Annotated in this window: 56 protein-coding genes, 1 pseudogene and 1 other annotated feature (2 of these 58 cut by a window edge); of the genes and pseudogenes, 52 read left to right on the top strand and 5 right to left on the bottom strand. The window is 44.8% G+C overall.

Going from position 1 to position 57,671, the window contains the following annotated elements; genetic code table 11:
* The 12 genes from NSQ50_RS24935 to NSQ50_RS24880 all read left to right on the top strand — a co-directional run.
* On the top strand, positions 1 to 838 hold the 3' portion of the coding sequence (locus NSQ50_RS24935; RefSeq protein ID WP_076186099.1) for an O-antigen polymerase. It extends 389 nt beyond the left edge of the window; only the last 838 of its 1,227 coding nucleotides appear in the window; its start codon lies beyond the left edge, outside the window; its stop codon occupies positions 836 to 838.
* Between the two features lie 71 nt (positions 839 to 909).
* On the top strand, positions 910 to 1,824 hold the full coding sequence (locus NSQ50_RS24930; protein WP_076186097.1) for a glycosyltransferase: 915 nt from the start codon (positions 910 to 912) through the stop codon (positions 1,822 to 1,824).
* Between the two features lie 8 nt (positions 1,825 to 1,832).
* Positions 1,833 to 3,287: a lipopolysaccharide biosynthesis protein gene (locus NSQ50_RS24925; protein ID WP_340949783.1), complete on the top strand. Its 1,455-nt coding sequence runs from the start codon at positions 1,833 to 1,835 to the stop codon at positions 3,285 to 3,287.
* Positions 3,288 to 3,303: 16 nt separating this feature from the next.
* Positions 3,304 to 4,659 carry a UDP-glucose dehydrogenase family protein gene (locus tag NSQ50_RS24920; protein ID WP_076224614.1) on the top strand — a complete coding sequence of 452 codons (1,356 nt, stop codon included), beginning with the start codon at positions 3,304 to 3,306 and terminating at the stop codon, positions 4,657 to 4,659.
* 17 nt (positions 4,660 to 4,676) lie between these two features.
* Entirely contained in the window at positions 4,677 to 5,702 is a 1,026-nt protein-coding gene (locus NSQ50_RS24915; protein ID WP_076224612.1) for an SDR family NAD(P)-dependent oxidoreductase, read from the top strand.
* A 22-nt stretch (positions 5,703 to 5,724) separates the two neighbouring features.
* Positions 5,725 to 6,603: a glucose-1-phosphate thymidylyltransferase RfbA gene (gene rfbA, locus NSQ50_RS24910; protein ID WP_076224609.1), complete on the top strand. Its 879-nt coding sequence runs from the start codon at positions 5,725 to 5,727 to the stop codon at positions 6,601 to 6,603.
* Positions 6,604 to 6,623: 20 nt separating this feature from the next.
* Positions 6,624 to 7,184 (top strand): dTDP-4-dehydrorhamnose 3,5-epimerase, encoded by a 561-nt coding sequence (gene rfbC / locus NSQ50_RS24905; RefSeq protein ID WP_076224606.1) that lies wholly within the window; start codon positions 6,624 to 6,626, stop codon positions 7,182 to 7,184.
* Between the two features lie 28 nt (positions 7,185 to 7,212).
* The gene (gene rfbB, locus NSQ50_RS24900) at positions 7,213 to 8,208 is read left to right on the top strand and encodes a dTDP-glucose 4,6-dehydratase (protein WP_076224604.1); all 996 of its coding nucleotides are present in this window, start codon (positions 7,213 to 7,215) and stop codon (positions 8,206 to 8,208) included.
* A gap of 42 nt (positions 8,209 to 8,250) precedes the next feature.
* Entirely contained in the window at positions 8,251 to 8,856 is a 606-nt protein-coding gene (locus NSQ50_RS24895; protein ID WP_170914283.1) for a YdcF family protein, read from the top strand.
* Between the two features lie 747 nt (positions 8,857 to 9,603).
* A complete protein-coding gene (gene hemA / locus NSQ50_RS24890; RefSeq protein WP_076105536.1) occupies positions 9,604 to 11,001 on the top strand; it encodes a glutamyl-tRNA reductase in 1,398 nt (465 codons plus the stop codon).
* A gap of 5 nt (positions 11,002 to 11,006) precedes the next feature.
* Complete coding sequence (gene ccsA / locus NSQ50_RS24885) at positions 11,007 to 11,834, top strand: cytochrome c biogenesis protein CcsA (RefSeq protein WP_036685126.1); 828 nt, start codon at positions 11,007 to 11,009, stop codon at positions 11,832 to 11,834.
* Between the two features lie 5 nt (positions 11,835 to 11,839).
* The gene (locus NSQ50_RS24880; protein ID WP_076099451.1) at positions 11,840 to 12,487 is read left to right on the top strand and encodes a precorrin-2 dehydrogenase/sirohydrochlorin ferrochelatase family protein; all 648 of its coding nucleotides are present in this window, start codon (positions 11,840 to 11,842) and stop codon (positions 12,485 to 12,487) included.
* 42 nt (positions 12,488 to 12,529) lie between these two features.
* Here the strand turns inward: NSQ50_RS24880 and NSQ50_RS31675 are convergent.
* The 3 genes and pseudogenes from NSQ50_RS31675 to NSQ50_RS31665 all read right to left on the bottom strand — a co-directional run.
* A pseudogene (locus NSQ50_RS31675) lies at positions 12,530 to 12,736 on the bottom strand (hypothetical protein); the annotation flags it as partial.
* Positions 12,737 to 12,901: 165 nt separating this feature from the next.
* On the bottom strand, positions 12,902 to 13,222 hold the full coding sequence (locus NSQ50_RS31670) for a DUF1720 domain-containing protein (protein WP_445670453.1): 321 nt from the start codon (positions 13,220 to 13,222) through the stop codon (positions 12,902 to 12,904).
* Between the two features lie 36 nt (positions 13,223 to 13,258).
* Positions 13,259 to 13,609: a DUF1720 domain-containing protein gene (locus tag NSQ50_RS31665; protein ID WP_445670452.1), complete on the bottom strand. Its 351-nt coding sequence runs from the start codon at positions 13,607 to 13,609 to the stop codon at positions 13,259 to 13,261.
* Between the two features lie 191 nt (positions 13,610 to 13,800).
* Between NSQ50_RS31665 and hemC the strand changes: the two genes are divergently transcribed.
* Both hemC and cobA read left to right on the top strand, forming a co-directional pair.
* Positions 13,801 to 14,754: a hydroxymethylbilane synthase gene (gene hemC / locus NSQ50_RS24875; RefSeq protein WP_076224600.1), complete on the top strand. Its 954-nt coding sequence runs from the start codon at positions 13,801 to 13,803 to the stop codon at positions 14,752 to 14,754.
* Positions 14,755 to 14,759: 5 nt separating this feature from the next.
* On the top strand, positions 14,760 to 16,307 hold the full coding sequence (gene cobA / locus NSQ50_RS24870; protein WP_036685196.1) for a uroporphyrinogen-III C-methyltransferase: 1,548 nt from the start codon (positions 14,760 to 14,762) through the stop codon (positions 16,305 to 16,307).
* A gap of 58 nt (positions 16,308 to 16,365) precedes the next feature.
* Here the strand turns inward: cobA and NSQ50_RS24865 are convergent, their stop codons facing one another.
* Positions 16,366 to 16,815 (bottom strand): hypothetical protein, encoded by a 450-nt coding sequence (locus tag NSQ50_RS24865; RefSeq protein ID WP_143763176.1) that lies wholly within the window; start codon positions 16,813 to 16,815, stop codon positions 16,366 to 16,368.
* A gap of 430 nt (positions 16,816 to 17,245) precedes the next feature.
* Between NSQ50_RS24865 and hemB the strand changes: the two genes are divergently transcribed.
* From hemB to NSQ50_RS24815, 10 genes are all read left to right on the top strand, one after another.
* Complete coding sequence (hemB, locus tag NSQ50_RS24860) at positions 17,246 to 18,244, top strand: porphobilinogen synthase (protein ID WP_076099453.1); 999 nt, start codon at positions 17,246 to 17,248, stop codon at positions 18,242 to 18,244.
* 82 nt (positions 18,245 to 18,326) lie between these two features.
* The gene (gene hemL, locus NSQ50_RS24855; RefSeq protein WP_370510546.1) at positions 18,327 to 19,628 is read left to right on the top strand and encodes a glutamate-1-semialdehyde 2,1-aminomutase; all 1,302 of its coding nucleotides are present in this window, start codon (positions 18,327 to 18,329) and stop codon (positions 19,626 to 19,628) included.
* Positions 19,625 to 20,560, top strand: a complete 936-nt coding sequence (locus tag NSQ50_RS24850) for an RluA family pseudouridine synthase (RefSeq protein WP_256717082.1) — start codon at positions 19,625 to 19,627, stop codon at positions 20,558 to 20,560. Before hemL ends, NSQ50_RS24850 begins: the two co-directional genes overlap by 4 nt.
* Before the next feature lie 332 nt (positions 20,561 to 20,892).
* Positions 20,893 to 22,263: a LysM peptidoglycan-binding domain-containing protein gene (locus NSQ50_RS24845; RefSeq protein WP_076224598.1), complete on the top strand. Its 1,371-nt coding sequence runs from the start codon at positions 20,893 to 20,895 to the stop codon at positions 22,261 to 22,263.
* Positions 22,264 to 22,844: 581 nt separating this feature from the next.
* On the top strand, positions 22,845 to 25,544 hold the full coding sequence (locus NSQ50_RS24840) for a valine--tRNA ligase (protein ID WP_051491372.1): 2,700 nt from the start codon (positions 22,845 to 22,847) through the stop codon (positions 25,542 to 25,544).
* Between the two features lie 5 nt (positions 25,545 to 25,549).
* On the top strand, positions 25,550 to 26,926 hold the full coding sequence (locus NSQ50_RS24835; RefSeq protein ID WP_076099455.1) for a bifunctional folylpolyglutamate synthase/dihydrofolate synthase: 1,377 nt from the start codon (positions 25,550 to 25,552) through the stop codon (positions 26,924 to 26,926).
* 6 nt (positions 26,927 to 26,932) lie between these two features.
* On the top strand, positions 26,933 to 28,309 hold the full coding sequence (gene murC / locus NSQ50_RS24830; protein WP_036685137.1) for a UDP-N-acetylmuramate--L-alanine ligase: 1,377 nt from the start codon (positions 26,933 to 26,935) through the stop codon (positions 28,307 to 28,309).
* 208 nt (positions 28,310 to 28,517) lie between these two features.
* Entirely contained in the window at positions 28,518 to 29,684 is a 1,167-nt protein-coding gene (locus NSQ50_RS24825) for a GGDEF domain-containing protein (RefSeq protein ID WP_076099456.1), read from the top strand.
* Positions 29,685 to 29,717: 33 nt separating this feature from the next.
* A complete protein-coding gene (locus NSQ50_RS24820) occupies positions 29,718 to 30,875 on the top strand; it encodes a GGDEF domain-containing protein (RefSeq protein WP_076099457.1) in 1,158 nt (385 codons plus the stop codon).
* A gap of 337 nt (positions 30,876 to 31,212) precedes the next feature.
* Positions 31,213 to 32,400, top strand: a complete 1,188-nt coding sequence (locus NSQ50_RS24815) for a glycosyltransferase (protein WP_036685141.1) — start codon at positions 31,213 to 31,215, stop codon at positions 32,398 to 32,400.
* Positions 32,401 to 32,492: 92 nt separating this feature from the next.
* On the opposite strand, the gene NSQ50_RS24810 is transcribed toward NSQ50_RS24815, so the two are convergent.
* A complete protein-coding gene (locus NSQ50_RS24810; protein ID WP_038573038.1) occupies positions 32,493 to 33,479 on the bottom strand; it encodes a diaminopimelate dehydrogenase in 987 nt (328 codons plus the stop codon).
* Between the two features lie 216 nt (positions 33,480 to 33,695).
* Here NSQ50_RS24810 and NSQ50_RS24805 point away from each other — a divergent pair, with 216 nt between their 5' ends.
* The 28 genes from NSQ50_RS24805 to NSQ50_RS24670 form a co-directional block, all read left to right on the top strand.
* Positions 33,696 to 34,934, top strand: coding sequence for an SPOR domain-containing protein (locus NSQ50_RS24805; RefSeq protein ID WP_076099458.1), 1,239 nt, complete (start codon positions 33,696 to 33,698; stop codon positions 34,932 to 34,934).
* A 199-nt stretch (positions 34,935 to 35,133) separates the two neighbouring features.
* On the top strand, positions 35,134 to 35,379 hold the full coding sequence (locus NSQ50_RS24800) for a DUF4321 domain-containing protein (RefSeq protein ID WP_036685144.1): 246 nt from the start codon (positions 35,134 to 35,136) through the stop codon (positions 35,377 to 35,379).
* Between the two features lie 34 nt (positions 35,380 to 35,413).
* Positions 35,414 to 36,010, top strand: coding sequence for a Maf family protein (locus NSQ50_RS24795; RefSeq protein WP_036685146.1), 597 nt, complete (start codon positions 35,414 to 35,416; stop codon positions 36,008 to 36,010).
* Between the two features lie 25 nt (positions 36,011 to 36,035).
* Positions 36,036 to 36,725, top strand: a complete 690-nt coding sequence (gene radC / locus NSQ50_RS24790) for a RadC family protein (RefSeq protein ID WP_036685147.1) — start codon at positions 36,036 to 36,038, stop codon at positions 36,723 to 36,725.
* Between the two features lie 38 nt (positions 36,726 to 36,763).
* Positions 36,764 to 37,798, top strand: a complete 1,035-nt coding sequence (locus NSQ50_RS24785) for a rod shape-determining protein (protein ID WP_036685150.1) — start codon at positions 36,764 to 36,766, stop codon at positions 37,796 to 37,798.
* A 62-nt stretch (positions 37,799 to 37,860) separates the two neighbouring features.
* Complete coding sequence (gene mreC / locus NSQ50_RS24780) at positions 37,861 to 38,739, top strand: rod shape-determining protein MreC (RefSeq protein WP_036685152.1); 879 nt, start codon at positions 37,861 to 37,863, stop codon at positions 38,737 to 38,739.
* Positions 38,739 to 39,269: a rod shape-determining protein MreD gene (gene mreD / locus NSQ50_RS24775; RefSeq protein ID WP_080742577.1), complete on the top strand. Its 531-nt coding sequence runs from the start codon at positions 38,739 to 38,741 to the stop codon at positions 39,267 to 39,269. The genes mreC and mreD overlap by 1 nt, the downstream gene beginning before the upstream one ends.
* A gap of 79 nt (positions 39,270 to 39,348) precedes the next feature.
* Positions 39,349 to 40,008 (top strand): septum site-determining protein MinC, encoded by a 660-nt coding sequence (gene minC / locus NSQ50_RS24770; protein ID WP_036685154.1) that lies wholly within the window; start codon positions 39,349 to 39,351, stop codon positions 40,006 to 40,008.
* Between the two features lie 5 nt (positions 40,009 to 40,013).
* Positions 40,014 to 40,808 carry a septum site-determining protein MinD gene (gene minD, locus NSQ50_RS24765; protein ID WP_036685156.1) on the top strand — a complete coding sequence of 265 codons (795 nt, stop codon included), beginning with the start codon at positions 40,014 to 40,016 and terminating at the stop codon, positions 40,806 to 40,808.
* Between the two features lie 202 nt (positions 40,809 to 41,010).
* Positions 41,011 to 41,907 carry a M23 family metallopeptidase gene (locus NSQ50_RS24760; protein ID WP_076224596.1) on the top strand — a complete coding sequence of 299 codons (897 nt, stop codon included), beginning with the start codon at positions 41,011 to 41,013 and terminating at the stop codon, positions 41,905 to 41,907.
* On the top strand, positions 41,900 to 42,742 hold the full coding sequence (locus NSQ50_RS24755) for a M50 family metallopeptidase (protein ID WP_036685160.1): 843 nt from the start codon (positions 41,900 to 41,902) through the stop codon (positions 42,740 to 42,742). Before NSQ50_RS24760 ends, NSQ50_RS24755 begins: the two co-directional genes overlap by 8 nt.
* Before the next feature lie 54 nt (positions 42,743 to 42,796).
* Positions 42,797 to 44,038 (top strand): Rne/Rng family ribonuclease, encoded by a 1,242-nt coding sequence (locus NSQ50_RS24750; RefSeq protein ID WP_036685163.1) that lies wholly within the window; start codon positions 42,797 to 42,799, stop codon positions 44,036 to 44,038.
* The gene (locus NSQ50_RS24745; RefSeq protein ID WP_155288184.1) at positions 44,019 to 44,186 is read left to right on the top strand and encodes a hypothetical protein; all 168 of its coding nucleotides are present in this window, start codon (positions 44,019 to 44,021) and stop codon (positions 44,184 to 44,186) included. Before NSQ50_RS24750 ends, NSQ50_RS24745 begins: the two co-directional genes overlap by 20 nt.
* Positions 44,101 to 44,187: a sequence feature (ribosomal protein L21 leader region), on the top strand. (Overlaps the previous gene by 86 nt.)
* Before the next feature lie 14 nt (positions 44,188 to 44,201).
* Complete coding sequence (gene rplU / locus NSQ50_RS24740) at positions 44,202 to 44,513, top strand: 50S ribosomal protein L21 (protein WP_036685166.1); 312 nt, start codon at positions 44,202 to 44,204, stop codon at positions 44,511 to 44,513.
* A gap of 12 nt (positions 44,514 to 44,525) precedes the next feature.
* Complete coding sequence (locus NSQ50_RS24735) at positions 44,526 to 44,861, top strand: ribosomal-processing cysteine protease Prp (RefSeq protein ID WP_036685168.1); 336 nt, start codon at positions 44,526 to 44,528, stop codon at positions 44,859 to 44,861.
* Between the two features lie 17 nt (positions 44,862 to 44,878).
* The gene (gene rpmA / locus NSQ50_RS24730; RefSeq protein WP_036685171.1) at positions 44,879 to 45,190 is read left to right on the top strand and encodes a 50S ribosomal protein L27; all 312 of its coding nucleotides are present in this window, start codon (positions 44,879 to 44,881) and stop codon (positions 45,188 to 45,190) included.
* Positions 45,191 to 45,433: 243 nt separating this feature from the next.
* Positions 45,434 to 46,174, top strand: coding sequence for a Spo0B domain-containing protein (locus NSQ50_RS24725; protein WP_076105522.1), 741 nt, complete (start codon positions 45,434 to 45,436; stop codon positions 46,172 to 46,174).
* Between the two features lie 15 nt (positions 46,175 to 46,189).
* On the top strand, positions 46,190 to 47,500 hold the full coding sequence (gene obgE / locus NSQ50_RS24720) for a GTPase ObgE (protein WP_036685174.1): 1,311 nt from the start codon (positions 46,190 to 46,192) through the stop codon (positions 47,498 to 47,500).
* Between the two features lie 210 nt (positions 47,501 to 47,710).
* Entirely contained in the window at positions 47,711 to 49,033 is a 1,323-nt protein-coding gene (locus NSQ50_RS24715) for an SPFH domain-containing protein (RefSeq protein ID WP_038573034.1), read from the top strand.
* 10 nt (positions 49,034 to 49,043) lie between these two features.
* Positions 49,044 to 49,790: a hypothetical protein gene (locus tag NSQ50_RS24710; RefSeq protein WP_038573032.1), complete on the top strand. Its 747-nt coding sequence runs from the start codon at positions 49,044 to 49,046 to the stop codon at positions 49,788 to 49,790.
* A gap of 14 nt (positions 49,791 to 49,804) precedes the next feature.
* Positions 49,805 to 50,581 carry a hypothetical protein gene (locus tag NSQ50_RS24705; RefSeq protein WP_076224594.1) on the top strand — a complete coding sequence of 259 codons (777 nt, stop codon included), beginning with the start codon at positions 49,805 to 49,807 and terminating at the stop codon, positions 50,579 to 50,581.
* Between the two features lie 66 nt (positions 50,582 to 50,647).
* Positions 50,648 to 52,009: a hypothetical protein gene (locus NSQ50_RS24700; protein WP_076224592.1), complete on the top strand. Its 1,362-nt coding sequence runs from the start codon at positions 50,648 to 50,650 to the stop codon at positions 52,007 to 52,009.
* A gap of 158 nt (positions 52,010 to 52,167) precedes the next feature.
* Positions 52,168 to 52,605 (top strand): ACT domain-containing protein, encoded by a 438-nt coding sequence (locus NSQ50_RS24695; protein WP_036685183.1) that lies wholly within the window; start codon positions 52,168 to 52,170, stop codon positions 52,603 to 52,605.
* Between the two features lie 33 nt (positions 52,606 to 52,638).
* Complete coding sequence (locus tag NSQ50_RS24690) at positions 52,639 to 53,925, top strand: homoserine dehydrogenase (protein ID WP_036685184.1); 1,287 nt, start codon at positions 52,639 to 52,641, stop codon at positions 53,923 to 53,925.
* Between the two features lie 59 nt (positions 53,926 to 53,984).
* On the top strand, positions 53,985 to 54,962 hold the full coding sequence (thrB, locus tag NSQ50_RS24685; RefSeq protein WP_036685186.1) for a homoserine kinase: 978 nt from the start codon (positions 53,985 to 53,987) through the stop codon (positions 54,960 to 54,962).
* Positions 54,959 to 55,846 (top strand): prephenate dehydratase, encoded by an 888-nt coding sequence (pheA, locus tag NSQ50_RS24680; RefSeq protein ID WP_076224590.1) that lies wholly within the window; start codon positions 54,959 to 54,961, stop codon positions 55,844 to 55,846. The genes thrB and pheA overlap by 4 nt, the downstream gene beginning before the upstream one ends.
* 4 nt (positions 55,847 to 55,850) lie before the next feature.
* Positions 55,851 to 56,732: a branched-chain-amino-acid transaminase gene (gene ilvE, locus NSQ50_RS24675; protein WP_036685189.1), complete on the top strand. Its 882-nt coding sequence runs from the start codon at positions 55,851 to 55,853 to the stop codon at positions 56,730 to 56,732.
* A gap of 304 nt (positions 56,733 to 57,036) precedes the next feature.
* Positions 57,037 to 57,671: the 5' portion of a LysM peptidoglycan-binding domain-containing protein gene (locus NSQ50_RS24670; protein ID WP_036685191.1), read on the top strand. The gene runs 1,093 nt beyond the window's last position; the window shows 635 of its 1,728 coding nt (coding positions 1-635); its start codon is at positions 57,037 to 57,039; its stop codon lies off the right edge, out of view.

Here is a 57,671-nt window from a genome sequence, read left to right as displayed (position 1 = left end):
ATTGAGTATTGGAAAAGCAACAGGAATGTTTCACGAAGGAATTATTATATCATATTCAAGGAATGCTATAATATCTTTTTCTGTTATTTGTGGGATAGTTTATTTTAATAATCCAAACAAGAAAAATCGGAACTATTTTCTAATCACTTTTATTATTGCGTTGTTTTTTTCATTAACAGCCGGTAACAGAGGGATTATATTCATGTTAGTATTAGCCTTGTTTTTTAGCAATATTATTATTAAAAAATACTCAAACAAAAAAATTATTGTCATATTGCTAGTTCTTATATCAATTATTCTTACTACTTTTATTGTTTTTGCATATATGAAATATGTTTATGAAGATAGAAGTAATACTTCGCAATTTATAATAAAACAATTAAGAGTGTACTTCTCAACTTCGATGATAGCATTCGTTCAATGGATAGAAACCACACGGGAATATTTGTATGGAGCTAATACTTTTAGATTTTTTGCTGAATTATTAAACGGAGCAGGATATGATCTAACAGCAGCAAAAACCGTTCAAGAGTTCGTTTATGTATATGGTGATATAACAAATGTGTATTCAGTCCTACATTATTATACTTCAGATTATGGCTTGATTTATGCCTTTGTGATACAAGTGATTCTAGGAATGATTTATGGATTCATTTATAAAAAGGCTGTAATAACTAAAACAACTAAACCTTTTTTTATAGCAGTACTTTCTATTCTATATTTTCCGTTAATTAACCAATTCTTTGACGACAAGTATTTTTCAATACTATCAACATGGATTCAATTGATATTTTGGATTGGCTTTTTCACAAGGAAGAAAATTTTAAACTATGAGTGAATGGGAATAAAAAGGAAGAAATTAATTGACCTAAGATTTATTAATATCGTTTTATAAATTGAGGTGACATAATGAAGAAATTCCAAGTTCTGCTATCTACATATAACGGGCAGCATTATATCAAAGAACAACTTGATAGTATTTTTAGTCAAAGAGGAGTAGACGTTCATTGTTTAGTTAGAGATGATGGTTCAACTGATAACACGGTTAATATTCTTTATGAATATTCTAAGAATCAACCTAACTTAAAGTTTGTAATTGGGGATAATATAGGTTACAAATCGAGTTTTATTAATTTAATAGAATTGTCTGGAGAATTTGATTATTACGCATTTGCCGACCAAGATGATGTTTGGGAGTCGAATAAGCTAATTGCAGCTTCCGAACAAATAAGAACTATTAAGTCAGATGTTAATATAGCAGTTATGTATTGTTCGAATTGTAAGTTAGTTGATAATGAGTTGAAGTATATTAGAATGCTCCATAGTAGAGAATCTATATTACCTAAAAGCAAAACTGAAGCATTAGCACAAGGCTTTGCACATGGATGTACAATTGTATTTAATTTAGAAGCAAAAAAAATAATTAATAGATATAAAGCAAAAAAAGAATATGCACATGATTTTTGGGTACCACTAATAATTTTATTTACTGGAAGAGTTATTTATGATCCTAATTCATACATTCTTTATAGACAACATAATAATAATGTTTTCGGAAGTCAGAGGTCCTTATTAGAGGTATTTAAAATAAAAATAAAACAACTAAATATTAACAGAAATTTCCATTCGGATATGATTTCGGAGATTTTAGAAGGTTATGGAGACTTGATATCTTCACAAGATTATAAGATGCTACAAGAAATTATTAATTATAAGAATTCTATATATTATAAGATTAAAGCTTTGTTAAATCAACAATTAAGAAGAAAAACATTTAAGGGAACTTTATTTTTGAAATTATTGATTTTGTTCTCTAAATATTAGGCTTGGGATTGCAAGGAATCACAGAATGCGGGGATGAAAAGTTGAATAGTAGACTGAAAAATTTTCTTGAAGGTTTCTCTTATACGTTAGTATCCAACCTAGTATCCTTGGCAGTTTCTATCCTAATAATTCTGGTAATACCAAAGTTGATAGGAGTAAAAGAGTATGGGTACTGGCAGTTATATTTATTCTATTCTTCATATGTAGGCTTTCTGCATTTCGGGTGGATTGATGGTATTTATCTTAGGTTTGGAGGGAGGGAATACAAAGACCTTGATAAAACTCTTTTTTTCTCACAATTCAACATGCTGTTTGTTTTGCAGCTAATAATATCAATCATTATATTTACTGGTTCATATGTATTACTTTCGGACGCAAACAAGATTTTTATTTTTCACATGATAGCTATATGTCTTTTAGCAGTAAACCTAAGATTTTTACTGTTATATATTTTACAAGGAACTAATAGGATTAAAGAGTATGCTCAAATCACAATGATAGACAGGATACTTTATTGCATTATAATTGTTATATTTCTATTATTTGGTATTAGAGAATATAAATTAATGATCGTTGCTGATTTGATAGGAAAAGTGATATCACTCGCATATGCAATGTATTGTTGTAGGGATATTGTCTTTCGCAAAGTTCATACTTTTTATATCAGTTGGGCTGAGACTATAGAGAATATAAATGTTGGTATAAAGCTAATGTTTGCAACTATAGCCAGTATGCTGATAATAGGCGTCGTTCGTTTTGGTATAGAACGAGCTTGGGATGTATCTACATTTGGAAAGGTTTCTTTAACATTAAGTGTCTCGAATCTTTTAATGCTCTTTGTAAATGCTATTGGAATAATCATGTTTCCATTACTTCGGAGAACGGATGAGAAAAAATTACCAAATATTTATAAGAATCTAAGATCATTATTAATGATTTTTTTGTTAGGTGTTTTAGTAGTGTATTTTCCATTTAAAGTTGTTTTATCAAACTGGTTACCCCAATATGCAGATAGTTTAATGTACATGGCAATTATTTTTCCTATGTGTGTGTATGAAGGGAAGATGTCTTTGCTAATAAATACTTATCTTAAAACGCTAAGGAAAGAAAAAACAATGTTGAAGGTAAATATGATTACTTTATTATTAAGCATTGTAATTACTGTAATAACTACAGTTATCTTGAAGAATTTAGATATGGCAATTGTATCAATTGTGGTTCTGATAGCATTTAAATGCATATTATCAGAGGTGATTTTGTCAAGAATACTGGGGATTTCAGTATTAAAAGATATATCTATGGAAGTTGTTATGACATTTATTTTTATTTTAACTGGATGGTTTTTGAACTCATGGATCGCAGTTATCATATATGCGGTTGCTTATGGAGTATATCTAGTAGCGAAACGCAAGGATATTTCTAGTACTATTAAAAATGCAAAGCTATTATTGAAAAATTCATAGAATAAGGAGGATCATTATGTTTAAAATAGCAGTAGCTGGAACTGGCTACGTCGGCTTAGTAGCAGGCGTATGTTTCGCCGAAGTAGGTCATCAAGTAACCTGTGTGGACATCGATGAAAACAAAGTTGAGTTGATGAAATCTGGTGTGTCACCAATCTATGAAGCAGATTTAGAAGAACTTATGCAAAAGAATTATGCAGCAGGTAGACTTGAATATACTACTGATTATAAGTCAGCTTATAAAGAAGCAGATGCGATATTTATTGGTGTTGGAACTCCTGAGCAGCCTGATGGATCGGCTAATCTTTCATACATAGCTACAGTTGCAAGACAAATAGCAGAAACAATAGAAAAAGATTGCCTTGTTGTGGTTAAATCTACTGTTCCTGTAGGAACAAATGATAAGGTGCAGCAGTTTATACATGATTTTCTACCTCGTGAAGGAGAAAAACTTGTTGGTAACGGTAATGGAGTAGGTAGAGACATCAGAGTTGAAGTAGCATCTAATCCAGAGTTTTTAGCGCAAGGAACAGCTGTTAGAGATACTTTGCAAGCAGCAAGAATCATAATTGGAACTGAGAGCAAATGGGCAGAAGATATTCTTATGAAAATCTATGAGCCGTTTAATATCCCAGTTGTATCTGTTAAAAGAAGATCTGCAGAGATGATCAAATATGCATCTAACGATTTTCTTGCTCTGAAAATATCTTACATGAACGATATTGCTAATCTTTGCGAATTGGTAGGAGCAGATATTCAAGATGTATCAAGAGGAATGTCGTTTGATGAACGCATCGGAAGCAAGTTCTTAAATGCAGGTATTGGTTATGGAGGTAGCTGTTTTCCTAAGGATACGAAGGCACTAGAGTACTTAGCGAGACAAAATGGATATGAGCTTAAAACCGTTAAAGCAGCTATTGATGTCAATACTAGCCAAAAGACAATTCTGTTTAAAAAAGCATCTAAAAGACTTATTACCTTTAACGGTCTAAAAGTAGCGGTGCTAGGATTGACATTTAAACCTGGGACCGATGACTTAAGAGAAGCTGCTTCGCTAGAAAATATACCTTTGTTATTAAATCAGGGAGCAGAAATCTATGCTTTTGATCCTGTAGGTAAAGTGAATTTTTCTAAGGAGTACCCAGAAGGTGGGAACGGTAAGGGGAGTATCAAATATGTTGAGAGCATAAAAGATGCTCTTGAAGGTGCGAATGTCTGTTTTGTATTTACTGAGTGGGGAGAAATTAAAGCAATAGAGCCGGAAGTTTATAAAGATTTAATGAGAACGCCGTTAGTGTATGACGGCAGGAATTTGTATGGTGTTCAAGATATGAAAGAAGCTGGCGTGGAGTATTATTCCATCGGAAGATAGTTGAAGGGGCGAGCTATTTGAATGATATACCTGTAGATCACACAAAAACATATCTAATTACTGGAGCAGCTGGCTTTATAGGATTTTATTTATCTAAAAGGTTATTGGAGCAAGGGAGCCGTGTGATCGGTGTTGATAATATAAATGATTATTATGATGTCAACCTCAAACACGTTCGCTTAGAGCAACTAAAGTTATTTAGCCGTTTTGAATTCATAAAAGTTGATATATCAGATAAGGACAAGATTACAAAGATCTTTGAAGAATATAAACCGAATATTGTAGTGAATCTTGCAGCTCAGGCTGGAGTGCGTTACTCTATAGAGAACCCAGATGTGTATATTCAAAGCAATATTGTAGGTTTCTTTAACATTCTTGAAGCTTGTAGAAATTATCCAGTTGACCATCTTGTATATGCTTCATCTAGCTCAGTTTATGGGTCTAATAAAAAGGTTCCTTTTGAAGAATCAGATGTTGTGGATCATCCGGAATCGCTTTATGCAGCTACGAAAAAGTCGAATGAGCTAATGGCGCATACTTATAGTCATCTGTATAAGATACCGACTACTGGTCTACGCTTCTTTACTGTTTACGGTCCAATGGGTCGTCCAGATATGGCATATTTCGGATTTACTCAGAAATATTTTGCTGGTGAATCTATTAAAATATTTAATAATGGTGATTTTAAAAACGATCTTTATCGGGACTTTACTTACGTAGACGACATTGTTGAGGGTATTGAGAGACTTCTAAGTAAAGCACCGACAGAAGCGGTTCCTCATAAGGTGTTTAATATAGGAAACAACAGCCCAGAAAAGTTAATGGTATTTATTGAAACATTAGAAAAGTGTTTAAGCAAGGCTACTGGCAGAGAAGTGATATTTAATAAAGTATTTGAACCTATTAAACCAGGGGATGTACCCGCAACATACGCATCTACAGATTTATTACAACAAGCTGTAGGGTTTAAGCCAAAAACTTCCATTGAAGAAGGTTTACAGAGATTCGCTAATTGGTATGTAGATTATTATAAAGAGAAATAATACAAAGAGGAGTTACGACATTATGAAAGGCATTATCCTAGCAGGCGGCAGCGGTACACGCCTATACCCATTAACAATGGTCACAAGTAAGCAGCTTTTACCCATTTACGACAAGCCAATGATCTACTATCCACTATCCACATTAATGCTAGCGGGCATTAAAGAAATTCTTATTATTTCAACTCCAGAGGACACGCCTAGATTTGAAAGCTTATTAGGTGACGGTTCACAATTTGGTATTTCGTTACAATACATAGTTCAGCCAAGTCCTGACGGCCTAGCTCAAGCTTTTATTTTGGGTGAATCTTTTATAGGTGATGATTCAGTTGCCATGATCCTTGGAGATAATATCTACTATGGAAATGGAATGCGGAAGATGTTGCAACGCGCTTCTTCTAAAGAACAAGGAGCTACAGTATTCGGATATCATGTGCAAGATCCAGAGCGATTTGGTGTGGTAGAATTTAATGAAGAGGGCAAAGTGTTGAGCGTGGAGGAAAAACCAGCTCAGCCAAAATCTAACTATGCAATTACTGGTCTATATTTTTATGATAACAGAGTTATTGAGATTGCTAAGAACGTTGAGGTCTCTTCACGTGGAGAATTGGAGATTACCTCCATTAATGAAGCTTACTTAAATCTTGGTGAGCTTGATGTGGAACTTCTAGGTCGGGGATTCACCTGGTTAGATACAGGAACTCATCAAAGTCTTGTCGACGCAACTAACTTTGTACGGACTATTGAAGATCATCAAGGAATCAAGATCGCCGCTCCGGAGGAAATTGCATATATTAATGGATGGATTACTAAAGAACACTTGTGGAATTGCGGGGAGAAGTTAAGTAAGACGGGGTATGGTCAGTATTTGATGAAAGTAGCTACAGGTAAAATACAATACTAATAACTGAAAGTGTGGCAGTGATGAAAATTACAGAAACCTTATTGCAAGGCGTATTAGTCGTTGAACCGGCTGTTTTTGGGGACCACCGCGGTTGGTTTATGGAGACGTATAGCGGAGCTAAGTTTAAAGAGCATGGAATAGATATGGAGTTTGTACAAGATAACCAATCCTACTCTGCGACTAAAGGAACATTACGTGGTTTGCACTATCAATTACATCCCAAGGCACAGACGAAATTGGTTCGTTGTACACGTGGTGCTATTTTTGATGTAGCCGTAGATATCAGAAAAGGTAGTCCTACCTATAGTAAATGGTTCGGCATTGAACTGAATGCTGAGAACAAAAAGCAACTGCTGATCCCAAAAGGATTCGCACATGGATTCATGACGCTAACAGAAGACGTAGAGGTTCAGTATAAGTGCGATGAGCTTTATGCCCCGGAATGTGATGGGGGTATTCTGTGGAATGATCCTTCTATTGGCATCGAATGGCCTCTTCATATTACACCTGTATTATCTGCCAAGGATGAGAAGGCGCCTTTATTAAAAGAGGCTAATTTGAATTTTTTTTACAATAACTAATAAAGCTAATAGATCGGGAGTGCGTTCATTGAGTAAGCAAAAGATGCTGGTTACGGGTGGTGCCGGATTTATTGGAGGCAACTTTGTACAGTATATGGTAGATAAATATCCGCATTATGATATTGTGAATTTGGATTTGTTAACTTATGCGGGTGATCTAACGAAGCATAAGGATATTGAGTCTAAATCCAATTATCGGTTTGTTCAAGCTGACATTGCTGACCGGGAGGCAATATTGTCTCTTTTTGAGTTGGAAAAATTCGATTATGTTGTTCATTTCGCTGCGGAGAGCCATGTCGATCGCTCAATTACTGATCCTGCGATATTCGTTCGCACGAATGTTATGGGGACACAGGTACTACTGGATGCAGCTAAAAAATTCGGCATTACTAAATTCCTCCATGTCTCTACGGATGAAGTGTATGGCGAACTCGATTTTGATCCTACTGTATTTTTTACCGAAGAAACACCTTTGCAGCCTAACAGTCCTTATAGTGCTAGCAAAACAGCGTCTGATTTGTTAGTTCGTGCGTATTATGAGACCTTTGGTTTACCAATGAACATAACACGCTGCTCGAATAATTACGGCCCGTATCATTTTCCTGAGAAACTGATTCCACTAACCATTTCAAGAGTATTAAACGAAGAGAAGGTTCCTGTATACGGAGATGGAAAAAATATTCGCGACTGGCTCCATGTCTGGGATCACTGTGCGGCCATTGACCTTGTCGTGCACCAAGGAGTAAGCGGTGAAGTTTATAATGTAGGTGGTCATAATGAGAGAACTAATCTTGAAGTAGTTAAGACGATTATCAGTACCTTGGGGAAATCTGAAGATTTGATTGAATTTGTAACAGATAGATTAGGACATGATAAACGCTACGCCATTGATCCAACGAAACTTGAGAATTTAGGTTGGAAGCCAACTTATACTTTTGAGACTGGAATTGCGCAGACGATCCAATGGTATATTGATAATGCTGATTGGTGGCAACAAATCCTTAGTAACGAATCGCATAAGTGATTTATGCACGACTTAACGGTTAAGAAAAGAAAAGGTAATTTAATGAATAAAAGATTGGTCCTTTTCGTTTGCTTGCTATTGTTAATTACTGGTTTATTCAGTGCAGGCCGCTTCTTAGCACTATCTGAACCTCCCAAACAATCAGATGTCATCATCGTCCTAAGCGGAGGCCAAGGTCGTGTGGAGCAGGCAGCTGAGTTATATAAAGCAGGCTATGCTCCTTATATAATTCTTTCCAATGCTAAAGAGTCAACGAGTAAATCGGGTGATATGATCCAAACCGCCCTAGCTTTAGGCATACCACAGGACGTTATTTATACCGAGAACGCGGCGGATAGCACTTATCAGAATGCCGAGTACACTCTTCCTATAATGAAAGAATACGGTTTTAAATCTGCGATTGTTGTTTCCTCTGACTTTCACATGCGGAGGGTGAAATTTCTTTTTGGTCGTGTGTACAAAAAATCGGAGATCGAGCTGACATATGTGGGTTCTGCATCAGGATATAACGCTAAACGCTGGTGGAGTGACCGAAAAAGTAGAGAAACAACGTTCAACGAATATGTGAAAATGATCGGCAACACCTTTGGTTACAATGGTCCGGAGGCAAAAAGTACTCTTGATCAGATTAAGAACTGGTTTCGCTAATCTGCTGTAGAACGTTCACACTATAATCCGACAAAAACATTTTTTTTCTTATCTTGGCTTAAGGCGCATTACGACAAACAATATTGTTTAATAGTTTTATACTTATAACTATATCAATATTATTCTCGTGGGAGAGACGCCAAATGCCAAATTACTATTTTAAAGAAATATGGACGCCTTTAAAATTAGTGAATATTCGTTTTTATCTAGATGATGAAAATCGTGTTTGGGTTAAAGTTTGGTCTAAGCATCGGCGACTTCTGAACTACATTCGCTAAAGGCGAAATGAGCAACGGATATGCTAACGTCATGCCTATTGGGAAAGCCTTCTCTTTTGGCTCACCAGTTATCTTCACATTTTGCAAAAGGTGTGGAGAAGTAGCGTCGATAAAAGTTAAGAAACCTGAGAAGTTTTAAGTCACTTAGCAGTGACTTGTTTTTTTTTGGAGAACGGACTTTTTGACGATTTTAAGAACTAGTAGGCCATAATATTTCATTCTCACTTCCACAACCTTATAAATTAGCTAAAAATAACTCATCCTAACCGTAGCGAACCTACGGTTTTTTATTTATAATAATTATTATCTGGATTTCATAAAGCGTTCAAAAAATCTGTAAAAAGTCTTATTTTCGTGTGATATACTTAACACAGTGTTTTGAGATGTTGTGAAAGTGAACGGTATGTAAGATATTAATTTATATAACTGGATTTCAGTAACTTATAGAGACTAGGATGGTGAACTATCGATGCACATCGTCGTCGTTGGCCTGAATTATCGTACGGCTCCCGTGGAGGTTCGGGAACAGTTTGCTTTTGCGGAAAGTGACCTTCCGGCAGCGCTCCATCAACTGATGAAGACGAAGGGTGTGCTAGAAGGGGTCTTAGTAGCTACTTGCAACCGTACGGAAATTTATGTGGTGATGGACCGCCTTCATATGGCTGGTTATTTCATCCGCGGCTTTATGGAGCAATGGTTTGGTGTGAAAAGCGAGCAATTTGCTCAGCATATGTATATTTATGAAGACGAACAGGCGATTGCGCATTTGTTCCGCGTGACCTGCGGTCTGGATTCCATGGTGATTGGGGAGACGCAGATCCTGGGACAGGTGCGGAGTTCTTTTCTCACAGCTCAGGCTGAGGGTGTAACTGGAACTTGGTTCAATCGGTTGTTCAAGCAAGCGGTGACGCTGGGCAAAAGAGCACATAGTGAAACGTCAATCGGCGAGAGTGCAGTATCTGTCAGTTATGCGGCTGTGGAGCTGGGCAAGCGGATTTTTGGCATGTTCACTGGGAAAAAAGTACTGATTCTCGGCGCCGGCAAAATGAGCGAGCTTACCGTGAAGCATCTATACAGTAGTGGTGCGGCAGAAGTGATTGTCGCTAACCGTACGCTGTCGCGTGCGATTGAATTGGCGGAGAAGTTCTCGGGTAAGCCGAGTACGATTGAAGATGCGTTAACAACTCTAAATGAAGTAGATATCGTGATCAGCTCAACAGGAGCAGATGGGTATGTGCTTACGGCTGATAAGGTAGCGCATGCTATGAAACGCCGCCCTTCGCGGCCGCTTTTTATGATTGATATTGCTGTACCACGTGATATTGATCCTGCGGCGGCAAATGTGCCGGATGTTTTTTTGTATGATATTGATGATCTGGAGGGCATTGTGGAGAACAATCTGGAAATGCGCCGAAGTGAAGCTGCGAAGATTGAAGTGATGATCAGCGAGGAAATGGATGAGTTCCAGCTGTGGCTCAAGACGCTTGGGGTAAGACCGGTGATCCGGGCGCTCCAGGATAAATCGAATACGATTCATGAAGAAACGATGGAGAGTTTGTTCAATAAGCTGCCCGAGCTGGACGAGCATCAGCGGAAAGTAATCCGCCGTCTGACTAAAAGTATCGTGAACCAGATGATGCATGATCCGATCAATGTAATTAAAGAGCTGTCCGGCGGTAAGCAGGGGAATGAAGCTCTTGATTATTTTTCCAAAATCTTTGCATTGCAGGAACAGCTCAAATCCGATTCAGATGATGGAGATATTGCCTCGGTTAAGGAGTCTAGTTCTGGAGAACGTACGGCTGGCAGCGCTGATTTTTCTGTGCCTAAGACGGCGCTTGCTCCGGCAGGCTTGCTGGGTGGGTGAATAATATGCAACTGCTGAACGGAATATATGATGCCGCTCTGCTGGTCTATGCCCTGAGCCTGCTGTTTGTTTTCTCGGATTGCCTTAAGAGGAGTCCGGGTGGGAAGCGGTTAGGCACGGGGCTTCTTGTTGTTGTGGGTCTTTTGCAAGTTGCAGGACTTGGAATTCGTTTCTCTCAGGAGAAAGGCCTGCCTATTTTCACACCTTATGATTTCTTGTTTTGGTTTGCGTTTAGTATTGTGCTGACTTCGCTTGCGGTGGCTTTTACACGTGGAGGCGAGTTTACGATTTTGCTGCTCAGTATGGCCGGGTTTAGTGTTTTTCTGCTTAATCGGGTGTGGCTGACGGCGGGTGGGCATACGCTTGAGACTTGGAGTGCGGTGTATGGCTGGCTGACGATGCATGTGATTTTGGCAAATATGAGTTTTGCAGCACTGACGTTAGGGACGGTTTTTGCAATATTGTACTTGTTCCTGCACACCAGACTCAAAAGCAAGAAATGGAGCGACCGGATCCGTCGTTTGCCGAACCTGGAGACTACAGATAAATACTCTTACACCGCTATTTTGGTGGGCACTCCTTTGCTGGGAATATCACTGGTGGTGGCTGGTTTATCTATAGTATCTGAGGGACGGACGCTTTTATTGAAGGATTTAAAAGTATTAACGACTCTTATCGGTCTTGGGATTTACATATTTTATATTATCTTTAAGAAGTCCGGGCGGAAAAGTGGAGTAAGTATGGCTCGCTGGGCGATTTTAGGATATGCTTTTATTATCTTAAATTTTCTGTTGAATTCTTGGTCTGATTTTCACGGTTGGAGCGGGGAGTGAGGGGCATGACGCGTTATTTACCCATAATGCTGGATTGTGAAGGGCAGCACTGTGTGGTTATTGGCGGTGGTGTCGTGGCTGAACGTAAGGTGAGTGGGCTGTTGGAAGCTGGAGCGGTGGTTAAGGTGATTAGTCCTTCTTTGACAGATTCGCTTGATTCTCTAGCTGAAAAAGGTCTCCTGATCTGGATGGACCGTACTTATGCTCCCGGAGATCTCCGTGGGGCCTTTCTCGTATATGCAGCCACTAACGATAGGGCGGTTAATGAAGAGGTTGCGCGGGAGTCTAGACGGCTTGGAATTCATGTAAATGTGGCCAGCCATGCCGAAGCGGGAAACTTTATCACGCCTGGAGTGGTTCGGAGGGGACGTTTGACGGTAGCTGTATCTACTTCGGGTGCTGGCCCGCTTGCGGCAACGAAGATCAAAAATGTGCTTGAAAAAGCGCTGGATGCGGCGTATGAGCCATATTTGGATTTTGTGCATGCCATGCGAACACGGATTAAGGAAAAAGAACCTTCTGCTGAAGTTCGTGGAAGGCTTTTGCGGAAGCTTGGGGCGCTGGATGTGTTGAACGAGATGAGCAAGGGTACCTTCATAGCGTGGAGCCCGGAGGATATGGACGCTTGGATTGCTGAGCAGCGGTTGGAGTAAAAGTGCGCATGGACACTGTAAAGATTAGAAAATTGGGTTAGATTAAGATATGAAGTGATGAGCGGTTGTTTGGTAACCATAATGAATGGCTGAATTGGCTCGTAGTGGCTGGAATGGTGGAATGTACGGTATAAATCCCGTTGAATTGGGTTGAAGTAACTGGAATGGCGAAATGTACGGTATAAGTACTGTTGAATTGGGTTGAAGTAGCTGGAATGGTGAAATGAACGGTATAAATCCCGTTGAATTGGGTTTAAGTGGCTAGGATGGCGGAATGTACGGTAAAAATACTGTTGAATTGGCTCGTAGTGGCTAGGATGGCGGAATGTACGGTATAAGTACTGTTGAATTGGGTTGAAGTAACTGGAATGGCGGAATGAACGGTATAAATCCCGTTGAATTGGCAGGTAGTGGCTAGGATGGCGAAATGAGCGGTATAAATCCCGTTGAATTGGTATGAAGTGGCTGGAATGGTGAAATGAACGGTATAAATCCCGTTGAATTGGGATGAAGTAACTGGAATGGTGAAATGAACGGTATAAATCCCGTTGAATTGGTTTGAAGTAGCTGGAATGGCGAAATGAACGGTATAAATCCCGTTAAATTGGGTTGAAGTAGCTGGGATGGTGAAATGAACGGTATAAATCCCGCTGAAATGGGTTGAAGTAACTGGAATGGTGAAATGAACGGTATAAATCCCGTTGAATTGGGATGAAGTAGCTGGAATGGCGGAATGTGCGGTATAAATACTGTTGAATTGGCTCGTAGTGGCTAGGATGGCGGAATGTACGGTATAAGTACTGTTGAATTGGGTTGAAGTAACTGGAATGGCGGAATGTACGGTATAAATCCCGTTGAACTGGGCTGAAGTAACTGGAATGGTGAAATGAACGGTATAAATCCCGTTGAACTGGGTTGAAGTAACTGGAATGGTGAAATGAACGGTATAAATCCCGTTGAATTGGGTTGAAGTAACTGGAATGGTGAAATGAACGGTATAAATCCCGTTGAACTGGGATGGAGTAGCTTAGAGGGTGGAATGTACGGTATAAATCCCGTTGAATAGAGCTTAAGTAGCTGAGATGGCGGAATGTACGGTAATAATGCCCTATAAATGAGCAACAATCGCCGAAGGAGCCAAATGAAAGGCAAGAATGCCTCAGGTTGGTGGAAATCATCCGAAGTAGCGAATTCAAAGGCAATAATGCCTTTTTTAGAGTGAGAGTAGTTAATTGGTTAGTTTGGGTTTGGATTTCTAGTGCAAGGTTCTGTGGTGAAGAGTAAGAGGCGAACGTTACCAGGAGGAATGGACAATGCGAAAGGTTATAGTGGGGAGTAGACAGAGCGCGCTTGCGTTGACGCAAACGGGACATGTGATTGCTGATTTGGAGCGACTTAGCGAGGAGCATGGTTTTGGATTTACTTTTGAAGTGAAAAAGATCGTCACCAAAGGTGACCGCATTCTTGACGTTACTTTATCCAAGGTAGGCGGCAAAGGGTTGTTCGTGAAGGAAATCGAACAAGCGATGCTGGAAAAAGAAATCGACATGGCGGTGCACAGCATGAAGGATATGCCATCCGAGTTACCGGATGGGCTGATCAATGGTGCTGTGCCGAAGCGTGTCGATCCGCGTGATGTTTTGATCTCTAACGGAGGCGTCTCGCTAGACGAGCTGCCTCAGGGTGCACGCGTAGGCACAAGCAGCCTACGCCGATCCAGCCAGCTTGCTGCGCTGCGGCCTGATCTGGTCATTGAGCCCGTGCGCGGCAACATTGACTCGCGGCTGCGCAAGCTGGAGAGCGGGGAATACGACGCAATCCTGCTGGCAGCGGCGGGGCTGTCGCGCATGGGCTGGCAGGATCGCGTGAGCGCCTACCTGCCGCCGGAGGTTTGCCTGCCCGCAGTAGGGCAGGGTGCACTCGGCATCCAGTGCCGCGCAGATGACGCTGACCTGCGGAAGCTGCTGGCGTTATACAACGATGCCGATACGGCGTTGACGGTAGCGGCGGAGCGCACGTTCCTTGGCGTGCTGAATGGCGGCTGCCAAGTGCCGATTGGTGCTCATGCGGTGCTTGACGCAGCCGCCCAAGCTGCTACCGCTGAGCACAAAGTAATCTCGTTAACGGGGATGGTGGGAACACCGGACGGTTCAACGATTTTGAAAGAAACTTGCACGGGGATTGACCCGGTACAGCTCGGCGAAGAAGTCGCTAAAAAGCTGATTGCAAGAGGAGCGGAGAAGATACTGTCAGACGTTAGGGGATGAGTGGATTGACGGGGAAGGTTTATTTGGTAGGTGCAGGTCCCGGGGACGCAAAGCTGATTACTGTGAAAGGCCTCGAGTGTATCCAAAAAAGCGACGTGCTGGTGTATGATCGCTTGGCAAGTCCTAGATTGCTGAAATGCATGAAACCCGGCGGGGAGAAGATTTATGTAGGTAAGCTGCCGGATCGCCACACGATGAAGCAGGAAGAGATTAATCAATTGTTAGTTGATTTGGCTTTACAGGGGAAAACAGTGGTGCGGCTTAAGGGTGGGGACCCTACGATTTTTGGCCGGGTGGGTGAAGAAGCGGAGCTGCTGCGCAAAAATGGGATCTATTACGAAATCGTACCGGGCATCACGTCAGCGATCAGTGTACCTGCCTATGCGGGTATACCTGTTACGCACCGCGATCATGCCTCTTCCCTGTCGATTATCACCGGGCATGAGAGTCCGGATAAACTGGATCATTCCATACATTGGGATAAAGTAACGAACGCCACAGGCACGTTAGTGTTTCTGATGGGCGTAGCTAAAATAGGTTATATCAGCGCTCAGCTGATCAAGCACGGGCGGCCGCCAGAAACACCAGTGGCACTTGTGCGCTGGGGCACCCGCGCGGATCAGGAGACGCTGACGGGAACCCTCGCCGATATTGAGGCGAAGGTGAAGGCGGCGGATTTTCAGCCGCCGGCAGTCATCGTCGTCGGCGACGTGGTGCTGCAGCGTGAGCAGCTGAAGTGGGTCGAGGCGATGCCGTTATTCGGCAAACGCATCGTGGTGACACGGGCTCGCAGCCAAGCAAGCGAGCTGGTGGATAGAATTGAAGAACTCGGCGGGGAACCCTACGAGTTCCCGGTGATCGAGACGATCATGCCGGAAGGGGCAGAGAAGAAGGCGAAGATTGCAGCGGCGTTTGGCGCGCTGGAATCGTACGACTGGGTATTCTTCACTAGCCCGAACGGCGTGGAGTTTTTTTGGCGCCACTTGGCGGAGCTGGGGGCGGACATTCGCGGGCTACACCGCGCGCGTATTGCAGCGGTGGGGCCAGGCACAGCCGCCGCGCTGGCGCAGCGCGGGGTGATCGCTGAGGAACTTCCGGCGAAGTTTCAGGCGGAAGGTCTGATTGAGACGTTCGGTCCCCAGCTGCTGCCGGGGCAGAACGTGCTTTTGCCGCGCGGCGATCTGGCGCGGGACTGGCTGCCGGACAAGCTGAGAGAGCTTGGCCTTCAGGTGACAGACGTGGATACTTATGAGACGGTTGTCACTGGTGAGGATGACGACGAGTTGTTGAAGCTGCTAGAGGAAGGTCGCGTACACGCGGTAACCTTCACCAGCTCGTCAACCGTGCGTAATTTCATACACATCCTGAAACGGATGGGACTTGAAGATCCGCTCCCGCTACTTGCAAACGTGAAAATCGCCTGCATCGGCCCGTTAACGGAGCAGACTGCGGTAGACGCGGGACTGACACCGGGACTCTTGCCTGAAGAGGCAACCATAGATGGTTTGGTGCAGGAGCTCTGCCGCTGGAATGCGGAGACTCAGCTGCAGTAGCGCTCGGATCGAGGATAGAACGAAGCAATAGTTTACTGGTGAGCTTGGCTTGTTTAGCTTACTTTCTGGTGGGAAGGTAGAAGCTGATTACTCTGCGGGGAGAGTAGTAGCTGTTCAACGGAGAAAGGCAGTGCCTGCTTAGAAATATAGCGCTCAGCTTATAATTAGTTACATTACAGGCTAGAGTTTTGTTCGTAGTTACTAAATAGTTCGTAGTTACATGTGAGTTCGTAGTTACTAAATAGTTGGTGGTTACATGTGAGTTCGTAGTTACTAAATAGTTGGTGGTTACATGTGAGTTCGTAGTTACTAAATAGTTGGTGGTTACATGTGAGTTCGTAGTTACTGAATAGTTGGTGGTTACATGTGAGCTGGTAGTTGCTAAATAGTTGGGTTTACGTGTGAATTGGTAGTTGAGTCTGCGCTTACATTTACTAATTGCATGTGTTGGTTTGCTCGCCGTTATATCTACGCTCAAAAGTGCCACATCGCAACCTTCAAGTAACATATAAATTGAACTCCGAAAGTAGTTACTTATGGAGTTCGGAGTATAATATTTGGTTGTAAACTAACTGGTATGTAGAGAATATGCAGTAGGTTAATGTGATCAGATCTGCTTGAATTTTAGTTTTAGTTGTACTTCATACAATTAAATTTCCTATATATCAGCTAAAGTCGAGTTTAGTTGTAGTATGTACAATTAAATATCCGCTAAATGAGGAATCTTCGCTCTTTTGTAATAAATAACTGTAGAGAATGCAACTAAAGCTTACAATTAGGACAAAACATCGAGATAGTTGCACAAACTACAACTATACGCAGTTAGCCAGTGGTCGGCGGTTTGGTTGCGGCTAATTTGGACTTGGCTGCGGCTAGTTGTGGTTTGCTGCCAGACACATAATTTGGTTTTATATTTTATTTTTCAGGAGGATGAACAAATGAGCTTTCCAATTACACGTCACCGCCGTTTGCGCGGTTCTGCTGGAATTCGTGGCATGGTGCGGGAGACGATACTGAATGTGCTGGATATGGTACAGCCTATTTTTGTGACTCATGGAACAGGTGTGAAGAATGAGATTAGCTCGATGCCGGGCGTGTATCATTTTTCGCTGGATACGTTAAAAGCAGAAGTGGACGAGATCGCCGCACTAGGCATCCCGGCTGTATTGTTGTTCGGGATTCCTGAGACGAAGGATGCTATCGGTTCTTCCGGTTTTGCAGAGGATGGAATTGTGCAAGAGGCTACTCGCTTGATCAAGCAGTGGTACCCAGAGCTGTTGGTCGTTGCAGATACCTGCCTTTGTGAATTTACGGATCACGGACATTGTGGAATGGTGCATACGCATACGGTGAATGGTGTGGTACATGGCGATGTTATCAACGATGCTTCGCTGGAGCTTTTGACTCGTACGGCGGTATCCCAAGCAAAAGCTGGAGCAGATATTATCGCCCCTTCCAACATGATGGATGGATTCGTTCACGCGATTCGTGCGGGACTTGATGAGAACGGTTTTGAGCATGTGCCGATTATGTCGTATTCGGTCAAATATGCTTCGGCATTTTATGGCCCTTTCCGCGAAGCAGCGGATTCAGCGCCACAATTCGGGAATCGCAAAACGTATCAAATGGACCCTGCCAATCTGCGAGAAGCGCTCCGTGAAGCAGAATCCGATGTGTTGGAAGGCGCGGATATGTTAATGGTGAAGCCAGCTCTGGCTTACCTAGATGTGATTCGTACGATTCGTGATCAGTTTGATCTTCCTTTGGTGGCTTATAATGTGAGTGGAGAATATTCCATGGTAAAAGCAGCGGCATTACAAGGCTGGATCGACGAGCAAGCCGTTGTGCTGGAAATGCTGACGGGCATGAAACGCGCTGGTGCGGACATTATTATTACTTATTTTGCAAAAGATGCAGCCCGCTGGCTGCGCGGCTAATCTTCATCACACCGACATCGCGGCAGCTAATATATGTTTGTACAAGCTTGTGTAACCAAGAAGAGAATAGGAGTGAAGATACATGAGTAATGTGCCAATGGCGCGTAAAGAGGAAGCGTCCCGGAAGGCTTTTGATGAAGCAAAACAATATATTCCCGGCGGGGTGAACAGCCCTGTACGGGCGTTTAAATCCGTAGGTCTGACTCCGATTTATGTGGATCATGGGATAGGTTCGCGTATTTTTGATATCGACGGCAACAGCTTTATCGACTATGTGCTCTCATGGGGTCCGCTGATTATGGGTCATGCGCATCCTGAGGTTGTGAAGGCATTGCAGGAGACGGCGGTAAAAGGGACAAGCTTTGGCGCTCCAACGCTACTCGAAACGGAAATGGCAAAAACTGTTGTTGAACGAGTGGCATCTGTAGATATCGTGCGCATGGTTAACTCTGGAACGGAAGCTACGATGAGCGCGATTCGTTTGGCACGTGGTTACACTGGGCGCAGCAAAATCTTGAAATTTGAAGGCTCCTACCACGGTCACGCCGATAGTCTGCTTATTAAGGCTGGCTCTGGTGTAGCTACATTGGGCTTGCCGGATAGCCCGGGTGTCCCAGAAGGCGTTGCAATGAATACCATTACGGTTCCTTACAATGATTTGGAGTCCACTCAGATTGCTTTCGAACGTTTTGGCAATGAGATTGCCGCAGTGATCGTAGAGCCGATTGCCGGCAACATGGGCGTTGTTCCACCGCTTCCAGGCTTCCTGGAAGGGCTTCGTAAATTAACTTCTGACAATGGTTCGCTGCTTATTTTTGATGAGGTTATGACAGGCTTCCGTGTTAATCGTGGCTGTGCTCAAGGCTTGTTCGGGATTACTCCGGATATTACTTGTTTTGGCAAAGTTATCGGCGGCGGACTTCCAGTGGGTGCTTATGGCGGCAAAAGAGAGATCATGGAGCAAATCGCTCCTACTGGACCGATTTATCAGGCGGGCACACTTAGTGGTAATCCATTGGCGATGGCAGCCGGATATACTACGCTCAAGCTGTTGACCCCGGAAGTATATGATCGTCTGGAACAATTGGGTGCACGTCTGGAAGCGGGTTTGAAAAAGAATTCAATTGAGACTGGCATTCCGCTCACGATCAACCGGGTAGGATCAATGGTTTGTCCATTCTTCACTGAAGGACCTGTAATCAATTTTGAAACGGCTAAGACGAGTGACACGGATCTTTTCCGTCGTTATTTTGGTCATATGGTGAGCCAAGGCATCAGTGTGCCACCTTCACAGTTTGAGGGTATGTTCGTATCGGCTGCACATAGTGAGCAGGATATTGATGATACCATTGAGGGCCATTATAATGCCCTGAAGGCCCTTTGAGCATCGGAGCCGGAGAAACAACCGGTGGTGGCGCTTGGACTCGGCGTGGAGAATGGCTGGAGGTAACACCCGGCAAAATCATTACTGGAGCTGAGGATACGCAGGCGACGATTGATAAGTGGCTGCTAGAAACTGTGGGCATGCCCGAGAAACTTCATCTGCGGTTACGCCGCGAGGGAGGTATTCAGTGGAAAGGTGACCGGCTTCGGCTGGCACTTTTTCCCGATCGTGAAGCGGGGATTGAACCGATATGGGAAGAGCTTGAGGTGCTGTACGAGGATGATTTTTGCCTGGTAGCTCATAAACCAGCTGGGATGGCGGTTCATCCAGATGGCAGTGGAACAGGTGTAACTCTGGATCACCTCGTAGCTGCACATTATATCACTTCCGGCGAGAGTGTGGCTGTGCGCCATATTCACCGCTTGGACAAAGATACAACGGGTCCGGTGATGTATGTGAAAAATGAGTTCGCACAGTTAGTTCTGGACGAGAATATGCGTGAAAAAAGCATATCACGGCACTACGCCGCGATCGTCGAAGGCACAGTGCCGCCTGTGCTTAAGGTGATCGATGCCCCGATTGGGCGCGATCGGCATCACGCTGCGCGCAGAAGGGTCTCGCCCGGCGGACAATCTGCCGTGACGCGAATCATCGAGCGCGAGGCACTGCATGGCGGAAGCCTGGTGCATGTGCAGCTGGAGACCGGGCGGACGCATCAGATTCGCGTCCATCTCAGCCATATGGGTCATCCCTTGTATGGGGATGAACTATATGGCGGCCCGATTTGGGCTTCCAGCGCTGCCGGCCGCCATGCCCTGCATGGCGAGTCGTTGTCCTTCCGCCATCCTTGGAGCGGAGAACAGCTGGAAGTCAGCGATCCGTGGCCGGAGGATATGCTGCAGCTGCGAGAGCTGCTGTCTGAAGCACCCTGACGGATACGTAAGCAACTAAAGAACAGTAGAATCAGCAAAAGCTGGTTCTGCTGTTCTTTTTCTATTTTTTTCAGAAAAAAAACATCTATCCATGTCTTATTAATAAAAGCAGCATATAATACTTTGTTCTTACGAAGTAGTGCATCTATCAGCAGGCTGAAGGTTTGATGAGCTCTTAAATTCATGAAATTTATTAGCATCCTGTCCGGTTAGTACTACCAAAGTTGTCATGCCTCTCTGTTTGAAGCATATACATGTGGGGAGTAACATTTTGGGCTTATGCTCTGGGCCTGTCTCAGGGTTAGATTATGCCAAGAAGGAGGACATATCCCGTGTTTGATCAGTCCCACGGCTTGCGGTTTGATATTTACGAACGCATTCACCTTTCGGAAGAGCTTCCGGGAATAGCTGAGCTGGAGGAGGTTGAACTACTTCCGGAAATTCAGGTGATTCAGCGGGAGGATCGGGCCGAGTTATATGGTCAGCTGTTGCTTACCGGGCTTTACCGGAGTGAAGATGACCGAACACAACGTCTGGAGCATGCCATTCCCGTCGAAATCACTGTTCCGCTTACACGCGTCAGCTCGATTGAAGATATTGGGGTGGAGATCGAGAATTTTGATATTGATCTGCTCACGATGCGCACTGTGAATATAACAGGCGTACTATCGCTGCGGGGGATCGGTAGTACGGATCCTCAAACTCAACCGGCCTGGCAGCAAGAGGAGTACACAGTCGCCTATTCTCCTGTTAATGATGACAGGGTGATAGAAGCAACTGCTGAGCACCAAGAACACGAAAATGATACCCTTTATGAAAATTCACAGTGGACCTTTGGTGAAGATGCATCACAGGTTGCTGTAGAAGAACATGAACAGGCCGATGCGGCTGAGGACGCACAGGAGTTACTAGTCTCAAGCGGAGCGGCTCATACGTCCCCTGTAGTCAATTTCTCATCCGCTCAGGAGAAGGACAAGGGCGCAAAAGCCCGGACACATTGTCTAGAGTCACAAGCAGAGGATGCCAAAGCGGGTTTATCCGATTACTGGTTTAAAGCCGAGCCACAGATCAAGGAAGCTGAAGTGTCCCAGCTGAATCAAGCAAGTTATGTGAGCGAAGAGAAGCAGCAGCCGGAAGAGGAATATTCTTTTGCTTCTAGAGAGACCGTTGTTCCAACGGCTAGTGCAGAAGCGAATCAAGATATACCTGTATTTGCTTCTGAGAGTGAGGCTAATCATGAGCTTCATGAACAGGATGAGAATGCTGAACCCATCCATGAGAATGCGAACGAAGTTTTTGTTTCACAGGAAAGTGTGCTTCCTCATGAAGAGAAACAAGATCTTAAGATCGCCTTGGGCAGTAAAAAAGAAGCAGAGGTTCCGGAAAAAGAACATCTCACCTTCTCCTCTTTACTAAGCTCCAGTCGTGTCCGTAAAGAGCAGGAAGCTCTGCAGTCGGAAGGAAACACATCTGCAGCAGTGGACGTTCCAGAGGTTGGTAATAATACGGAATGGAAGAGCAGATTCATTGCCAGCGCGGATGGAGCTAACATGTTCCGCAAAGTTCGGCTGTGTATTGTACAGCGTGAAGAAACACTGGATACCATTGCAGAGAAGTATCAGCTAAGTGCGCGGGAGCTGGTGATGTATAATCGCTTGTCCGGGCAGAGTGTAGAGGAAGGCCAAGTGTTGTACATCCCGTAATCGAATCGTGATGCTTACACAAATGAATAGGTGAATCCCGATCAGGTATTAGGGTCGGGATTTTTGCTGTTTCATTGTTGGAATGAATGCTTCAGAAGAAATAAGTCGAAATTCAGCCTAAAGTCCCGCTGCAAAGGCGTATCCAGGTTGACTAGGGGGGGCTCAAAATGTATTATGGAGTAAGCAATATCTAAGTAAAGACTGGGAACGGGAAGAGTAGGCGGTCAGCCCTTCAGAGAGCGGAATTGCAAGTGCTGTGACATTCCGTAGGAAACAGCCCCCGAAGTCGCCCCGGAGTCGCCCTTCTGAGCTTATCTTCATATCAATGAAGGATAAGTTAGGTTGTGGCCGGTAGCAGCCGTTATCTGTACGAGTGTCGCGCTAAGCTTCTGAATCCGTTGGGTAAGAAGTGTAGTTTTATTTTTCATTGGCGCGAAACAAAGGTGGTACCGCGAAAGAATGACCTTTCGTCCTTTGAGACGAGGGGTCTTTTTGTTTTTTTCAGAGACCTGTGCGCTCTATACAGCAACTTTATTAACAACTATAAGCAACTACAAGTAAACTAGTGGAGGTATCAGAGAATGGCTGACCAAAACCATCTAACAGCGGCAGATGCTGCCGCTACGAATGAATCTAAAAACGAGATGCCAACAACGTATGATCCGAAGGCAGCAGAACAGAAATGGTATTCCTACTGGACAGAGGGCGGATATTTCCGTGCAGGCCAGCGTCCGGATGCTCAAGCCTATAGCATTGTGATCCCGCCGCCAAACGTAACAGGAATGCTGCACATCGGGCATGCGCTCGATTTCACATTACAGGATATCCTGATTCGTACCAAACGGATGCAGGGCTTCGATACGCTTTGGTTGCCAGGTACGGACCACGCAGGTATTGCAACACAAACGAAGGTAGAGCAGAAGCTGCGCGAGCAGGGGATTTCTAGACATGACCTCGGACGTGAGAAGTTCCTGGAGCAGGTGTGGGATTGGAAAGACAAATACGCAAACACCATTCATGAGCAGTGGGCTAAAATGGGACTTTCCCTTGACTACTCTCGCGAGCGTTTTACCCTCGATGAGGGTTTGTCGAAGGGAGTTCGCGAGGTATTTGTTAAGCTTTATAATAAAGGCTTGATCTACCGCGGTAAACGTATCATCAACTGGGACCCGGCGGCTCGTACGGCGTTGTCGGATATCGAGGTTGAATATAAGGAAGTTAACGGTCATCTGTACCATCTGCGTTACCCACTTAAAGATGGCAGCGGACATATCACTGTAGCGACCACACGTCCGGAGACGATGTTGGGTGATACGGCAGTTGCTGTTCATCCTGAGGATGATCGTTATAAAGATCTGATTGGCAAAACGCTGATCCTGCCGATTATCGGCCGGGAGATTCCAATTATCGCTGACGAGTATGTAGATAAAGAGTTTGGCAGCGGTGCGGTTAAGATCACGCCAGCTCATGATCCAAATGACTTCGAGGTAGGTCAACGTCATAATCTGCCGCAGATCAACGTAATGGATGAGAGCGGCACAATGAACGAAGAAGCAGGACCTTACCAAGGTCAAGACCGGAGTGAATGCCGTAAGGCCATCACGGCGGATCTGAAAGAGCAGGGTGTTCTGATCTCCATTGAAGATCATGTGCATCAAGTTGGACACAGTGAACGTTCAGGAGCGGTTGTTGAGCCGTACCTGTCCACACAATGGTTCGTGAAGATGCAGCCGCTCGCCGAAGCTGCCATCAATGCACAGAAGGATGGTAATGGGGTTAACTTTGTACCTGAACGGTTCGAAAGAACCTACCTGAACTGGATTGAAAACGTACGCGACTGGTGTATTTCCCGTCAGCTTTGGTGGGGACATCGTATTCCGGCTTGGTATTCTGAATCTACCGGTGAGCTGGTTGTGGCGAATGATGAGGAAGAAGCGCGCCGGATCAGCGGCCTAACCGACCTGAAACAGGACGAGGATGTTCTGGATACTTGGTTTAGCTCCAACCTCTGGCCGTTTGCAACCCTAGGCTGGCCGAATGAAGACAGCGCAGATTTCAAACGTTACTATCCGAACGATGTGCTCGTAACGGGCTACGATATTATTTATTTCTGGGTAGCGCGGATGATCTTCTCGGCACTGGAATTCACTGGAGAGAAACCATTCTCCGACGTATTGATGCATGGTTTGGTACGGGATGCTGAAGGACAAAAAATGTCCAAATCACTCGGCAACGGTGTAGATCCGCTTGAGGTTATCGAGAAGTACGGCGCAGATGCTATGCGTTATATGATTTCTACCGGCAGCACAGCGGGTCAGGATTTACGCTTCCGCTGGGAAAAGGTAGAGCAGGCGCGTAATTTCGCTAATAAGATCTGGAATGCGTCACGCTTCGCCCTTATGAATCTTGAAGGAGTTAGCTTCGAGAATATTGACATTACTGGTGAGCTAAGTACGGCTGACCGTTGGATTTTGCACCGCCTGAACGAAACTTCTCGTGAAATTACGCGTCTAATTGACTCGTACGAGTTCGGCGAGACCGGCCGCCAGCTGTACAACTTCATTTGGGACGATTTGTGTGACTGGTATATTGAGTTCGCGAAGCTGTCGCTTTACGGAACGGATGCCGCAGCCAAAGCGAAGACACAGTCCGTACTTGCTTATGTACTCGACCGCACGATGCGCTTGATTCATCCGTTTATGCCGTTTATTTCGGAGGAAATCTGGCAGCATCTGCCGCATGAAGGAGAGACAATTACTCTGGCTGCATGGCCTGAGTATGATGCTGCTCTGGAGAACCCGCAAGCGGTAGCGGAAATGAACCTGCTGATGGATGTAATCCGGGCAGTTCGTAATATCCGTGCTGAAGTGAACGTACCGATGAGCAAGAAGGTTGAATTGATTATTAAAGCGAGCAATGAAGAAACGCTGAGCATCATTACTCGTAACGACAACTACATTGGACGTTTCTGCAATACCTCTTCTTTCGAAGCTGGTCTGAATCCGGAAACGCCAGACAAGGTAATGTCCGCTGTAGTAACGGGAGCGGAACTGCTTCTGCCTTTGTCGGGGCTAATTGATATTGAACAAGAAATCGCTCGTCTGGAAAAAGAAGTGCAGACGCTGAATAGCGAAGTAGAACGCGTAGAGAAAAAGTTGAGCAATCAGGGCTTCGTGGCCAAAGCCCCCGCAAAAGTTATCGAAGAGGAGCAGGCGAAGCAGGCGGATTACTCCGCCAAACGTGAGAAAGTACTTGCCCGCATAGCAGAGCTGAGAGGATAAGAGACATGGATGACCTAAATCGGGGCGGGAGCACCGCCCCTCTTGCGACATATACCGAAGCGGTTAACTGGATCAAGGGCCTGATTCCGTTTGGAATCAGGCCAGGTTTAGACAGAATTGAGATGTTGATGGACAAGCTGGGAAACCCGCACCGTCGGCTGAAATTTATTCATGTGGCGGGTACGAACGGCAAAGGCTCTACCTGTGCCTTTTTGACAAGCGCACTTTTGCAAAGCGGCTATTCTGTCGGCACCTTCACGTCTCCGTATATTACGAAGTTCACGAACAGGTTCCAATATAATAATACGGACATTCCTGAAGAAACTCTTCTTGAGCTAGTGAATACCCTTCGTCCTTTGGTAGATGAGATTGCAGAAACGGAATTTGGCTCACCAACGATGTTTGAGGTAACTACAGCTGTGGCCATTCTATTTTTTGCGGGTGTTTCTTGTCCGGATGTTGTCGTATGGGAGACTGGGCTTGGGGGAAGGCTGGATGTAACGAACATCGTTACTCCGATCGTGTCGGTGATTACAAATGTCGGCCATGACCATATGGATATTTTGGGTGATACGCTTGAGAAGATTGCAATGGAGAAGGCCGGAATTATCAAACCCGGTGTACCCGTTGTTAGCTGCGTAAATCAACCGGAAGTCGTGGCTGTACTCAAGGAGAAAGCGGCGGCTTGCCGCTCTACTCTTTATCTTGCCGGAGAAGATTTTAGCTATGAAGCTACTGGAATTCATGGGGATGTGCAGACCTTTAACTTTAAGGGTCCCTTCCGTTCGCTTGAACTTGGGATTGTGATGAAAGGCGAACACCAGATTAGCAATGCGGCGGGAGCCATGATGGTTCTTGAAGTTTTGCGCCAGTATATGGCGTTCATGCTAGAGGATGAAGATGTTCTGGAAGGATTGCGTCATGCATTTTGGGCTGGAAGGCTGGAAGAGGTAAGTAAATCTCCGAGGATTGTACTGGATGGAGCACATAATCCGGAAGGCGCGGAGAGCCTTGCCAAAAGCCTGCCACAGCTCTATAAATACGGTAAATTAAATTTACTTATGGGAATGATGGCAAATAAGCATCATGAATCCTACTTTAAGCATATACTGCCTATAGTGGATACGCTCATCCTGACCGAACCGGATTTCCAGAACAAAATGGACGCGGAGCATCTGCAGGTTATCGCAGAAAGTCTGCGGGATAAATATGCCAAGGAAAACTTGGTAATCATAGTAGAACATAATTGGGGAAAAGCGCTGCAACAACTGAAGTCGATTACAGCGGAGGATGACCTTGCCGTCGTATCTGGTACGCTGTATTTGATTTCTGACGTGCGCGGTACACTTTTGCAGCAACCCGATACTGAAAAAGGCTGGTGACGACTGTTGGATACTACTGAACGTGTGCATTTTATAGGGATCGGCGGCTACGGTATGAGCGCGATTGCCCGAGTAATGCTAGAAATGGGATATACGGTTACGGGCTCCGATGTGGCTGCCCAAGAATTGACGGATAAATTGATTGCTAAAGGTGCCAAAATTTATATTGGGCATACAGCAGAACAAGTAAAAGGTGCGGATCTGGTCGTGTACTCTACGGCTTTGTCCAGCGATAATGTGGAATGGGTGGAAGCAGAGCGTCTTAAGATTCCAATTCTGCACCGCTCACAAATGCTGGCTCGTTTATTGAACGAACGTAAAGGGGTAGCCGTTGCCGGAGCGCATGGTAAAACAACTACCTCCTCCATGATCGCGCTTGTAATGGAAGAGTGTGAAGTTGATCCTACGTATATTATCGGCGGAGAGATTATGAATGTCGGTACGAATGCAAAGGCAGGACAAGGCGATTATGTAGTGGCGGAAGCGGATGAGAGCGATGGCTCTTTCTTGCACTATCATCCTTGGCTTGGAATTGTCACGAATGTGGAAGCAGATCACTTGGAGAATTACGGCGGAGATTTTAACCGTCTCAAGGCTGCTTACGTACAGTTTATGAACCAGACACGTGAAGACGGCACTGCGATTGTGTGTGCAGATGACGAGAACGTGATTTCTTTATTGCCTGAAGTGTCAGGTAAGGTGATTACTTACGGCATCAAGTCGAAGACTGCAGATTATATTGCAACAGACATCGTCCTTGGCGACCGTCAGGTTTCGTATACGATGAACCATAATGGCGTAGTATTGGGACAAATTGAACTGTCCGTGCCAGGTCAGTACAATCTGTATAACTCAATGGCTGCGGTTATCGCTTGTTTGAAATCAGGAATCTCTTTTGAGAAAATCGCTGAGGCGATTGTGAAATTCCATGGTGCGAAGCGCCGTTTTCAAGTGCTCGGAGAAGTCGATGATATTCTGGTCATCGATGATTATGCGCATCACCCAACTGAAATTCAGGCGACAATCAGTGCTGCTAAGGCAACGGGGAAACGGATTATTGCCGTATTCCAGCCTCAGCGGTATACACGTACGTTCTTCCTGCTAGATGCCTTCAGCCGCGCCTTTAGCGAAGCAGATGAGGTGATCATCACCGACATCTACTCTCCGGCAGGTGAGAAGCAGATTGAGGGGGTTACATCTGCGAAGCTGGTTGAGCTTATTGTGCAGAACAGTAACGCCGGTGCAAGACATCTGCCAACCAAAGAAGATGTGCTTGCTGATCTGAAACCTCGTATTGCCCCAGGTGACCTGGTGATTACGATGGGCGCAGGCGATATCTGGAAGGTTGGATACGCATTGGCGGACGGCTTGAAGAAGCGTTAATACAAACACAGGCCTACACGAGAATATTCATATTCTCTTGACCATAGCACTTCCCCCGAGCTCCGTGCAGGGGGAAGTGCTTTTTTGTATACTTAAGCGGTGTATGTACATTCTAAAAAATGAAATAAATAGGGTATTTGCTGAACCGGCCATTGAGTGCTATAGTGCTGTCAGTAGAGGATCAATTTTTCCGTGTAGGTGGTGACTCATGGACTCCCAGCTTGATATCAAAACGTTAGTGTATTTATTTATTTTTGGAAACCTATTTATATTGGTACTGATAACCAATTACCGGAGGAGCGCTCCTAAAGACAGGGCATCCACCTTATTCATACGCTCTAAGGCGGTGCAGCTGCTCTTCTGGTGTTCATTATTATTATGGGGCCATATTCCCCGCGCTTTATCCATTCCACTTAGCAACGCTTTGATTCTTCTAGGCTGCTGTCTGGAGATTATTGCTTTACTGCTGATGATGGGCATTCTTGGGCAGCGGATAAAGTTGTATTACATAACGCTTTCCATACTTAGTTCGATTACTTTTAGTATTGTTGCCGTCTTCTTTCATCATTCCAGCTGGCGCATAGCCTGCACCTCACTATGGTCGATACTTTTTATTGTCTATCCAGCTTACCACCTCACGGTGAACCCCAAAGGCACCCCTCTTCAGAAGATACTCGGAATATTATTTTACGCTTTTGCAGGGATTATGCTGCTCCGCGCGATTGTTGCACTGATCTGGGAGCCAGAGATGAACGTGTTCACAACTAATCTTTCGCAGTATTTATATTACCTGGGGATGTATTTATTATTGATTGTGGGAGCCGCAGGCTTTATTCTACTTTCTAACGAGCATTCCTTTGTAAAACTGAAACGAATCGCTAGCTACGATGATCTGACTGGAATCCTTAACCGTGGAGCATTTCTTCAGGAAGCTGAGGTACGGCTTGAGAAGGCAGTTGCTGAGCAGGAGTACTTTTCGTTTATGCTGCTGGATTTGGATCACTTCAAAGAAATCAATGATACATACGGCCATGATACCGGTGATGTTGTTTTGGAAGAATTCGCATTGACGATTAAGGACAACCTCGAAAACAGCGATTTATTCGGCAGGCTTGGCGGCGAGGAATTTGCAGTTATACTTTGCGGGCTTGATGAAGCTAGCTGTGACCGGAAAGCTGAAGCGTTACGAGAGGCAGTAATGAAGACGCCCACACAAAAACTCTCACAAGGTTATACAGTTAGTATAGGTGTAATTACGATCATGCCGGATCAGGAGATCTGGATAAATAAGCTGTACAAGCTGAGCGATAAAGCGTTATACCAAGCCAAACAAGAAGGAAGAAACCGAGTGGTCAGATACAATTATATTTATTGAGCTTAGAGAATACAGGGGGTGAAATTCACTAACATGCATCTGGATCTCAAGACACTGCTGGTCTGCCTCTTTATGTGGCAATCATTCACGGTATTGCTTATTGTTGTCTATCGTTTGCGTTACGCGCAGGAACGGACTTCTACCTTGTTTGTCACGGCAAAATATTTGCAGCTGGCAGCTTTAATTCTCCTTTTGCTGAACGATTTCACAGACTCGCGACTTCCCATTCCAATCAGTATGCTGCTTGCTTTAGCTGGAGGTACGCTGGAAAGCTTAGCGCTTCTGATGCTTCTCAGGGTTTTTGGGAGCTGGGTTGAACGATATTATACGATCCTGTTCGGAGTGTCCATTGTCGTTGTAGTCCTACTGCATTTAATTATGCCAGATGAGCGGTTCGTTATGGCTGCAACTTGTCTATTTGGGATTATGATCATAGCTTTACCTGCTTACATATTAGCTGTGAAGATTAGAGAGACCTCTCTCCAGCAAACCATGGGATTGTTGTACGGTGTTGTAATTTTAACGCTGGTTGGCAAGGGACTTGAACCGTTTTATTCGATGTTAGGACTGAATGCACTGACCTCTCACTGGCTGCAGATATTTTTTTATCTGGGGATTTATTTGCTTATGTTTTTAGGAACTGCGGGAATCATGCTGCTATATAGAGAGGATTCCTTTACAGAATTGGAGCGGGTGGCCACTTATGATGTGCTGACAGGTATTTTGAATCGCAGATCCTTTGTTCAGCGTGTCCGACCTTTAATAGCTGCCTCAGCGATGAAGAAGCTGCCATATTCTTTTTTACTGCTGGATGTTGATCACTTTAAACGTATAAACGATACCTACGGCCACAATACCGGCGACCACGTTCTGAAGGATCTGGCTCATAAAATAAAACAGCAGCTTGGCAATGGCGATCTGTTCGGAAGATTCGGCGGTGAGGAGTTCACTGTGCTGCTGCATAGAGCCGATGAACAAAACAGTGATATGATTGCAGAGTGGATGCGCACAGCGGTTACAGGGGCGATCATTCATGGTGTCCCCCTGCATTACACGATAAGTATTGGAGTCATCACGGTGGATTCAGGTGAACGATACTCATTGAGCACTCTTTACAAACTTAGTGACATTGCATTGTATCAGGCTAAGAAAAAGGGCCGGAACTGTGTAGTTAGAAGCTACGACAACTAAAGTGTCTTCCTTTCGACATTATACGAGGGAGACGCTTTTTTTGTATGCAAAGAGGATTAGTACATAATACCTAACGATTACAACTTCTATCAATAGAGCAATTCATGATTATGTATGTCGTGAAAAAAGGGGGGGTAGTCTGTTTTTTAGAAAAAGCGGCGGTTTATAAGGGGAAATTGTAATCGAATTCTGAGGAACCAGAAAAAAACTCAAAAAAATTTAGACTTCCCCTATAAATCGACAAAACTTTTAAGTGAAATGAGTTACTATTGAACTGCATCTAAAGTTTCAGTTGGTAGATGGGGGTTTTTATTACAAAATACAAGGAGCCAGAGTCATGCGAGAAAGAATGCTGTTCCTATCAGCCCAGAATCAAAGCGCAGAGGATCTAGAAGGAGAAATGAGAACAGGGAGTATTCTCGAGATTTTGCTTGGGAAATTTGATATAGATTTGCTGACGTACGGAAGTGCCAACCAAACCGTGTCTATAAATGAGCGGACGGCACTTACGGTTCATAACATTAACGAAGATTATACGACCTGGAGGCCAATGTTGCGCCCCTTACATAAACTGCGGAATTTCTCAAATTTAAGTCATATAGATAAAGATATGAAAAACACTATTTTGGAGCTTTGCCGTTCCAATAATTATAAGCATGTATTTATATCGCATGTCCTATTGGGAAAATGTATTGATATGGTGAGGAACTTGCTTCCAGAAGCCAGTGTGATCACAGATACCTATAGTTTTGCAAACGGAAGCGGAGGATCCTCCGGAGAGACAGGGAAGTTAAGCAGGAAGAATCCCTATAATAAACTCAATGCCGCATGGGATCGTAGGAATAAACGGCGATTAATGAATAAAACGGGTCTACTTTTAGCAACCTCGGAATGGGATGCACTAGCGTTCAAATCTCTATCATTTGCAGATGCCCGTAAGGTTCATGTTGTCCCCCATTTCATCAAGATGAATGAGTATGAGACTTTTGCAGAGCCTGTGACTAAAGAAAATTCAATTGTGCTGCACTGGAATATGAATATGAGACTGGGAATAGATGCAGCCCGAGTATTCTTTAAAAAAACCTATCCCATGATTAAGGAGCAAGTGCCAGATATCAAAAGTTATATTATCAGCTCAGAGGTTCACCCGGAGGTCATGACTTTGATTAAGGAAGATGAATCGGTCATAGTCACTGGACCAGTAAATTCCTCTACTGAATACATACGACGGTCTAAAGCTGTTCTGGTGCCTATCCTTGAAGGCTGCGAAGTTTCTAGAAATATACTGGAATCCTGGGCGCTTAAAACGCCTGTGGTTACTAGCTCTATCATGTGTGAGAAGCTGAATTGTGAGCATAACCGAAATATTTTGCTGGCTAATACCTCGGTTGAGGTTGTTGGAAGTGTATTGAATTTACTGAAAAATCCTGAGCTTGGCGCTATTATTGCGGATCGTGCGCATGAGACTTTATTAAAGAATTATGAAATGAATCATGTTAAGAGTAAGATTCTTAGTCTTGTATAGAAGGTTGTCTGACAAGATGCTTGCTGCTCTGGACAACAAATAACCCGCGAGGACCATTAAAAGTCCTACGCGGGTTATTTGTTGACAGGATTTTAGAGCAAGTTGCGGCGCAGTTCTTCTGGTGATTTCGGAGACAACATCCCAAGTGGAATATCGAAAACAGTACGCGCTCCGCTTTGACCTTCTTGACTCATACGCTGAGCAGCTCTGGCATAAGCCACAAGCACACTAGCTGTAAATTCAGGATTGCTCTCCAGCTTCAGGCCGAATTCAACAATTTGTTTCGTGCCTTCTCCTGTTACCCCACTGCGAATAACAAACCCGCCGTGCGGAATACCGCTGTGCTGAGCTGCCAGTTCTTCTTCAGTGATGAAAGTAACCGTAGTATCATAATCTGCAAAATAGTTCGGCATATTCACGATTTCTTCGCGAATGCGCTCTTGATCTGCACCTGCCTCAGCTACTACAAAACACTCTCTAAGATGTTTTTCACGAGTAGTAAGTTCTGGTGTTTCACCCGCACGGATAGCCTCGATAACCTCTTGTACTGGAACCGTATATTGCACGCCGCCTTTAACGCCTTCTACTCTGCGAATGGCATCGGAGTGACCTTGGCTGACGCCTTTACCCCAGAAAGTATATTCTTTACCTTGTGGAAGAATAGCTTCAGCTAGCAGACGGTTCATGGAGAACAGGCCTGGATCCCAGCCCGTAGAAATTACGCTGAGTGTTCCGCCTTGTTTAGCTGCGGCATCAACGGTCGCAAAGAACTCAGGGATTTTGGCGTGAGTGTCAAAGCTGTCCACGGTATTAAACATCCGGGCAATAGCTGGTGTCTGTTCTGGCAGGTCGGTAGCCGATCCTCCGCACAGAATCATAACATCCACTTTTCCCTTATATTGTTCGACGGCAGAGATATGCTCGAATTTCACACCGGTTTCACCGGCTTCCAGTTGTCCAGGCTCTCTGCGCGTAAAGATCGCAACCAGCTCGATATCTTCACTTTGGTTAATAGCCTTACGTACACCTTTTCCTAAATTACCGTAGCCCACAATTGCTGCTTGAATTTTTTGTTTCAGAAAAAGCCCTCCTAAACTGTAATGAACTAAAATCCTATTTCTAGCTTAACTAGTATAGTGCACACTTTTAGCTCTTTTTATATAGTATATAAAAGTTACATGTAATGTAAACTGAATCCGTATAACTTTCATTATTCATTTGGCTATAAAAATAGCATATCTCTCTATTGTCTATCATATATTTCCATATAGATTAGATGAGGTGAGGTGTTACTGTTGAATAACGGAAGAATGACATTCCGATTTGACGTGAATAAGGACGAGCCTAAGCCAAAACCGCAGGTAGTGGAGCGCTGGTCCAGTGGCGGACTGGGCACAGCTGAAGAATATGCAGAGGAGTTGCGCAAGGAGGTCGGTCCAGCACAGCAGCATACTTGGGTGCATGAACCTGATTTACGCTCTACGCGTGAGGCACCACCGGAGGATGCTTACGACTACTACTCAGGAACTGTAGATCCACGCCAGCAAGAATGGGACGAACAGGATAGAGATTTCAGAAATACGCAGCAATCGTATCTGCTTTCAGATTTGGTACTGGATGACAGAGATAAATCAGCAGAGGTTTACACGGGAGGTTATGGGGGCTCATACCATACTCGTCGCCCATCGTATTGGTGGAAATTATCCCTGTCTGTGGTGGGGGCGATCGGCACGGGTCTACTATTAGGATATGCGGCACTTTCCTTTTTTTATGGAGGAAACATGGACAGTAGTTCAGGAACCGGGATAACAGATACGTTGGCTACTTCAGGGCAGACTTCCGGAGCTAATGATCCAGCAGGTGTAGGAACCTCGGGATTGCCGGTTACGGGCACAGATGATGCCGGCAAAAACAGTATTCCTGTTCAAGTGGCTGCGCAAAGCTACTACCTGCTGCAGTATGGCGTATTCAGTACGTCGGCAGGCGCGGAACAAGCTAGACAAGAGCTGTTGGACGCTGGCTTAGCTGCGGGCTTGGACCCTGCTGACGGAAATCGTGTATATGCCGGAATGTCCTCTGACCGTGAACAAGCTAAGCTGCTCAGCAGTGGTCTGAAGAATCAAGGGATTGAGCTTTATGTAAGAGAGGTGGAGCTTCCCGGAGTGGAACGATTAGGGTTTGCCGGAAATGCGGAGGCTGTGAATAGTTATTTTGCGGTGAGTGGACAGCTGCTCAGTGAACTAAGCAGTCAATCCGCTTCTTTACTCAGCGGAGGACAAACGGATGCGGCAGCTAATACCTCAGCTGTGAGTGATCTTCATCTCCAATGGAGTGAAGCTGTTAAAGCTCTGGAGCAAGGCATAACGCCTGAAGCCAAAAGCATTTGCGCAGCGCTAGAGAAATCTATGAGCCAAGGAATTTCAGCACTGAGTGAATATAACAAGAACAAGGCGCAAGCCCTGCTTTGGGAAGTGCAGGAATCCATGCTGAGCTTCTTGACCAGTCAAAAACAGCTGCTGTCTGCTATGAATTGAATGCTTGGATTGCGGATTCAAAATAACAGCAAGTCTCCGGGGAATTGGGGGCTTGTTGTTTTTTTCGGAGAGGGGTATCGTTCCGCAACTTTTAGGGCAAAAGGTGGTAAACATTACCGTAGGGGATTTTACGTTTGTATTGATCACCGTTTCACCGTATAATAATTAGGGTGTCAAAAAATGGCGAGGGAAGACTGAGATGAAGAAGAAAAATGTAGGAACACTGCTGTTATTTCTAATTCTAGGCTGGCTGGCTGGAGCCTGGATCGCCAAGCTGCTGCAGCCCGTAAAGGCTCTGTCTTTTCTAACAACATCGACTGTGCTCAAATGGTCTCCGCGAGCCGATTTAGACATCATAACCTATGACATCACTATTCATTTGAAATTGTGCATGCTTAGTCTCGCCGGTATTATTACAGCTGTATGGCTGTACCGCAGACTGTAACTCTCGTTACTGAGCAAGAAGGGACGTTTACAACGTGGACAACTCACCACTCATTATTCTAGCCTCAGGTTCACCGCGTCGACGTGAGCTGTTATCCTTACTGGGTTTGCCCTTTGAGGTCATTACCAGCGAAGCTGATGAGAGCACACCGCCGGATTGGACGCCGGAGAGAATCGTGCGCAGTCTAGCTTTGCGAAAAGCAGAAGCCGTAGTAGCTGCGGCCGGAGAGCGTAACGCAGTCATTATAGGAAGCGACACAATTGTTGTATTAGATAATACTGTGCTAGGCAAACCGGTGGACAAGCTGGACAGCAAAGCGATGCTTACCAGACTTCAGGGCCGAACTCATAAGGTATACACGGGTGTAGCCTGCCTCGGACTCCCGAATGGGAAGACTATAGTGGAGCACCGTGTTACTTCCGTAACGATGAGGGCAATGACTGAAGAGGAAATTGCTGCTTATATTGCTACGGGAGAGCCTGCTGATAAGGCTGGCTCATATGCGATACAAGGGCTTGGGTCCATTTTGGTGGAACGAATTGAAGGCTGTTATTTCAATGTAGTCGGATTGCCTTTGTCGCTTCTTGGCGAAATGCTATCCGAGTTCGGTATAACGGTATTGAGCCGGTAGGAAGCCTGGGGAAAGAGGGATAGGGATGGAGTCGCAACCAATTATGCTGCGGGACCTCCCCCATGAAGAACGACCTAGAGAGCGCATGATGCATTATGGGGCGGAATCATTAAGTCAAGCGGAGTTGTTAGCCATTCTGCTGCGTACGGGAACACGCCGCGAGTCGGCTATTCATATTGCACAGCAGATGCTGGGGAAGATCGGTGGCCTGCGTGGGCTAGTTGACCTTAGCATCGAAGAACTGACCAAAATCAACGGTATCGGTCCTGCCAAGGCCGTACAACTAAAAGCAGGCATCGAACTGGGAAGGCGCCTTGCGAATTCCAGGTTCAATATGCCGGTCATTATCCGCTGTCCTGGGGACGCTGCAGAGATTCTGACTGAGCAATTGCGTTATTTGCAAAAGGAGCATTTTGTCTGTCTGTTTCTGAACACGAAGAATCATGTGATTGGACAAGAAACATTGTCCATGGGCAGCCTGAATGCTTCGATCGTTCATCCTCGTGAGGTATTCAGAGCAGCTATAAAATGCAGTAGCGCCTCTATTATATGCGCGCACAATCATCCTAGTGGTGATCCAACACCTAGTCCAGAAGATATTTCCCTAACCGCTAGATTGCTTCAGGCAGGTGAGATTATCGGAATAGATGTGCTGGACCATCTAATTATCGGAGATAGCAGTTTCGTAAGCTTGAAAGAAAAAGGACATATGTAATATAAATGTAGATTTACTTAGGAAAAGGAGAAATTAGCATGTTGGGTGGTTTCACAAAAGATTTAGGAATTGACTTGGGGACAGCGAATACGCTTGTCTACGTACGCGGTAAGGGCGTTGTTGTAAGAGAGCCTTCCGTTGTAGCCATTAACACTGATACTAAGACGATTGAAGCCGTGGGTGAATCCGCCAAAAAAATGATCGGTCGTACTCCTGGAAATATCCGTGCGATCCGCCCGATGAAAGATGGCGTTATCGCTGATTTTGATACAACGGCTACGATGATTAAATATTTTATTCGTCAAGCACAGAAACAGCGTTCTATGTTCCAGCGTCACCCTAATGTAATGGTCTGCGTGCCATCTGGTATTACTGCTGTAGAGCAACGTGCGGTAGAAGATGCTACCAAACAAGCTGGCGCTCGAGAAGCTTACATTATCGAAGAGCCTTTTGCTGCTGCTATCGGTGCGGATCTGCCAGTATGGGAGCCTACAGGTAGTATGGTTGTAGATATCGGTGGAGGTACAACTGAAGTTGCCGTAATCTCGCTCGGCGGTATTGTTACTAGCCGTTCAGTGCGTGTTGCAGGTGATGAAGCGGATGAGTCCATCATTCAATACATCAAACGTCAATACAATCTGATGATCGGTGAACGTACTTCGGAGCAGCTCAAAATGGATGTTGGCTCGGCCCTTCCTCTTGAAAAGGCTGAAACCATGGAAATTCGCGGCCGTGATCTCGTAACAGGTCTGCCAAAAACACTTACAATTACTTCTGATGAAATCTGTGAAGCTTTGTCTGACACAGTGAATGCTATTATTGAAGCTGTTAAAGTAACATTGGAAAAATGTCCGCCAGAGCTTGCAGCAGATATTATGGATCGTGGAATTGTTTTGACAGGTGGGGGAGCCTTGCTTCGCAACTTGGATAAGCTGCTTGCACGTGAGACGGGAATGCCGGTTATTGTTGCTGAGAATCCACTGGACTGTGTAGCTATTGGAACCGGTAAGGCACTTGAGAACATTCATTTGTTCAAGAGCCGCAGCGGATCCAGTCTTCGTTCGAAGAGATAAGATGATGTTCTACCACTTGTGTAAGTCAACCCCTGTTATGGGAGAAATACTGTTGTTAGAGGGTGTTGAAACTGTTTAAACTCTTAAGCAATAAACGTCTGTTTATTCTGTTGATTACACTGGTGCTGTTCATTGTGGTAATGGGCTTCAGCTTGGCAACAAGGAAAGGCTTGTCCTGGCCGGAGAACTTTCTCAGAGATTCGACTGGTTTCGTGCAAAAAATGTTCTACAAGCCCGCTGGATATGTAGCGGGCTTGTTTGAAGATATTGGAAATCTGAGTGATCTTGCTAAAGAAAATGAACAGCTTAAAATTATGGCTGCCCAGTATGCACGTGATAAAGCCCAGTATAATTTCGTCAAGGCGCGGAATGACGAGTTGGAGAGAAATTGGAATTTCACTGAAGAACAGAAAAATTTGTATAAATATGAATATCGTATTGCACAGGTAATTAGCCAGACAACAGAGCCAAGCAATAGTACGATTGTTATCGATTTGGGCTCCAAAGATGGGGTTAGACCTAATATGTCCGTGATTTCAGTGGATGGTCTAGTCGGTGTTATCAGTAAGGTGAGCAATTTCACCTCCACAGTGAAGCTGATGACAATGATGGACACCAATGATCCTAATTCCCAGCCGCCTATTGCGGCAACTGCCTTAAATAAAGAGGGTAAATCCTTTGGGATGATTGAGAGTTATAATCCAGAGACGAACAGACTGCTGATGACTAAGATTCCACCGGGTGATCCTATTGCAGCGAAGGATACTATTCTGTCTTCCGGTATTGGAGGATTGTATCCAAGGGGATTGACAATAGGCACAGTTGAAAGCGTCGATGTTGGTGAATTTGGATTAACCTCCACAGCAGTGATTAAGCCTTCAGCAGAATTTCAGGACTGGAAGCAGTTGATTGTTGTGTTTACGGAGGAGCGTGCTGAATAGTGAATATGCGCAGATCAGTTCTTGTTCTGTTACTGTTCCTCTTATTTATTGTGGAGGGAACCATTTTACCTTGGCTGATTCCAGATGTTTGGCAGATGCGAATCATTCCGAATCTGGTTTTTGTAGTGTTATTGTTCGTGACTATATATCATCATCGGCATACAGCACTTATATTGGGATTATGTTTTGGAATGCTGCATGATGTCGTTTTTTACGGCAGAATTCTTGGAGCACACTCTTTTGCGATGGGATTGTCGGCTTATTTAATCGGCCTTTTATTTCAGATTCCACGTGCTCCGCTGCCCCTTATGATGACTGTGGTTCTGCTTGGAAGTCTACTTGAGGATAGTATACTATTTGGTATCTATAGTGTATTTAATCTTAATCAAGAACCTTATAGCTGGGCGATTTTGAATCACATGCTGCCGACGATGCTTTTTCATTTTGCCATCGGGCTACTCTTCTACATACCGGTTCGGCGCCAGCTTGAGCTAATCAAGAAAGAAACGAATAAGGAAGAAGCGGCTTAAAGAGCTTCTATTTTCTTTCTATACAAAGCAGGAATTTAAGGGGCCCGGCACGAATGAATGAGGATAGGGGGCCAGGCATATGACAGTAAAATCCAAGCATGTAAGGATTAAGGGCATCAAGGATGGCCTGATATTCCTGCTAGACGACAAATGTCCCTTTGAAGATCTTCTGAGCGAGCTTCGCTATAAGCTGGAGCACAGCCATCAAAATATTTTAACTGGACCGATTGTACATGTGGACATAAAGCTGGGCAATCGTACCGTAACTGAGGAAGACAAGGAAGCTGTGCTGGAGATTCTTAAGGGACAGGGAAATCTGTTGATTCGATCTATAGAGGCGCTTCCAGCGCCCGGCAGTGAGGATAATGACGCATTGTTTTTGATGAGTGGAATTCTACGTTCCGGTCAGGTGCTGCACCATAACGGAAATCTTCTATATCTGGGGGATGTGAACCCTGGGGGGACCATAACCTGTTCAGGCGATATTTATATACTAGGTTCGCTAAGAGGGATGGCGCATGCTGGAGTAGACGGGAATGAGGAAGCGATTATAGCTGCTTCTTTAATGTCTCCAACACAGCTGCGAATTGCCGATATTATTAGTCGTCCGCCCGATGAATGGGAAACCCGTGAAAGCAGTATGGAATTTGCATATTTAACAAACGGAGCTATGCAGATCGATAAGATTCATAATTTGGTCAAATTACGTCAGGATTTAAATGTGTTTAAAGGGGTGTAGCCTCCATGGGAGAAGCGATAGTCGTAACCTCGGGCAAAGGCGGAGTTGGCAAAACAACCACAACAGCCAACATTGGAACCGCACTTGCACTGCAGGGCAAAAAAGTATGTCTCGTCGATACCGACATTGGACTGCGTAATCTGGATGTAGTTATGGGGCTTGAGAATCGTATTATTTATGATCTTGTGGATGTAGCGGAAGGACGTTGCCGCCTTAATCAAGCGCTCGTTAAAGACAAGCGCTTTGATGAATTGTATATGCTGCCTGCAGCTCAAACAAAGGATAAAACGGCTGTCTCTCCTGAACAAGTAAGAGATATCATTCTTGAACTAAAGAAGGAATATGAGTATGTTCTGATCGATTGTCCGGCAGGAATCGAGCACGGCTTCCGCAATGCGATTGCCGGTGCGGATAAAGCGATTGTGGTTACCACACCAGAGCATGCCGCTGTGCGGGATGCCGATCGTATTATCGGACTATTAGAACAGTCGAGTGTGGAATCGCCGAAATTGGTGGTAAACCGTATTCGCCCAGGTCTTGTGAAGTCTGGGGATATGCTTGATATTGAGGATATATTACAGGTGCTGAACATTGATCTTATCGGAATTGTTCCGGATGATGAGCTAGTTATTAAAGCCGCAAATAACGGAGAACCTACAGTTATGAATCCCGATTCGTCAGCAGCTATTGCCTATCGCAATATTGCACGCCGAATTTTAGGTGATGCTGTACCCCTGATGCAGCTTGACCGCAAACCGGGAGCATTTAAGAAGCTTAAGAAATTTTTCGGTATGGCTTAATTTTTACTAAGCAATCCTATTATAAGAAGCATACACGGGTCCCACGAGTAGAGAAATCTATGGTGGGGCTTATTTTTTTTGAATAAATATGAATGTATGGCATTTCCGGGATTTAAATGGTCTGTCTTGGAGGGGCTTGTTCTAAAGAGACTTCCGTGCTTCATAAAATGGAAGTAAAACAAGCCCGTCCGGAGGGATAAATATGGATCAGAAATCAGATATCAAGAATCGCCGCAAGGAGCGTATTCGTAGTTTATTGGAGGAACTCCCGGAAGTCTCAGCAGTCTCAGGAGTTTCGGAAGTTCAAGAACTAGAAATAGCGGAGGCTCCCCCTTCATTTATTATGCCGGATAAGAGTACGAGCTTTAAGGAATGGGGAACAGGATTTAAGAATGCGGATCAATCCTCTGTAGAGCCCGATCCAGAGGTGATGTGGAAAAAGAGTCGTGGAGGCTGGGAGGATGACGGTGGTGGAGGCTCGAATTTTACTGCCGGTTTTATTCGGCGCTTTGTTGCTAGTGTTCTTGTGTTTGGAGCAGTGTGGGGGGTCTTTGCGGTACATCAGCCATGGTCGTATAAGATGCAAGCTTTTATTAGTGATGCGTTAAGCAATGACATGGATTTCACGGCTGTGAGAGTTTGGTATGAGGAGAACTTTAACGGAGCTCCAGCGTTCATTCCGATATTTGGGGATAAAGATGAGCCTGCTCAAAAAGTGGCCGCTCATCATCAACTCACTGCCCCGATAGCTGGGAGCGTTGTCCAGCCTTTTGCATCTACGCTAAAAGGGGTGGAAATTATGCCTCAAATCGATTCAACCTTAAATGTGACGGTGAAAAGTATAGACATGGGACGTATTCTCTCCATCTCTAAAGAGCTGGAAGGGGGCATTCGAATTGCTGTTCAGCATTCAGGCGGTGTCACTGCAGAATACGGACATTTGAGCGGCACCAAGCTGGAGGTTGATGACTGGGTGCAGAGCGGGGATTCACTCGGTTGGATGATGGAGAAGGACGTATCCTCAGCTTCAACACTATTTTTCGCAGTGATGAAAGACAAGACTTATATTGATCCTACAGAAGTGGTATCGTTTGATTAGGATCTTTGGTATCGAACTGTCACTACATCCACTGTTCGTGATCATTATGTTATTCTCCGTGGTCACGGGACAATTTCTAGAGCTGCTCACCTTATTTACGATTGTCTTCATTCATGAAATGGGACATGTCGTTGCGGCTCTTTTGGCTGGTGTTACAGTTAAGTCGGTTCAGCTTCTTCCGTTTGGCGGAGTGGCTGTTATTGAAGATCATGGGCGGCTTACAGCCAGTCGTGAGATCGGAATAGCCCTTGCCGGTCCACTGCAAAATGGAATTATGATCGTTATTGCTTTTGGACTTCAACAAGCCGGTTATGGCAATCAGGAATTTCTGACCTATTTTATTCATGCCAATGCCATTATTGGGCTTTTTAATCTAGTGCCAGTGCTGCCGCTTGACGGAGGTAAAGTGCTTCAGGCCACTATTAGTTTAGTACTTCCTTATTACTACACTTTGTTATGGACTGGACGGGTGAGTGTAGCCGCAAGTGTCCTTGTGATTATATATGCGCTGCTGCCTCTTGGAGCGGGTGGAGGCCTTAGGCTGAATATGGTCATGATCGGAGCTTTTCTGCTGTATTCGAATTTCACCGACCATCGTAATTTACCGTACCGGTTTGTTGCTTTTTTGATGAATCGGGAGGCTGTTTATGAGTATCATTTGCGAACAGGAAGCGTAGCTCGTCCAATAGTTGCATTATCTGCGAAACCTTTAGATGATATATTGCGTCTATTTAAACGTAATCAATATCATTTTATCTATGTGTTAAACGGTAAAGGAAATGTTGTTGCTGTTGTGCCGGAACAGCGCTTAATATCAACCTACTTCGGAATATAGTGTATTTATGCAGAGAATGTGAAGGAATGAACGAACGAAACCAGAGGTGAAGCCATGAAACAGATGATCGTTCACTGCACGCAGCACATTACCCGAATGGCTCTTCTGGAAAACGGAAGGCTGGTGGAGTACGCGGCTGAACGCGATCAGCAGCAAGGGTTGGTCGGCAGTTATTACAAGGGCCGTGTGATTAACGTACTTCCAGGTATGCAGGCTGCTTTTGTTGATATCGCACAGAAGAAGAATGCTTTTTTATATGTTGATGATGTATTGCATCCTAATTTGGATAAACAGCCTGATGTGAAGCCCTCTATCGAGACGCTTTTGCAGCCGGGACAGGATATTGTTGTTCAAGTGCGGAAAGAGCCGAGCGGCGGAAAAGGCGCGCGTGTAACGACTCATTATACGTTGCCCGGGCGCTGGATGGTGTACATGCCCTTTGCAGAATACGTCGGTGTCTCCAAAAAAATAAGCCGGGATGCAGAGCGCAGTCGTCTCAAAGGAATCGGAGAACGTCTGCGAATGAAAGAAGAAGGGCTTATTATGCGGACGGTTTCTCAGGACGAGCCACATGAAGCTGTGGAGGGTGATCTTTCTTTTTTGCGTGCCCAATGGGAGAATATTACACGTAAGGCACAAACGGTAGAGGCTCCCGCTTTACTACATCGTGATCTTAGTATTGTCCAACGCTTTATAAGAGATGCCTTTAATCCGCAACGGGATCAGTTGATTATTGATTCATCTGCCGCAGCTAGAGAAGCAACAGCCTTTCTGGACGACATGGCTCCTGAAGGGTACAAGCCAGTCTGTCTTTATAATGGAGCGGAGTCTATTTTCGCTGCTTATGGTATTCAGGATCAATTGCTCAAGAGCTTCAGCCGCAAAATCACGCTGGAGGGCGGAGCAACAATGATCTGGGATGAGACAGAGGCGTTAACCGTAATTGATGTCAACACCGCTCAATACATTGGCGGAGCATCGCTTGAAGAAACGGTTACTAATACGAATTTGCTCGCAGCTGAGGAGATCGGTCGTTTGATCCGGTTACGCGATACTGGTGGAATCATTATTGTCGATTTTATTGATATGGAACAAGAGCTTCACCGCAAGATGGTCACAGAGCGATTAGAGAAAGTGATCTGCAAGGATCGCACCAAAACACATATTTTGGGGTGGACAAGACTCGGGCTGCTCGAGATGACCAGAAAGAAGGCAAGGCATGATTCAGCCAGCTTTGCGCCTGTGATTTGCCAGTGCTGCGGGGGAACCGGAAAAGTTGGAGAATGGCTGGAATGAGTTGACGATAAGTCATAAGTATGATACTATCTTCAAGTATGTGTTTGATGCAGTTGATCCTGCACATGCTGTAACCGCTCCGATCGGGTACATAAGCGCAGTTCCTACGGGAATTCTGCCACCTAGACTAGGCGAGTCTGAGACATGAGGAGGTGCAAGTAAAATGTATGCAATTATCGAAACTGGTGGTAAACAATACAAAGTCCAAGAGGGCGACGTTTTGTTCATTGAAAAGTTGGAAGCTGAAGACGGCGCAAGTGTAACTTTTGACCGTGTATTGGCTGTTTCTAACGATGGTGGTCTGACTGCAGGAACTCCGCTAGTAAGCGGCGCGTCTGTAACAGCTAAAGTCGAGAAACATGGTAAAGGCGCTAAGGTTGTAGTTTACAAATACAAACCTAAGAAGAACTACCACAAGAAACAAGGTCATCGTCAACCGTACACGAAAGTAACTATCGAGAAGATTCAAGCGTAAGAAGGTGCGTTAATGATTAGCGTGCGGATTACACGATTATCGGATCTAGGAACTATCGTTGGCTTTGAGGTTAAGGGGCATGCGGGTTATGCGAAGCGTGGCGAAGATATCGTATGTGCCGGGGTATCCGCTGTAACAGTTGGAACCGTCAATTCGATTGAGACCTTGACCGGAATCTCCATGGACACGTCCATGAAGAACGGATTCTTAAGTGGAACATTAAGTTCTGTTGAAGATTTCGATACTTCCGCGAAGGTACAATTGCTGCTTGAATCCATGGTCGTGATGCTGAATGATATCGCAGAATCATACGGGAAGTATATTCAAATACAGCAAGTAAATATTTAAAGAAGGAGGTTGACAACATGTTGAAATTGAATCTTCAATTGTTCGCATCGAAAAAAGGTGTAGGTTCCACAAAAAACGGACGGGATTCCCATTCCAAACGTCTTGGCGTGAAACGTGCTGACGGTCAAGCAGTAACCGGCGGTAACATCTTGGTTCGTCAACGCGGAACAAAAATTCACCCAGGAACTAACGTAGGCATCGGTAAAGATGATACTTTGTTCGCAATGGTGGATGGCGTAGTGAAGTTCGAACGTTGGGGCCGCGATCGCAAAAAAGTGAGCGTGTACCCAGTTGATGTCGCTCCGGTAGCAGCGGCACTGGAAGCGTAAGCTTACGGACCATATGAGCAAGTAGAAGCCTCCGGCATGAGTGCCGGAGGCTTTTTTGTAGAATATTCATAATTATTTGTGTTGCAAAGTTGGAATGGTTAGATAGATGTGAAAATCTCGTTATTATCTCTGGTGAACTACAGTGAACGCGTGTGTTATACTAGGAAATGGTAAATGATACTAACAAAACAAATTATCTAAACGAAGTCATGAATTTTGCGAACTGAGGGACGGGGAGAAAGAATGAAATCCTGGAAAAGTGCAATCTGGGCAGTCATGTTATCCGTAATGCTTCCTTTAGGTCTTTTGTATTGGCATACTTCTCTTCTGACGTGTCTATTACTCGGAGTCTGGGTAGTGGCAATCGTTGCTTTCAGTTTTATCTGGAGCCAGCGTCATTATGAACGGGAGCTGCGTATACAAGAGAACACTCTGCAACAGGCGGCGATTCGGACACTGAATCATCATCGACATGATTGGATGAACGATTTGCAGATTCTATACGGATATATTCAGCTTGGAAAGCCTAATAAATCCGTGGAGTGTGTGGAAAGAATAAAGGAACGCATAGCACTTGATAGTCGTATCGCTAAGTTGGGCATTCCTTCATTGGTTTTCTATATCCAATCCTTCCGAACTAACAGGTCTAGTCTGGAATTGGAAGTTCAGGTGGAGGAAGGGTTGCAGCTAGAGGACAAGCTAAATCCAGAAGCAGGAGATGAGCTGACTTCAGTGATTATGCAGACCATACGGGCTTATCAGTACAACGGGCTGGCTCCTCAGGGGGAGACGCGCAAGCTGCGCCTTGGCTTTTTTCAGGATGGAGGAGACATTCTTATCTCCTTCGAAGGCGAGGGGGAGCATGGCAATCCCGAGCTGCTCAAAGGGCAAATTTATAATATAGTACAAGGAAAAATCATGAAAGCAGAGCAGTTTAAGCCTAGCAGGGCTTATGTAGAGCTGCGATTACCGCTTGAAATGTGAGGAAGGTGAACATTTATGTTCGTAGATAAAGCTAAGATTTATGTTAAAGGCGGTGACGGCGGGGATGGTCTCGTTGCGTTTCGCCGGGAGAAATATGTACCGGAGGGTGGTCCTGCCGGTGGTGACGGAGGCCGTGGAGGCGACGTTATTTTCCGTGTAGATGAGGGACTGCGCACGTTGATGGACTTCCGTTATCAGCGCCACTTCAAAGCTGACAAAGGGATTAAAGGACGGAACAAAAGCCAACATGGAGCGAATGCGGATCATATGATCGTTCGTATTCCGCCAGGAACCATTCTGATTGACGATGATACGCAAGAGATCATTGCCGATATGACGCGTCATGGACAACAGGTTGTAGTTGCACGTGGAGGCCGTGGAGGCCGGGGTAACACCCGTTTTGCCACAGCTAATAATACTGCACCAGAGCTTGCGGAGAACGGTGAAGAAGGCCAAGAGCGTTATGTTGTTATGGAACTTAAGGTAATGGCTGATGTAGGGCTTGTAGGCTTCCCGAGTGTGGGTAAATCTACGTTGCTGTCGGTTGTGTCCGCAGCCCAGCCCAAAATCGGAGCTTACCATTTCACAACAATTACACCGAATTTAGGGGTAGTGGATGTTGGGGATGGCCGAAGCTTTGTGATGGCGGATCTGCCTGGATTAATCGAGGGAGCTAGTGAAGGCATAGGTCTGGGTCACGAATTCCTGCGTCACGTTGAACGCACGCGTATCATCATTCATGTAGTTGATATGTCTGGCTCTGAGGGCCGTGATCCCTTCGAGGATTGGGTTCTAATTAATGATGAGCTGAAGCAGTACAATGCTAGTCTAATCGATCGTCCGCAGATTGTGGCGGCGAATAAGATGGATATGCCTGAATCAGAAGAGAATCTTATTTCTTTCCGCGAACGCGTAGCTGAGGTGCGGCCGGATTTAGAAATCATGCCAATTTCATCCCTTACCCGTCAGGGTGTTCAGGAGCTCTTATATCGTGCAACGGATATTCTCGACAGTATTCCGGTTGCTCCGGTGGTTGAGGAAGTTGCTGAAACTACTGAACGTAAGGTGTATAAGCTGGAAGCAGAAGAAGATAATTCGTTTACTATTACACGTGATAACGAGGCATTTGTGGTCACAAGCCCACGTATCGAACGTATGCTGAAGCGCATGCAGCTTAGCACACATGATGCGATTCTCAAGCTGGCACGGACTTTGCGTCATATGGGTGTAGATGCAGAGCTTCGTAAACGCGGTGCTGTAGAAGGAACAATTGTCCGTATCGCTGATTTCGAATTCGAATTCGTTGAGAACAGCAGCTACTATTAATATTTAGCTGACTATGAAGCGCCAACTATGGTTTTCCTGTAAAGGGATGGCATAGTTGGCGCTTTTTCTGTGAGGAGATCAGTAATTTTTTTCAATAAAAGAACCCAAAACACGATATATATCGTATACAATAAATATCGAAATACACTAATTCCCATTTGGGAGCATACACGTTATTTATATATAAGATAATGAAAGAAGGAATAGCAGATGGCAATTATAGAAGTGGTCAAGTATGACGGTCCTCCAGGTATATTTGCATGGAAATATCCTAACCAGGAGCTGGGAACATGGACACAACTAATCGTTAATGAATCCCAGGAAGCGATTCTATTCAAGGGCGGACAAGCGCTTGATTCCTTTACAGCTGGGCGGCACACCCTTAGCACCGCTAATATACCTATTTTATCCAATATCGTTAATCTTCCTTTTGGTGGAAAATCACCATTTACGGCTGAAGTATGGTATGTGAATAAGACGAATTCGATGAATGTCAAATGGGGAACGAGCTCACCTTTACAGCTTCAGGATCCCAAATACAAAATTATGATTTCTGTTCGTTCTTTTGGGCAGTTTGGTGTAAAAATCGATGATCCGCGAAAATTCTTGCTGAAGCTCGTAGGGACGCTCCCGCAGTTTGATCATGAAACGCTTATCAGTTATTTCCGCGGACTGCTGATGTCGAATATAAATGAACTTATTTCTTCTTACCTTGTGCACAAGCAAATCAGCATACTGGAGATTAATGCTTATGTTGCAGAGATCTCCAAACATATTCAGGGCCGACTAGCCTCGGCTTTCTTGGATAATGGCATTGAACTGAATAATTTCTATATTGATTCGATCAATATTCCAGAGGATGATCCGGCAACGATTCGTTTGAAGGAAGCTTTGGCTAAAAAAGCGGAAATGGATATCATGGGCTTCACCTATCAGCAGGAGCGTGGTTTTGACACGATGGAAGAAGCGGCAGGTAATCCCGGCAATCTTGGAGTGGGCATGATGAACACCGGGATGGGGCTTGGACTTGGAATGGGATTTGCTGGACCCGCTATGGATATGGTGAACCGTATGACTAGAGGGATGAACTTGGATTCAGGGACTACAGTTATACGTCAAGAGCAGCGTTCCTGCTCTAAGTGTGGAGTTATGAATCCAGTAGAGGGACGGTTCTGCAGCGGTTGTGGGCAGGCGCTTGGAGGCAACCCGCAAGGTTCTCCCTCTGCGAACAAGATCAAATGTTTTGAATGCGGGCATGAACTAAATGCGGGAGCTAAGTTCTGTCCAGGTTGCGGGAATCCTTATCGTCCTTGCCCATCCTGTAAAGCAGATAATCCTGAGGGAGCGGCTTCTTGTGTCTCCTGTGGAAAAGAAATGCCTAAAGCTTGCGGTAAATGTGGGACTATGGTAGCGCCAGGGGTGAAATTCTGTCCTCATTGTGGAGACAGCATGGTGATTAAATGCAGCGGCTGTGGACATGAGCTGAAAGCTGGACAAAAATTCTGTGCAGAGTGCGGAACAAAAGCAGGCTAAGGAGGACCTAATGAACAAAAGCAGGAGATATATATACATTATTACCATCATTTATGCGGTAGCTATAGTACTGACAGTGTTCTCGTTTATTGGATTAGGTTTCTCTGACTCACTGTTTCGGTTCATAATTTCTTTATCCGCGGTTCTGCTAGCAGAAAGTGTAATCTATGGCTATTGTATTTTTTGGCTCCGAACGGCAAGTAGCATTCACCAGACTCCGCCTTTTCTTATCAGCGGCGCAATCATTACGGGAATCTATGCAGCCATCGTATTTGTATCGGCCTTACTCTTCGATTGGCTGCTGGAGTTACCCGCCTTGTGGTACGCAGCCGAACAATTGCTGATTCTTGTGTTAGGAGCGATCACTTTGGCCGCGATAGGGCTTTACGGGTGGAATGCTGGGGCAGGGGAACAGCAAGCCAAAAGGTCTTTACAAAAGTTTCGGCGGTATCAGAACGAATTAACTGAAATGAGTGAGCTGGCTAGTAGCTGGAAGAATTCCGAATCCGAGCAGCTAGTGAACGTGTTAGATATGTTGGAGGAAAAATTTAAGTACAGTGATCCGATATCAGAACCGTCTTTATATGCTACAGAGGATATTCTGCAGCAGCAGATTTCCCTGTTACATGATCACGTGAAGCTACTGCTGGCGACCCAAGAGCCACATGAGGGCTGGCAGGTAGAAGTAAATGAGATGTCAGAGAGTATAAAGTCTACACTTCAGCGGCGTAACCGTGAATTAGCGGCACTTAAATAGGAGGAGTTTACTACATGAACAGTTTGAACCTACAAGAGCCGTCACCGCTCCCGGGAGGAAATGCAGCCGTTCCCCGGCTTAAATACGAACGTACCGGGTTTGATTATGTTATTCTCGCGGCTGCTTATCTGCTGATGCCAGTTGGACTCGTGCTTGCCTTGTTGCGTTTGATGACAACGCATTACAAAAATTACCGCAGACCGACTAACCTCAACCTGCTGATGCATGTATTTATTGGTGGGTTTGTTGAACTTTCTATTGCCATGTTTTCTAGTGCGCTCAATGGGGAATTTGGAACTTCTGAATTAGTATCAACGCTTATTTTAATTGCAATCATGTTTTTGACTCCAGCTTTTATACTGGCCAGTGTGACAGCGAAAGCTAAATATACCCTTTCTAAGCTTAACACTTCTTATATAGAGCTGATTCAAAATAAGAATATCCGGCATATTGGCAGTATATCTGAACGAATAGGCCAAAGTGAAAGTGATGTACGAAGAGATGTCCAGTATCTGAAGGATAAAGGGCTGCTTAATATTGATATTGCATTATCCGAAGGGCGCCAGACGCCAGAGTCATCAGCAGCTAATCAAGGTTACCCTGGAAGTACTTCGGGCTTCGAAGGAACGGGGAGAACCCAAGCATCGGGGCAGCAGATACCTGCGCAGCCTCAGTCTCCACCGCAACTGCCTAAGTCTATCCGTTGTCCGGGGTGCGGAGCCCAGAATACTGTGCTCCCAAGCCAATCTAAAAGCTGTGATTACTGTGGAACGAAGATCCCGTACAATTAATGCCGTCAACCAATAGATTAGCTGCATCGCATATAGGATTACATAAATAAGGGGATTAAAGACAAAATGAGTGGATTGGATATACGCAGACAGCCGCCGACATCGGGAAAACCCGTGTACAAGCATGAATATGAGCGGACGGCGTTTGATTATACGACTATTGTGTTTGCGTATGTATTTGCTCCGGTTGGCTTTATATTGGCTGCCATTCGGTTATTATCTACACATTCCAAGAGACAGCGCAAAGCAAGCAATATTAACCTGTTTTATCATGCGTGTATGGGTGCCTTTGTAGAATTGGCGATCTATTTCATTATTAGCAAGCTACTCGGTCAAATCGATTATGTCGCACTCTTGATCAGGCTGGTGATTATCTACGCATTGTTTAGGATTCCCGCCATCAAATTATCCGTTAGAGCCGTAGGATGGAGAGAGGGATTCACCTATCTTTGCAATGACTATATCGCATTGGTTCTTGTGGACGGCATAAGGCATATCGGCAGCCTATCCGATATTCGCGGATTCAGTGAAGAGAACGTCCGCGAGGTTTTGGAATATTTAAAAGATCAGGGAGTACTTTCTCCAGATATTGTTTATTATGAAGGACGTGTAGATAACCCATTTGTAAAATTGCCGCCGAAGCTTATTTATTCTAAACGGGCACAAGCACTGGTGCGTGCGCCTGAGAATAACCTTCGCTATCGTAACAAGCGAGACCGGACAGTGTTTGATCGAATCATCATGGCGATTGCCTATTTGTTTGCTCCGCTTGGGTTTGTACTTGCGATGCTTCGTTTTGTAAGCACTCATTATAAGAATGAGCGGAAATCATTTAACTATAAATTGCTCTATCATGTATGTATGGGAGCTTTTATGGAACTTGCCGTCCTCTTCGCCGTGGGGACCTACAAAGGGGATTTTAAGTGGTTCACTTTATTGATCATTCTGGTGGTCCTCTACTTGATCTTTATAATTCCGGCGGACAGCTTTGCAGGGAGGGCTACCTTCGCAACAGAAAACTTTGATTTTCTGTGCAAGAAGTATCTCATGCTGATCATAGTGGATGATGTTAGACATATCGGTAATTTAGCTGATATCACGAAACAAAGTGAAGATGATGTACGTAGAGACCTACGGTATTTAGTGAGATGGGGGTTACTTGCTTCTGATCTTGTCTATTATGAAGGACGTGTTAAGCTCTTAGATAAACAACCGCCCAATCTTGTGCATCCTGACCGGGCACAGCCCTCCGCGGCATCAGAGAACCAGCCATCATCTGGGCGGCAGTCATTGCCGGAGAATAGGCCTAAACCACCTGTCCAACTGCCCAAATCCATCGTTTGTCCGAGTTGCGGTGCTAAGAGTAGAGTACTTCCAGGGCAGGATAAAATCTGTGACTATTGCGGGACGACGATTCCATACAGTTAGTGTACATACGATTGCCAACTGCCCCCGGGAATCCGGGGGTTTTATTGCGTCTAACTCCCCGACCTCAGAGTATCCAGATAAAGTTATTGCAATTTACAGGCTTTTTCCGATATAATGTCCACTAAGAAAACACAAAAGTCTTTGAGGTGAGGACGTTCGTGAAAGAACGCTATTATTTGGTCCGGGAGGACATATTACCTGATGCTGTACTTAAGACTATGCAGGTTAAACAATTGCTTGAGGCCGGGGATGCGAAGACCGTAAATGAAGGTGTAGAGCAGGTGGGATTAAGCCGAAGCGCTTTTTATAAATACAAGGATGGAATTCATTTGATCCATCAGCTCGAACGGGAGCGGATCGTTACGATTTCCATGGATTTGGAGCACGAATCTGGAATGCTTTCCAAGGTACTAGGCTCTGTAGCGGGACATGGGGCTAATGTGTTGACGATTCACCAGAGTATTCCGCTGCAAGGGCGGGCAAATGTGGTGATCTCCGTAGAAATTTCACACTTAAATGAGGAACTCGGGGAGATGCTGGATAGTCTGAAAGAGATTCCAGGAGTGAAGCGAGCTTTAATCGTTGGACAGGGATAGGAACTATATTCGTAAACTTTTAGGAGGAGACAGATGAAGCCGGTTAAAGTGGGGTTGCTGGGCCTGGGAACAGTAGGCACAGGTGTAGTTCGTATCGTGGAAGGGAATCAAGAGGATTTAAGCAGCCAGGTAGGCTCTTCAATTGTCATTGAACGTATAGCTGTGAATAATTCTAATAAACCACGCGAAATCGAGGTTGATCCTGCTAAAATAACGACAGATCCATGGGATGTGATTCGTGATCCTGAAATTGATGTCATCGTTGAAGTTATGGGTGGAATCGCGGGAACCAAAGAATATATTCTTGAAGCTTTGGAACGCGGTAAACATGTCGTAACTGCGAACAAGGATTTGATGGCGCTGCACGGATCAGAGATTCTTGCTAAGGCGCAGGAGAAGCAATGTGATGTCTTTTATGAGGCTAGCGTTGCAGGAGGCATTCCGATTATCCGCACACTTATCGAGGGCTTTTCCTCGGATAAGATTATGAAAATTATAGGTATCGTGAATGGAACGACTAATTACATACTAACCAAAATGAGCCAAGAAGGCGCATCCTATAATGATGTGTTAAAAGAAGCGCAGGATCTGGGATACGCAGAGTCTGATCCAACCTCGGATGTGGAAGGACTGGATGCAGCCCGCAAAATGGCGATTCTCGGAACCTTAGGTTTCCGTACTAACGTGGAGCTGCATGATGTAAGTGTGAGTGGGATTTCTCAGGTGAGTAAGGCGGATATCGCCTTTGCGAAACGTCTCGGATATGAAATTAAGCTGTTAGGCATCGCTGAACGTCAGGATGAAGAATTCAGCATCAGTGTTCAGCCAACCTTGATTCGGGCTAGTCATCCCTTGGCTTCCGTCAATGGCGTGTTCAACGCAGTTTACGTATACGGGGAAGCAGTGGGAGAGACTATGTTCTACGGTGCGGGTGCGGGCGCTATGCCAACTGCAACCTCAGTGGTAGCTGATTTGGTAGCTGTCATTAAGAACCTTAAACTAGGTGTTAATGGATTGAAGCAAAAAGTACCTTACAAGCAGAAAAAGCTTAAGAGTGATGAAGCTATCTTTTATAAAAACTTTTTACTTCTGCATGTTGATGATAAAGCAGGGGTATTGGCTAAGATTACTCAAGTGTTTGCCGAATATGATGTAAGTTTGGATTCAGTAGTTCAGCAAGCCAATCCCAATAATCCTGATGCGGAGATCATTATTGTCACTCATAACGCTAGTAAAGCAAGCATGAACAAAGTGCTGCGCCATTTCGAGGAGCTGAAAGTCATCCGCCGGATCAAGAGCCATTATCGAGTGGAAGGTTAACCACGTCACTGAACTAATACTTTCATATTTCAAAACATAGTAAGGAGATTGTACCTGTTATGAGTATTTACGGAAGAGCTAGGGTTAAAGTGCCTGCTAGTACTGCCAATCTTGGTCCGGGCTTCGATACTCTAGGTATGGCTTTGCCGCTATATGCCTGGATTGAGATGGAGGAAGCAGAGGAGACTGTTTTTCATCTATATGGTGATGAGATGAATGGAGTGGCTCAGGATAAGAGCAATTTACTCTATAAGGTCGCTCAAATGGTATTTGCAGAGGCAGGCGTTACGGTGCCTGAATTATCGATATCGATGTACTCGGAGATTCCCCTTACGCGCGGACTCGGCAGCAGTGCCTCAGCTATTATTGGCGGCATGGCTGCGGCGAACACAATGATTGGCTCTCCGCTGGATAATGGCAAGCTATTTGATATGGCTACCCAGCTTGAGAAACATCCCGATAATGTGGGTGCCTCCTTGTTTGGCGGCATTATTACTGCTGTGTGGGATGGTGAACATGCGGATTATGTTCGGCTAGAACCACCACAAAATCTTGAGGTGCTGGTGGTTATTCCTGAATTCGAACTGGAAACCACAAAAGCGCGGGGATTGCTTCCAACAGAAATCTCAGTTAGTGATGCTGTGTACAACATCAGCAGAACCTCTCTATTGACGGCTTCGCTGGCATCAGGTCGGCTTGATCTGCTTAGCAGAGCGATGCAGGATCGCCTGCATCAGCCGTATCGTGCACCGCTTATACCGGGCATGGAGAAGCTGCTTGCAGAAGCTCCTGAACACGGTGCTTTAGGGATCGCACTTAGCGGTGCTGGACCGACTCTGCTATGTTTAGTGGATCGCCAAGAGACCCGCAAGAGTGAGCTTGAGGCCTTCTTGAAGAATACGATGCAGGAACATGGCATTTCCGCTCGGACCTGCTGGTTAACACCTTGTGCTTCTGGAGTGACTACAGAGCTGCTCGAAATAAACGAGATGCAAAACGTATCATTTTTGGATATGATAAAAGGAGTACGGTCATGAAATCAATAGCGGTATTGCCGCAGGGCTCGGTATCCCACGAAGCGCTGCTGCATTTGTTTAACGGTGAACCTGTAAAGCTTGTGCATCACAAGTTAATTTCCGATGTATTTCTCTCTACGGCGGGTGGAACCACCGATTACAGCGTGATTCCGATTGAAAATACCATTGAAGGCTCAGTTAGTCTTCACATCGATTGGCTCATCAATGAAGTGGATCTGCCAATGCAGACGGAATGGATTTTTCCATCGATACAGAATCTTATCGGTAACCCAAGGGAATTCACAGATACAGACGGCAACAAGGATTTCACCAAGATGGTAAAAATCCTTTCGCATCCCGTAGCAATGGCACAATGCATGCAATTTGTTCGTAAGCATGCCCCTTGGGCTGAACTGGAGTCGGTCGGAAGCACCTCTGAAGCTGTGGAAATCGTCAAAAACAATCCCGGCAAGGGCTGGGCTGCTATCGGTACCGCTCTTGGCGCCGCTACGCATGGGCTGGAGATTGTAGATCGGCAAATTACAGATCACAACAACAACTACACACGGTTTGTCCTGGTCGGCCCACAGAAGATAAATCTTCCGCGGAGCAGCACCGGAGTAAAGACGAGTGTTCTAGTAACGCTGCCAGAGGATTTTCCAGGTGCCTTGCATCAGGTGCTTGCTGCTTTTTCCTGGCGGAAACTGAATTTATCGCGGATTGAATCACGACCAACGAAGAAGAAGCTGGGTACTTATTATTTTTATATTGATGTGCTGGAACCGATAGAATCTGTTCTGCTGCCAGGGGCTATTGAAGAAATTAGTGCTTTAGGCTGTCAGGTAAGGATTCTGGGCTCGTATCCCACATACACCTATGAGGAAGAGAAAGCGGAGGTGCAGTAAATTCATGGCTGAGCAATGGATCTATTTGGATGGACAACACGTAACGAAGGAAAATGCAAAGGTATCCGTTTTTGATCACGGTTTTTTGTATGGAGACGGTATTTTTGAAGGTATCCGTATCTATAACGGCAATATTTTTAAATGTAAAGAGCATTTGGACAGACTGTATGATTCGGCAAAATCGATCATGCTGGACATTCCGCTAACGTATGATGAGATGCTGGAAGCTATGGCTGAAACGATTCGTCTTAACGACATGCGTAACGGCTATATTCGACTGATCGTCTCCCGGGGACCAGGGAACTTAGGTCTTGATCCGCGCCGTTGTCCAAAAGCTAGTGTAATTATTATCGTTGAACAACTGGCTATTTACCCAGAACAAGCGTATTTGAACGGACTTCGTGCAGTTTCTGTATCCCAGCGCCGTAATATTCCGGATGCACTCAATCCAAAGATCAAATCGCTTAATTACCTAAACAATATCCTAGTAAAAATCCAATCCAACTTGGCAGAAGCCGACGAAGCAATCATGATGAACGCTCAAGGTTATGTTACTGAGGGATCGGGCGATAACATTTTCATCATCAAAAATGGTGTAGTTTTCACTCCTCCATGTTACTTGGGAGCCCTTGAAGGAATTACCCGTCTGGCGATCATTGAGCTCTGCGAGAAATTAGGTATTAAACTGAAAGAAGAACCGTTCACAATGCATGATGTTTATATAGCGGACGAGGTGTTCTTCACTGGCACAGCTGCTGAGGTTATTGCTGCACGTGAAATTGACGGCCGGATCATTGGTGAGGGACAAGCGGGTCCAATCACTTTGAAGCTGCTCGAAGAGTTCCGTAATGTGGTTGATAAAGATGGCTATAAGGTTTGGGAATAAAGACTAATCATACAACGTAAATAGCATTGAATACGCATCAGAAGTCCTTTTATGCATACATGCAGAAGAAAACGGGAGTCTCCGGTTAATCTTTTCATGGATCATGAAAGGATTTTTTTTATTTCGGGGATGTCATTCGCCCATGGGCTGCATAAGATGTAGTAACGAAGGAGGCGGCTGTACCGCATATAACTTTGTAAGAGAGCAATGTTCCATGAAAAGGGTGTTTGCTTTCGAAGTCAGTTTTGCTGTGTAGCTGTAAAGAAAGCAATACTCCACAAAACTTTTAGGAGGTTAATGCTACGTGAAAATACACATTGTCAAACAAGGCGATAGTTTGTATGCATTATCGCAAAAGTACGGAGTGCCGTTACAAAAACTTATTGAAGCTAACCCGCAGATCAGTAATCCGAACGTATTAGCGATTGGAGACAAAGTAAAAATACCTACGGCCCCAGTATCCGTACCGGAGAACAGTGAAGTTTACTACAAGCACACCGTTAAACAAGGAGATACCTTGTGGAAATTATCTAAAGCCTGGGGAATTCCTTTAAAGGATATGGTTGAGGCCAATCCCCAACTAAAGAATCCAAATGTACTTATGCTAGGGGAAGTAGTAAATATTCCAAAAAAAGTATCCAATACCTCACCGACACAGCCTGGGTATACACCGTCTAATGCGTCAGAGAAAACGCAGGTGGGTGGCAAGGAATATACAGGTCCCAAAGAACAGCCTGCTGCTGAGGTAGTGCCTACACCTAAACCGGAAACTAAACCAGAGACCAAACCAGAAATAAAGCCAGAAGCTAAACCAGCACCTAAACCAGCGACAAATATCTCACCTGAATCTAATTCTGCACCACACCCATCGCTAAACATCGCCCCTATTAATACACAAAACATTGCACCCAATCCTGCGCCTAATATGCAAATGGAAGT

This window comes from Paenibacillus sp. FSL R10-2788 (assembly GCF_038003885.1).
GTDB lineage: Bacteria > Bacillota > Bacilli > Paenibacillales > Paenibacillaceae > Paenibacillus_AQ > Paenibacillus_AQ odorifer.
The sequence above is the reverse complement of the archived record's forward strand: the minus strand, read 5'-3'. Positions and strand labels throughout refer to the sequence as shown.

Bases quoted from the DNA above. Each gene is read 5' to 3' on its own strand.
- NSQ50_RS24930 (WP_076186097.1), top strand. From the start codon at position 910: ATGAAGAAATTCCAAGTTCTGCTATCTACATATAACGGGCAGCATTAT.
- NSQ50_RS24920 (WP_076224614.1), top strand. From the start codon at position 3,304: ATGTTTAAAATAGCAGTAGCTGGAACTGGCTACGTCGGCTTAGTAGCA.
- rfbA (WP_076224609.1), top strand. From the start codon at position 5,725: ATGAAAGGCATTATCCTAGCAGGCGGCAGCGGTACACGCCTATACCCA.
- rfbC (WP_076224606.1), top strand. From the start codon at position 6,624: ATGAAAATTACAGAAACCTTATTGCAAGGCGTATTAGTCGTTGAACCG.
- NSQ50_RS24895 (WP_170914283.1), top strand. From the start codon at position 8,251: ATGAATAAAAGATTGGTCCTTTTCGTTTGCTTGCTATTGTTAATTACT.
- hemA (WP_076105536.1), top strand. From the start codon at position 9,604: ATGCACATCGTCGTCGTTGGCCTGAATTATCGTACGGCTCCCGTGGAG.
- ccsA (WP_036685126.1), top strand. From the start codon at position 11,007: ATGCAACTGCTGAACGGAATATATGATGCCGCTCTGCTGGTCTATGCC.
- NSQ50_RS24880 (WP_076099451.1), top strand. From the start codon at position 11,840: ATGACGCGTTATTTACCCATAATGCTGGATTGTGAAGGGCAGCACTGT.
- hemC (WP_076224600.1), top strand. From the start codon at position 13,801: ATGCGAAAGGTTATAGTGGGGAGTAGACAGAGCGCGCTTGCGTTGACG.
- NSQ50_RS24865 (WP_143763176.1), bottom strand. From the start codon at position 16,815: ATGTTACTTGAAGGTTGCGATGTGGCACTTTTGAGCGTAGATATAACG.
- hemB (WP_076099453.1), top strand. From the start codon at position 17,246: ATGAGCTTTCCAATTACACGTCACCGCCGTTTGCGCGGTTCTGCTGGA.
- hemL (WP_370510546.1), top strand. From the start codon at position 18,327: ATGAGTAATGTGCCAATGGCGCGTAAAGAGGAAGCGTCCCGGAAGGCT.
- NSQ50_RS24840 (WP_051491372.1), top strand. From the start codon at position 22,845: ATGGCTGACCAAAACCATCTAACAGCGGCAGATGCTGCCGCTACGAAT.
- NSQ50_RS24835 (WP_076099455.1), top strand. From the start codon at position 25,550: ATGGATGACCTAAATCGGGGCGGGAGCACCGCCCCTCTTGCGACATAT.
- NSQ50_RS24825 (WP_076099456.1), top strand. From the start codon at position 28,518: ATGGACTCCCAGCTTGATATCAAAACGTTAGTGTATTTATTTATTTTT.
- NSQ50_RS24820 (WP_076099457.1), top strand. From the start codon at position 29,718: ATGCATCTGGATCTCAAGACACTGCTGGTCTGCCTCTTTATGTGGCAA.
- NSQ50_RS24815 (WP_036685141.1), top strand. From the start codon at position 31,213: ATGCGAGAAAGAATGCTGTTCCTATCAGCCCAGAATCAAAGCGCAGAG.
- NSQ50_RS24800 (WP_036685144.1), top strand. From the start codon at position 35,134: ATGAAGAAGAAAAATGTAGGAACACTGCTGTTATTTCTAATTCTAGGC.
- radC (WP_036685147.1), top strand. From the start codon at position 36,036: ATGGAGTCGCAACCAATTATGCTGCGGGACCTCCCCCATGAAGAACGA.
- NSQ50_RS24785 (WP_036685150.1), top strand. From the start codon at position 36,764: ATGTTGGGTGGTTTCACAAAAGATTTAGGAATTGACTTGGGGACAGCG.
- minC (WP_036685154.1), top strand. From the start codon at position 39,349: ATGACAGTAAAATCCAAGCATGTAAGGATTAAGGGCATCAAGGATGGC.
- minD (WP_036685156.1), top strand. From the start codon at position 40,014: ATGGGAGAAGCGATAGTCGTAACCTCGGGCAAAGGCGGAGTTGGCAAA.
- NSQ50_RS24760 (WP_076224596.1), top strand. From the start codon at position 41,011: ATGGATCAGAAATCAGATATCAAGAATCGCCGCAAGGAGCGTATTCGT.
- NSQ50_RS24750 (WP_036685163.1), top strand. From the start codon at position 42,797: ATGAAACAGATGATCGTTCACTGCACGCAGCACATTACCCGAATGGCT.
- rplU (WP_036685166.1), top strand. From the start codon at position 44,202: ATGTATGCAATTATCGAAACTGGTGGTAAACAATACAAAGTCCAAGAG.
- NSQ50_RS24735 (WP_036685168.1), top strand. From the start codon at position 44,526: ATGATTAGCGTGCGGATTACACGATTATCGGATCTAGGAACTATCGTT.
- rpmA (WP_036685171.1), top strand. From the start codon at position 44,879: ATGTTGAAATTGAATCTTCAATTGTTCGCATCGAAAAAAGGTGTAGGT.
- NSQ50_RS24725 (WP_076105522.1), top strand. From the start codon at position 45,434: ATGAAATCCTGGAAAAGTGCAATCTGGGCAGTCATGTTATCCGTAATG.
- obgE (WP_036685174.1), top strand. From the start codon at position 46,190: ATGTTCGTAGATAAAGCTAAGATTTATGTTAAAGGCGGTGACGGCGGG.
- NSQ50_RS24715 (WP_038573034.1), top strand. From the start codon at position 47,711: ATGGCAATTATAGAAGTGGTCAAGTATGACGGTCCTCCAGGTATATTT.
- NSQ50_RS24710 (WP_038573032.1), top strand. From the start codon at position 49,044: ATGAACAAAAGCAGGAGATATATATACATTATTACCATCATTTATGCG.
- NSQ50_RS24705 (WP_076224594.1), top strand. From the start codon at position 49,805: ATGAACAGTTTGAACCTACAAGAGCCGTCACCGCTCCCGGGAGGAAAT.
- NSQ50_RS24700 (WP_076224592.1), top strand. From the start codon at position 50,648: ATGAGTGGATTGGATATACGCAGACAGCCGCCGACATCGGGAAAACCC.
- NSQ50_RS24690 (WP_036685184.1), top strand. From the start codon at position 52,639: ATGAAGCCGGTTAAAGTGGGGTTGCTGGGCCTGGGAACAGTAGGCACA.
- thrB (WP_036685186.1), top strand. From the start codon at position 53,985: ATGAGTATTTACGGAAGAGCTAGGGTTAAAGTGCCTGCTAGTACTGCC.
- pheA (WP_076224590.1), top strand. From the start codon at position 54,959: ATGAAATCAATAGCGGTATTGCCGCAGGGCTCGGTATCCCACGAAGCG.
- ilvE (WP_036685189.1), top strand. From the start codon at position 55,851: ATGGCTGAGCAATGGATCTATTTGGATGGACAACACGTAACGAAGGAA.